General features: G+C 70.7%; 46 protein-coding genes, 1 tRNA gene and 3 pseudogenes. 27 read left to right on the forward strand and 23 right to left on the reverse strand.

The window, feature by feature from the left end; translation table 11 throughout:
- Positions 1–707: 707 nt before the first annotated feature.
- From AB0F10_RS03480 to AB0F10_RS03500, 5 genes are all read left to right on the forward strand, one after another.
- A complete protein-coding gene (locus AB0F10_RS03480; protein ID WP_360620215.1) occupies positions 708–1,685 on the forward strand; it encodes an ABC transporter permease in 978 nt (325 codons plus the stop codon).
- Between the two features lie 72 nt (positions 1,686–1,757).
- Complete coding sequence (locus tag AB0F10_RS03485) at positions 1,758–3,515, forward strand: ABC transporter substrate-binding protein (RefSeq protein ID WP_360620216.1); 1,758 nt, start codon at positions 1,758–1,760, stop codon at positions 3,513–3,515.
- A gap of 93 nt (positions 3,516–3,608) precedes the next feature.
- On the forward strand, positions 3,609–4,622 hold the full coding sequence (locus AB0F10_RS03490) for an ABC transporter permease (protein ID WP_360620217.1): 1,014 nt from the start codon (positions 3,609–3,611) through the stop codon (positions 4,620–4,622).
- The gene (locus tag AB0F10_RS03495; protein WP_360620218.1) at positions 4,622–5,659 is read left to right on the forward strand and encodes an ABC transporter ATP-binding protein; all 1,038 of its coding nucleotides are present in this window, start codon (positions 4,622–4,624) and stop codon (positions 5,657–5,659) included. The genes AB0F10_RS03490 and AB0F10_RS03495 overlap by 1 nt, the downstream gene beginning before the upstream one ends.
- Positions 5,659–6,705, forward strand: a complete 1,047-nt coding sequence (locus AB0F10_RS03500) for a dipeptide ABC transporter ATP-binding protein (RefSeq protein ID WP_360620219.1) — start codon at positions 5,659–5,661, stop codon at positions 6,703–6,705. Before AB0F10_RS03495 ends, AB0F10_RS03500 begins: the two co-directional genes overlap by 1 nt.
- 1 nt (position 6,706) lies before the next feature.
- On the opposite strand, the gene AB0F10_RS03505 is transcribed toward AB0F10_RS03500, so the two are convergent.
- The 5 genes from AB0F10_RS03505 to AB0F10_RS03525 form a co-directional block, all read right to left on the reverse strand.
- Positions 6,707–8,302, reverse strand: a complete 1,596-nt coding sequence (locus tag AB0F10_RS03505; RefSeq protein ID WP_360620220.1) for a beta-N-acetylhexosaminidase — start codon at positions 8,300–8,302, stop codon at positions 6,707–6,709.
- 52 nt (positions 8,303–8,354) lie between these two features.
- Positions 8,355–8,738 (reverse strand): hypothetical protein, encoded by a 384-nt coding sequence (locus tag AB0F10_RS03510; RefSeq protein WP_360620291.1) that lies wholly within the window; start codon positions 8,736–8,738, stop codon positions 8,355–8,357.
- Positions 8,633–9,292 (reverse strand): HNH endonuclease family protein, encoded by a 660-nt coding sequence (locus tag AB0F10_RS03515; RefSeq protein ID WP_360620221.1) that lies wholly within the window; start codon positions 9,290–9,292, stop codon positions 8,633–8,635. Before AB0F10_RS03515 ends, AB0F10_RS03510 begins: the two co-directional genes overlap by 106 nt.
- 102 nt (positions 9,293–9,394) lie before the next feature.
- Positions 9,395–11,134: a 2-isopropylmalate synthase gene (gene leuA / locus AB0F10_RS03520; RefSeq protein ID WP_360620222.1), complete on the reverse strand. Its 1,740-nt coding sequence runs from the start codon at positions 11,132–11,134 to the stop codon at positions 9,395–9,397.
- A 204-nt stretch (positions 11,135–11,338) separates the two neighbouring features.
- Positions 11,339–12,142 (reverse strand): hypothetical protein, encoded by an 804-nt coding sequence (locus tag AB0F10_RS03525; protein WP_360620223.1) that lies wholly within the window; start codon positions 12,140–12,142, stop codon positions 11,339–11,341.
- A gap of 223 nt (positions 12,143–12,365) precedes the next feature.
- On the opposite strand from AB0F10_RS03525, the gene AB0F10_RS03530 reads away from it, so the two are divergent.
- The 3 genes from AB0F10_RS03530 to AB0F10_RS03540 all read left to right on the forward strand — a co-directional run bounded on the left by AB0F10_RS03530 (position 12,366) and on the right by AB0F10_RS03540 (position 15,982).
- On the forward strand, positions 12,366–13,631 hold the full coding sequence (locus AB0F10_RS03530) for an aspartate kinase (protein WP_360620224.1): 1,266 nt from the start codon (positions 12,366–12,368) through the stop codon (positions 13,629–13,631).
- A gap of 7 nt (positions 13,632–13,638) precedes the next feature.
- On the forward strand, positions 13,639–14,709 hold the full coding sequence (locus AB0F10_RS03535) for an aspartate-semialdehyde dehydrogenase (RefSeq protein ID WP_360620225.1): 1,071 nt from the start codon (positions 13,639–13,641) through the stop codon (positions 14,707–14,709).
- 181 nt (positions 14,710–14,890) lie between these two features.
- Positions 14,891–15,982, forward strand: a complete 1,092-nt coding sequence (locus tag AB0F10_RS03540) for a glycoside hydrolase family 19 protein (RefSeq protein WP_360620226.1) — start codon at positions 14,891–14,893, stop codon at positions 15,980–15,982.
- Between the two features lie 60 nt (positions 15,983–16,042).
- Here AB0F10_RS03540 and AB0F10_RS03545 read toward each other — a convergent pair whose 3' ends face one another.
- Both AB0F10_RS03545 and AB0F10_RS03550 read right to left on the reverse strand, forming a co-directional pair.
- The gene (locus tag AB0F10_RS03545) at positions 16,043–16,339 is read right to left on the reverse strand and encodes a hypothetical protein (protein ID WP_360620227.1); all 297 of its coding nucleotides are present in this window, start codon (positions 16,337–16,339) and stop codon (positions 16,043–16,045) included.
- A gap of 107 nt (positions 16,340–16,446) precedes the next feature.
- Positions 16,447–18,714 carry an EAL domain-containing protein gene (locus tag AB0F10_RS03550; RefSeq protein WP_360620228.1) on the reverse strand — a complete coding sequence of 756 codons (2,268 nt, stop codon included), beginning with the start codon at positions 18,712–18,714 and terminating at the stop codon, positions 16,447–16,449.
- A gap of 139 nt (positions 18,715–18,853) precedes the next feature.
- On the opposite strand from AB0F10_RS03550, the gene pyrE reads away from it, so the two are divergent.
- Complete coding sequence (pyrE, locus tag AB0F10_RS03555) at positions 18,854–19,369, forward strand: orotate phosphoribosyltransferase (RefSeq protein WP_360620229.1); 516 nt, start codon at positions 18,854–18,856, stop codon at positions 19,367–19,369.
- Here pyrE and cutA read toward each other — a convergent pair.
- The 4 genes from cutA to AB0F10_RS03575 all read right to left on the reverse strand — a co-directional run bounded on the left by cutA (position 19,329) and on the right by AB0F10_RS03575 (position 22,847).
- The gene (gene cutA, locus AB0F10_RS03560) at positions 19,329–19,676 is read right to left on the reverse strand and encodes a divalent-cation tolerance protein CutA (RefSeq protein ID WP_360620292.1); all 348 of its coding nucleotides are present in this window, start codon (positions 19,674–19,676) and stop codon (positions 19,329–19,331) included. The genes pyrE and cutA overlap by 41 nt on opposite strands.
- 38 nt (positions 19,677–19,714) lie before the next feature.
- Positions 19,715–20,386 (reverse strand): hypothetical protein, encoded by a 672-nt coding sequence (locus AB0F10_RS03565; protein ID WP_360620230.1) that lies wholly within the window; start codon positions 20,384–20,386, stop codon positions 19,715–19,717.
- Between the two features lie 128 nt (positions 20,387–20,514).
- The gene (locus tag AB0F10_RS03570) at positions 20,515–21,921 is read right to left on the reverse strand and encodes a D-glucuronyl C5-epimerase family protein (protein WP_360620231.1); all 1,407 of its coding nucleotides are present in this window, start codon (positions 21,919–21,921) and stop codon (positions 20,515–20,517) included.
- Positions 21,922–22,175: 254 nt separating this feature from the next.
- Entirely contained in the window at positions 22,176–22,847 is a 672-nt protein-coding gene (locus tag AB0F10_RS03575; RefSeq protein WP_360620232.1) for a hypothetical protein, read from the reverse strand.
- Positions 22,848–22,986: 139 nt separating this feature from the next.
- On the opposite strand from AB0F10_RS03575, the gene AB0F10_RS03580 reads away from it, so the two are divergent.
- The 5 genes and pseudogenes from AB0F10_RS03580 to AB0F10_RS03600 all read left to right on the forward strand — a co-directional run bounded on the left by AB0F10_RS03580 (position 22,987) and on the right by AB0F10_RS03600 (position 25,962).
- On the forward strand, positions 22,987–23,127 hold the full coding sequence (locus AB0F10_RS03580; protein ID WP_360620233.1) for a hypothetical protein: 141 nt from the start codon (positions 22,987–22,989) through the stop codon (positions 23,125–23,127).
- Entirely contained in the window at positions 23,124–23,834 is a 711-nt protein-coding gene (locus AB0F10_RS03585; RefSeq protein ID WP_360620234.1) for a hypothetical protein, read from the forward strand. Before AB0F10_RS03580 ends, AB0F10_RS03585 begins: the two co-directional genes overlap by 4 nt.
- Positions 23,835–24,216: 382 nt before the next feature.
- Positions 24,217–25,320, forward strand: a complete 1,104-nt coding sequence (gene mraY / locus AB0F10_RS03590) for a phospho-N-acetylmuramoyl-pentapeptide-transferase (RefSeq protein ID WP_360620235.1) — start codon at positions 24,217–24,219, stop codon at positions 25,318–25,320.
- Positions 25,321–25,483: 163 nt separating this feature from the next.
- A pseudogene (locus tag AB0F10_RS03595) lies at positions 25,484–25,678 on the forward strand (IS3 family transposase); the annotation flags it as partial.
- 59 nt (positions 25,679–25,737) lie between these two features.
- Positions 25,738–25,962: a hypothetical protein gene (locus AB0F10_RS03600; protein WP_360620236.1), complete on the forward strand. Its 225-nt coding sequence runs from the start codon at positions 25,738–25,740 to the stop codon at positions 25,960–25,962.
- An 875-nt stretch (positions 25,963–26,837) separates the two neighbouring features.
- Here AB0F10_RS03600 and AB0F10_RS03605 read toward each other — a convergent pair.
- A pseudogene (locus AB0F10_RS03605) lies at positions 26,838–27,540 on the reverse strand (transposase); the annotation flags it as partial.
- Between AB0F10_RS03605 and AB0F10_RS03610 the strand changes: the two are divergent.
- Positions 27,538–28,015: pseudogene (locus AB0F10_RS03610) on the forward strand (LacI family transcriptional regulator); the annotation flags it as partial. The pseudogenes AB0F10_RS03605 and AB0F10_RS03610 sit on opposite strands and share 3 nt — an antisense overlap.
- Positions 28,016–28,120: 105 nt before the next feature.
- Here AB0F10_RS03610 and AB0F10_RS03615 read toward each other — a convergent pair.
- Together AB0F10_RS03615 and AB0F10_RS03620 are read right to left on the reverse strand one after the other, a co-directional pair.
- Positions 28,121–28,194: transfer RNA gene (locus AB0F10_RS03615), tRNA-Pro, on the reverse strand.
- Positions 28,195–28,266: 72 nt separating this feature from the next.
- Positions 28,267–29,160: a metallophosphoesterase gene (locus AB0F10_RS03620; RefSeq protein WP_360620237.1), complete on the reverse strand. Its 894-nt coding sequence runs from the start codon at positions 29,158–29,160 to the stop codon at positions 28,267–28,269.
- A gap of 25 nt (positions 29,161–29,185) precedes the next feature.
- Here AB0F10_RS03620 and AB0F10_RS03625 point away from each other — a divergent pair, with 25 nt between their 5' ends.
- Entirely contained in the window at positions 29,186–29,638 is a 453-nt protein-coding gene (locus tag AB0F10_RS03625) for a GatB/YqeY domain-containing protein (RefSeq protein WP_360620238.1), read from the forward strand.
- A 66-nt stretch (positions 29,639–29,704) separates the two neighbouring features.
- Here the strand turns inward: AB0F10_RS03625 and AB0F10_RS03630 are convergent, their stop codons facing one another.
- Positions 29,705–32,107 (reverse strand): transglycosylase domain-containing protein, encoded by a 2,403-nt coding sequence (locus AB0F10_RS03630; protein ID WP_360620239.1) that lies wholly within the window; start codon positions 32,105–32,107, stop codon positions 29,705–29,707.
- Positions 32,108–32,421: 314 nt separating this feature from the next.
- On the opposite strand from AB0F10_RS03630, the gene AB0F10_RS03635 reads away from it, so the two are divergent.
- Positions 32,422–32,724: a WhiB family transcriptional regulator gene (locus AB0F10_RS03635; protein ID WP_041832981.1), complete on the forward strand. Its 303-nt coding sequence runs from the start codon at positions 32,422–32,424 to the stop codon at positions 32,722–32,724.
- Positions 32,725–32,730: 6 nt separating this feature from the next.
- On the opposite strand, the gene AB0F10_RS03640 is transcribed toward AB0F10_RS03635, so the two are convergent.
- From AB0F10_RS03640 to AB0F10_RS03650, 3 genes are all read right to left on the reverse strand, one after another.
- A complete protein-coding gene (locus AB0F10_RS03640) occupies positions 32,731–33,870 on the reverse strand; it encodes an ArsA family ATPase (protein ID WP_360620240.1) in 1,140 nt (379 codons plus the stop codon).
- Between the two features lie 61 nt (positions 33,871–33,931).
- Positions 33,932–34,882: an ArsA-related P-loop ATPase gene (locus AB0F10_RS03645; RefSeq protein WP_360620241.1), complete on the reverse strand. Its 951-nt coding sequence runs from the start codon at positions 34,880–34,882 to the stop codon at positions 33,932–33,934.
- A 23-nt stretch (positions 34,883–34,905) separates the two neighbouring features.
- A complete protein-coding gene (locus AB0F10_RS03650) occupies positions 34,906–35,796 on the reverse strand; it encodes a hypothetical protein (protein WP_360620242.1) in 891 nt (296 codons plus the stop codon).
- Between the two features lie 152 nt (positions 35,797–35,948).
- On the opposite strand from AB0F10_RS03650, the gene AB0F10_RS03655 reads away from it, so the two are divergent.
- The 5 genes from AB0F10_RS03655 (at position 35,949) to AB0F10_RS03675 (ending at position 42,670) form a co-directional block, all read left to right on the forward strand.
- Complete coding sequence (locus AB0F10_RS03655) at positions 35,949–36,104, forward strand: DUF4177 domain-containing protein (RefSeq protein WP_125811916.1); 156 nt, start codon at positions 35,949–35,951, stop codon at positions 36,102–36,104.
- Positions 36,101–36,592: a RidA family protein gene (locus AB0F10_RS03660; RefSeq protein ID WP_360620243.1), complete on the forward strand. Its 492-nt coding sequence runs from the start codon at positions 36,101–36,103 to the stop codon at positions 36,590–36,592. Before AB0F10_RS03655 ends, AB0F10_RS03660 begins: the two co-directional genes overlap by 4 nt.
- Before the next feature lie 84 nt (positions 36,593–36,676).
- Positions 36,677–37,483 (forward strand): MBL fold metallo-hydrolase, encoded by an 807-nt coding sequence (locus tag AB0F10_RS03665; RefSeq protein WP_360620244.1) that lies wholly within the window; start codon positions 36,677–36,679, stop codon positions 37,481–37,483.
- Positions 37,480–41,124: an adenylate/guanylate cyclase domain-containing protein gene (locus AB0F10_RS03670; protein WP_360620245.1), complete on the forward strand. Its 3,645-nt coding sequence runs from the start codon at positions 37,480–37,482 to the stop codon at positions 41,122–41,124. The genes AB0F10_RS03665 and AB0F10_RS03670 overlap by 4 nt, the downstream gene beginning before the upstream one ends.
- Before the next feature lie 79 nt (positions 41,125–41,203).
- Positions 41,204–42,670 (forward strand): serine/threonine-protein kinase, encoded by a 1,467-nt coding sequence (locus AB0F10_RS03675; protein ID WP_360620246.1) that lies wholly within the window; start codon positions 41,204–41,206, stop codon positions 42,668–42,670.
- On the opposite strand, the gene AB0F10_RS03680 is transcribed toward AB0F10_RS03675, so the two are convergent.
- From AB0F10_RS03680 to AB0F10_RS03690, 3 genes are all read right to left on the reverse strand, one after another.
- Positions 42,671–44,677 carry a biotin carboxylase N-terminal domain-containing protein gene (locus tag AB0F10_RS03680; protein ID WP_360620247.1) on the reverse strand — a complete coding sequence of 669 codons (2,007 nt, stop codon included), beginning with the start codon at positions 44,675–44,677 and terminating at the stop codon, positions 42,671–42,673.
- A 31-nt stretch (positions 44,678–44,708) separates the two neighbouring features.
- Positions 44,709–46,160 carry a carboxyl transferase domain-containing protein gene (locus AB0F10_RS03685; protein WP_360620248.1) on the reverse strand — a complete coding sequence of 484 codons (1,452 nt, stop codon included), beginning with the start codon at positions 46,158–46,160 and terminating at the stop codon, positions 44,709–44,711.
- A 300-nt stretch (positions 46,161–46,460) separates the two neighbouring features.
- Complete coding sequence (locus AB0F10_RS03690) at positions 46,461–47,138, reverse strand: Crp/Fnr family transcriptional regulator (protein ID WP_023562908.1); 678 nt, start codon at positions 47,136–47,138, stop codon at positions 46,461–46,463.
- A gap of 203 nt (positions 47,139–47,341) precedes the next feature.
- Here AB0F10_RS03690 and AB0F10_RS03695 point away from each other — a divergent pair, with 203 nt between their 5' ends.
- From AB0F10_RS03695 to AB0F10_RS03715, 5 genes are read left to right on the forward strand one after another with little or no spacing between them, the layout of a single operon-like run.
- Entirely contained in the window at positions 47,342–48,523 is a 1,182-nt protein-coding gene (locus AB0F10_RS03695) for a CapA family protein (protein ID WP_360620249.1), read from the forward strand.
- 48 nt (positions 48,524–48,571) lie between these two features.
- Complete coding sequence (gene nth / locus AB0F10_RS03700) at positions 48,572–49,408, forward strand: endonuclease III (RefSeq protein ID WP_360620250.1); 837 nt, start codon at positions 48,572–48,574, stop codon at positions 49,406–49,408.
- Complete coding sequence (locus AB0F10_RS03705; RefSeq protein ID WP_360620251.1) at positions 49,405–50,025, forward strand: TlpA disulfide reductase family protein; 621 nt, start codon at positions 49,405–49,407, stop codon at positions 50,023–50,025. The genes nth and AB0F10_RS03705 overlap by 4 nt, the downstream gene beginning before the upstream one ends.
- Positions 50,025–50,705, forward strand: a complete 681-nt coding sequence (locus tag AB0F10_RS03710; protein WP_360620293.1) for a CoA pyrophosphatase — start codon at positions 50,025–50,027, stop codon at positions 50,703–50,705. Before AB0F10_RS03705 ends, AB0F10_RS03710 begins: the two co-directional genes overlap by 1 nt.
- Before the next feature lie 22 nt (positions 50,706–50,727).
- Positions 50,728–51,906 (forward strand): MarP family serine protease, encoded by a 1,179-nt coding sequence (locus tag AB0F10_RS03715; RefSeq protein WP_360620252.1) that lies wholly within the window; start codon positions 50,728–50,730, stop codon positions 51,904–51,906.
- A 118-nt stretch (positions 51,907–52,024) separates the two neighbouring features.
- On the opposite strand, the gene mycP is transcribed toward AB0F10_RS03715, so the two are convergent.
- Positions 52,025–53,299 carry a type VII secretion-associated serine protease mycosin gene (gene mycP, locus AB0F10_RS03720; protein ID WP_360620253.1) on the reverse strand — a complete coding sequence of 425 codons (1,275 nt, stop codon included), beginning with the start codon at positions 53,297–53,299 and terminating at the stop codon, positions 52,025–52,027.
- A gap of 238 nt (positions 53,300–53,537) precedes the next feature.
- A complete protein-coding gene (eccCa, locus tag AB0F10_RS03725; protein ID WP_360620254.1) occupies positions 53,538–57,518 on the reverse strand; it encodes a type VII secretion protein EccCa in 3,981 nt (1,326 codons plus the stop codon).
- Positions 57,519–57,671 lie beyond the last annotated feature (153 nt).

Here is a 57,671-nt window from a genome sequence, read left to right on the forward strand (position 1 = left end):
GACCGCCAAGCGCCGCGGGCACGAGGCAGCGACGTGCCGCCGGGAACCGGCTGCCAAACGCCGCGGGCAGAAGGGAGCGACGTGTCGCCGGGGACCGACCGCCAAGCGTCGCGGGCAGGAGGCAGCGACGTGCCGCCGGTAACCGGCTGCCAGCGCCGCTTGTAAGAGGTCTGTTGGGCTGCTGACAGAAGACTCGCCCGGTGGGCGGCGAGAGGCTGTCTGGGCTGCGGCGAAAGGCTGATCAGGGGGCCGGCAGCGCGGTCGGCAGTGGGCCCGATCGGGCCGCCGCCGGGGGGCCGGTCGGGCCGTCTGCAGGGTCCGTTCAATCGCGGTCCCCGGACGAAATCCCTGGTGGGGCGCGTGGTGCCAGAGTCGCCTGTGATACTGGAAAAACCTGGCGTGACCTGTGACGTGGGTTACCAGGTCACGCCGCTGTCACAACGTGGCCAGGACTTGGTAAAAGCACTGACAGCCTATTGACCAGTGAGCAGGAATACGTGAGCGTTCCTCTCACGGCGGCGGCTTAACCCGTCCGCCGGTTCTACGCGCCTACACCGGCGAACACCATCGTCGGCACGGGACGCAGTTACCCACGTTCGCGACAACCGATCGGTTGCCCGCGCTGCGGGGGCCGGTCCGATCCAGCGGCAGCGCCGCGGTTCGGCCTAGGCGCCGTGGCCGGTAGCCGGGGAAAGGACCGACGCTCCATGGTCGTTGGACCCGGCACGCAGGTTCCGATCGCTGCGGATCCTGCCGAGGGCGCAAAGGCGATCGAGGGCCGCTCGCTCGGCCGCATCGCCTGGACCCGCCTCAAGCGCGACCGCGTCGCGATGGCCGGCGGGTACGTCGTGCTCTTCCTGATTCTGGTGGCGGTCTTCGCCCCGTTGATCGTCGACCTGTTCGGCTCGCCGCCGAACGAGTTCCACCAGAAGCTGATCGACACGAGCACGCTGGCGCCGTACGGCGGCACCGGCATCAGTGGCGACCACCTCTTCGGCGTGGAGCCGCAGAACGGCCGCGACATCTTCAGCCGGGTGGTCTACGGCGCCCGCATCTCGCTGCTGATCGCCTTCCTCGCCACCACGGTCTCCGTGGTCATCGGCTCTACCCTGGGCGTCATCGCGGGCTTCTTCGGCGGCTGGGTCGACGCGTTGATCAGCCGGGCGATGGACGTCTTCCTCGCGTTCCCGCTGCTGGTCTTCTCGATCGCGCTGGCCGGCGTCATCCCGGACTCGGCCTTCGGGCTCTCCGGCGACGCGCTGCGCATCGCCCTGCTGATCTTCATCATCGGGTTCTTCAGCTGGCCGTACATCGGGCGCATCGTCCGAGGCCAGACCCTGTCGCTGCGTGAGCGGGAGTTCGTGGACGCGGCCCGCAGCCTCGGTGCGCGCAGCCCGTACATCATCTTCAAGGAGATGATGCCGAACCTGGTGGGGCCGATCCTGGTCTACGCCACGCTGCTGATCCCGACGAACATCCTGTTCGAGGCCGCGCTGTCGTTCCTCGGCGTCGGCATCCGGCCGCCGACCGCAAGCTGGGGCGGCATGTTGTCGGAGGCCGCGAAGTTCTACACGATCTGGCACTTCATGTTCTTCCCGGGCATCGCGATCTTCATCACCGTGCTCTCCTTCAACCTTTTCGGTGACGGCCTGCGCGACGCGCTCGACCCGAAGGGCAAGCGCTGACATGCGCTTCGCGACTTTCACTCCAGCTGCGCGGTCCGGACCCGGACCGTTCCACCAGGGAGGTTGCTACAAGTGATCCGAAAGTCAAAGGTGCTGGTGGCCGGTACGGCCGCGCTCGCACTGTTGTTGTCCTCCGCGGCATGTGGCGGTAAGGACGACACCGATGAAACGACCAGCACCAGCAAGGCCGAGTTCAACGCGGCCCTGACCAAGGTGTTCAACCCTTCTGAGAAGAAGGGCGGCACCATCAAGCTCGCCAACGCCGGCGACTGGGACACCCTCGACCCGGGTGAGACCTACTACGGCTACTCGTGGAACTTCCTCCGCCTGTACGGCCGCGGTCTGCTCATGTACAAGCCGATCCCGGGCGCTGAGGGCAACACGGTCACCCCCGACCTCGCCGAGGGCCTGGGCGTGCCGACCGACGGTGGCAAGACCTGGACGTACAAGCTCCGCAAGGGCGTCAAGCTCGAGGACGGCACCGAGGTCAAGGCTGCCGACGTCAAGTACGCGGTGCTGCGCTCCATCGACAAGGAGACGTTCCCGAACGGCCCCGCCTACTTCGAGGGATTCCTGAATCTCCCGGCGGGCTACAAGGGCCCGTACAAGTCGAAGGGTGTCAACACCGACTCGGCGATCACCACCCCGGACGACAGCACCATCGTCTTCCACCTGAAGTCGGCCTTCGGCGGCTTCGACTACCTGGCGGCGCTTCCGCAGACCGTTCCGGTCCCGGAGGCCAAGGACACCGGCGCCAAGTACAAGGAACACGTCATCTCGTCCGGGCCGTACATGTTCGACCAGAACAACCTGGGCAAGAACTTCACGCTCAAGCGCAACCCGAACTGGGACCAGGCGACCGACCCGAACCGTAAGGCCCTGCCGGACGGTTACGAAGTCTCCCTGAACGTGAACGCGGACGACATCGACAACCGCCTGCTCTCCGGCGACCTCGACATCGACGTGGTCGGCACCGGCGTGCAGCCGGCCGCCCTCGGCCGTGTCGTGGGTGACCCGACCATCAAGGCGCAGACCGACAACCCGGTCATCGCCCGGCTCTGGTACACCTCGATCAACCCGACCGTGGCCCCGCTGGACAACATCGAGTGCCGCAAGGCCGTCGAGTACGCCGCGGACAAGACCGGCTACCAGACCGCTTACGGCGGCCCGCTCGCCGGTGGTGACATTGCGACGACGATCCTGCCGCCGCTGATCCCGGGTTACCAGAAGTTCGACCTGTACCCGTCCGGCGCCGACGGCACCGGCGACGTCGACAAGGCCAAGGCGGCGCTGACCGCTTGTGGCCAGCCGAACGGCTTCGAGACCAACATGGGCTACCGCGCCGAGCGGCCCAAGGAGAAGGCGACCGCCGAGTCGCTGCAGCAGTCCCTCGCCCGGGTCGGCATCAAGCTCACGCTGAAGCCGTACCCGCAGGGTGACTACTTCTCGCAGTACGCCGGCAACCCGCCGTACGTGAAGGCCAACAAGCTCGGCCTCGTCACCAACGGCTGGGGTGCTGACTGGAACGACGGCTTCGGCTTCCTGTCGCAGATCGTGGACAGCCGGGTCATCCGGGAGACCGGTGGCTCGTCCAACACCAGCGTCCGGATCCCCGAGGTCGACAAGATGCTCGACACGGCCGTGGCCGAGACCGACCAGGCCAAGCGCGACGCGCAGTGGGGTCCGATCGACAAGCGGGTCATGGAGGAGGCGGTGATCCTGCCGGGCGTCTACGCCAAGAGCCTGATGATCCGTCCGAAGCGTCTCTCCAACGTCTTCGTCAGCGAGGCGTACAACATGTACGACTACCTGTCGCTGGGCGTCGCGTAAACCATCCCCGCCACTTCTCCACACAGCTAGGTAGGTGAAGGCAGCAGGTGGCCGGTCCGGGGTGACCCGGGCCGGCCACCACAGCCGGGCTCTGTGATCACGTACATCATCAGGCGTCTGTTTGCGGCAGTAGTGCTGCTCTTCATCGTCAGCGCCGCCACCTTTGCGATCTTCTACTTGATTCCGCGCCTGGTGGGGTCGACCCCGGAGACGCTTGCCACCCGGTACGTCGGGCGGGCGGCGACCCCGGAGACGGTCAACCTCATCGCGCACCGGCTGGGTTTCTACGACCCGGTCTGGCTGCAGTACGGCCGCTGGATCAAGGGCATCTTCGTCGGCGCTGAGTACAACTACGGAGCCGGCGTGGAGCATTGCCCCGCGCCGTGCTTCGGCTACTCCTTCGTCACCCACCAGCCGGTCTGGCCGGAGCTGCTGGACCGGCTGCCGGTGACGCTGTCGCTGGCGATCGGCGCCTCGATCCTGTGGCTGCTCTTCGGGCTCTCCACCGGAGTCGTGTCCGCGCTGCGCCGCGGCTCGGTGCTGGACCGCGCCGCGATGACCTTCTCGCTCGCCGGCGTGTCCCTCCCGATCTTCTTCACCGGCATGATCGGCCTGCTGCTGTTCAGCTACAAGCTCGGCTGGACCGCTCCCGGCGGCAGCTACACGCCGTTCACCGAGGATCCGGGTGCCTGGTTCTACGCCCTCCTGCTGCCCTGGCTGGTACTGGCTCTGCAGTTCTCCGCCCAGTACGCGCGGCTGACGCGCGCCGGCATGCTCGAGACGATGGGCGAGGACTACATTCGCACCGCGCGGGCCAAGGGCCTGCGGGAACGCGACGTGAACATCAAGCACGGCCTGCGCGCCGCGCTCACCCCCATCCTGACCATCTTCGGCCTGGACTTCGGCCTGCTGCTCGGCGGCGCGGTCCTCACCGAGCAGGTGTTCTCCCTGCCCGGCCTCGGTAAGTACGCGGTCGACGCGATCACCACCAACGACCTGCCGAAGGTGTTGGGCGTGACGCTCATGGCAGCCTTCTTCGTCGTCATTGCCAACCTGATAGTCGACCTGCTCTATGCGGTCGTCGACCCGAGAGTGAGGGTGGGCTGATGTCCGGCGGACAGCCATTCCTCGAGGTCAAGGACCTTAAGATCCACTTCCCGACCGACGACGGCCTGGTACGCAGCGTCGACGGCCTGAACTTCTCGCTGGAGCGCGGCCGCACGCTGGGCATCGTCGGCGAGTCGGGATCCGGCAAGTCGGTGACCAGCCTGGGCATCATGGGCATCTACAACAAGCGCAACGCCCAGGTCTCGGGAGAGATCTGGCTGGACGGCGAGGAGATCGTCAGCGCCGACGCGGAGACCGTCCGCAAGCTGCGCGGCAACAAGCTCGCCATGATCTTCCAGGATCCGCTGTCGGCGATGCACCCGTACTACACGGTCGGCAAGCAGATCATCGAGGCGTACCAGGTGCACCACAAGGTGTCCACCAGGGTCGCCCGCAAGCAGGCGATCGACATGCTGGGCCGGGTCGGCATCCCGCAGCCGGACCGCCGGGTCGACGACTACCCGCACCAGTTCTCCGGCGGCATGCGCCAGCGCGCGATGATCGCGATGGCGCTGGTCAACGACCCGCAGCTGCTGATCGCCGACGAGCCGACCACCGCGCTCGACGTGACCGTGCAGGCGCAGATCCTGGACCTGATGCACGATCTGCAGGCGGAGTTCAACTCGGCGCTGATCGTCATCACCCACGACCTCGGCGTGGTCGCCGAGCTCGCCGACGACGTGCTGGTCATGTACGGCGGCAAGTGCATCGAGTTCGCCGACGCCGTGACGATCTTCGACCGGCCGGAGCACCCGTACACCTGGGGTCTGCTCGGCTCCATGCCCCGCATGGACCGGCCCAGCCAGGACCGGCTCGTGCCGATCCCGGGCCTGCCGCCGTCGCTGATCAACCTGCCGACCGGCTGCGCCTTCAACCCGCGCTGCGGTTACGAGGAGCGGACCGGCGGACTCGGAACTACGCTTTCGCCGGAGCTGAGCGGGGCCGGCGGCAGGAAACACCTGGTTCGCTGCCACCTGCCAACGGAAGAGCGGCAGCGCATCTGGCTGCAAGAGATCAAGCCGAAGCTGGAGGCGTGATGAGCGAGCGAGGCGACGCCCTGCTGTCGGTGAAGGGGCTGCAGAAGCACTTCCCGATCACCAAGGGCCTGCTGCGGCGCAAGGTCGGCGCCGTACGCGCGGTCGACGGCATCGATTTCGATGTCTACCGGGGCGAGACGCTCGGCCTGGTCGGCGAGTCCGGTTGTGGCAAGTCGACCACCGGACGGCTGCTGACCCGGCTGCTCGAGCCGACCGGCGGCTCGATCGAGCTGGACGGCCGCAACATCGCGCACCTGCGGCAGGGCCAGTTGCGCCCGCTGCGCCGCGACATGCAGATGATCTTCCAGGACCCGTTCTCGTCGCTGAACCCGCGGCACACCGTCGGCACGATCGTCGGCGCGCCGTTCCGGATCCAGGGCGTCAAGACCGAGCACGGCGTCAAGCGGGCCGTGCAGGACCTGCTGAAGCTGGTCGGCCTGAGCCCCGAGCACTACAACCGGTACCCGCACGAGTTCTCCGGCGGTCAGCGTCAGCGCATCGGCATCGCCCGCACCCTGGCGCTGCGGCCCAAGCTGATCATCGCCGACGAGCCGGTCTCCGCGCTGGACGTGTCGATCCAGGCGCAGGTGGTGAACCTGCTCGACGACCTGCAGGACGAGTTCGGCCTGACCTACGTGTTCATCGCGCACGACCTGTCCGTGGTGCGGCACATCTCCGACCGGGTCGCGGTCATGTACCTCGGCAAGATCGTGGAGATCGCGGACCGGGAGACGCTGTACCGCAGCCCGCGGCACCCGTACACGGTGGCGCTGATGTCCGCGGTGCCGGTGCCCGATCCGCGCCGGCGCGACCGCGCTCAGCGCGAGCGGGTGCTGCTGACCGGTGACGTGCCGAGCCCGATCAACCCGCCCTCCGGCTGCCGGTTCCGCACCCGCTGCTGGAAGGCGCAGGACATCTGCGCCAAGGAGGAGCCGCAGCTGGTGGTCCGCCTCGACGACCCGGCGTCGCACCAGACCGCCTGCCACTTCCCGGTCGCCGAGGATGAGTCGGTGGCGGGGCGCGCGCCCGCCTCCACCACGGCTTAGGTCACCCCCAGGTGACCTGCGGCGACGGGTAGAAGTCGACGCCCCGCAGCGTCCAGCGCGGGCCGTAGGCCCCGAGCCGGGAGGAGAACGACGCCCAGTCGTGTGTTGCTGCCGGTGACCAGCCGAGCTCGGCGATCGCCGGCAGCCGCGGGAACGCCATGAACTCGATGTCGTCGAGGTTGCGCAGCGTCTCGGACCACAGCGGCGCCTCGACGCCGATGACGGCGTCCTCGCCGACGCCGGTGACGTGGTTCGCCGGGTCCCAGCCGTACGCCGTCCGCACCTCGATGTAGCCGGCCCAGGAGAGCCCGAGCCGCGTGTTCGGGTCGTACTTCATGTCGAGGTACGCCTTGTTCGCCGGGGACATGACCACCCGGGTGCCGGCCGCGACCGCCGCCACCAGGTCCGGGTTCGTGGTCCCGGTGTTCCAGTACTGCGCCACCGCGTGCGCCGAGGCGCTGGACTTGGCGATCTCGTTCCAGCCGTACGCGGTCTTGCCGTACTTGGCGACCAAGGGCAGCACCCGCCGCTGGAAGGTCAGGTAGTCGGCCTCCGTGGTGGCGTGTGCCTCGTCGCCCCCGATGTGCAGGTATCGCCCGGGGGTCATCGCGGCGAGCTCGCGGATCACGTCCTCGACGAACCGGTAGGTCGTCTCCGACGAGATGCACAGCGAGCTGTAGCCCACGGCGGTGTCGGTACGCGGCGGCGGCGCCACCCCGTCGCAGGTCAGCTCGGGGTACGCGACCTGGGCGGCGTTGACGTGCCCCGGCATGTCGATCTCGGGCACGATCGTCACGTAGCGGGCGGCCGCGTACCGGACCAGGTCGCGGTAGTCGGCCTTGGTGAGGAAGCCGGGGCCCACGCCGTCGACGCCCGTGCCGGGGCCGCCGCCGACCGTGGTGAGCCGCGGCCAGCTGTCGATCTGGATCCGCCAGCCCTGGTCGTCCGCGAGGTGCAGGTGCAGATGGTTGATCTTGAAGCGGCTGATCTCGTCGATGTAGGACCTGATCTCGTCCGGGGTGTGGAAGTGCCGCGCCTCGTCGAGCATCGCCCCGCGGTACGCGAACCGCGGGTAGTCGACGATGCCGCCGCCCGCGACGCTCCAGGTGCGCCGCACCGGCGTCGGCGAGTCGATCTCCTTCGGCAGCAGCTGCAGCAGCGTCTGGGTGCCGGCGAAGAGCCCGGCCGGCCGGTTGGCCCGGATGGTCACGGCCTCGGGCGTGACGCTGAGCCGGTAGCCCTCGTCGCCGAGCCGCCGCTCACCGGCGCCGAGCAGCAGCGAGATCGTGGGCCCGCCGCGCGGCGCGGCCGGCACGACCGGCAGCGGGTAGCCGGTGGACGGCCGCAGCGCCCGGGCGAGTTGGTCGCCGACGGCCGCGGCCGGGCCGGGCCGGGCCCGGATCACGGTGCGCGGTCCGAGCCGGAAGGCCGCGCCCGCGACCGGGCTGACCTCGGCCGGCGCGGGAATGACCCGGGCGAGCGGAATCTCGGCGGCCGCCGCCGAGGCGGATGCCGTGGAGGCGGCCGCCGGCGCGGCGACGGCGGACAGCCCGAGGGCTGCCGTGAGGAGCATGCGGGACACGACGGGTCTGGCCACGATCCGACGCTACATAGGCGTCCATGGATCTGTAAAGGTTACTGCTAGATGGCTAGCCCTCGGGACGGTTCAGGATGCCGACCGCCACCGCGTGCACCGCGTCGAGGTCGGCGGGGTCCTTGAGGGTCGCGTTCGCGCCCGTCACGGCGTACCACTCGTCGGCGTCCTTGTACTGCACGCGGACCTTGACCTGATCGCCCGAGAGCTCGGTCCGCAGGGTCAGGTCGCCGGTGACGACGCCGACCTCGTCGGTCATCACCCCGCCCTGACCCGCGGTGATGTCGGTGGACCTGTTGGTCGCGGCGGGAGCCGCGGGGTCGGGGGTTGTCATCAGCACCTCGTCAGCATGTCGGTCAACGCGGACTTCTCGCCGGTGGTCACCGTGAGCTTCCACTTGGCCTTCACGGTGATCCAGTCCTGAGCGTATTGGCACCAGGCCTCGGTCCGCTCGGGCTTCCAGGTCGACGGGTCCTGGTCACCCTTTGACCGGTTTGACGACGCCGAAACCGCCACCAGCTGTGGATCATCGAGATCGTTGGCGAAGTCGCCACGCTTGTCGGTGGTCCATGCGGCGGCGCCGGAGCGCCACGCGTTGGCCAGCGGGACCATGTGGTCGATGTCGACCTTGCTCGGGTCGGCGATCTTGTCGCCGTCGTAGAAGCTCACCCAGGTGCCGGCGACGACGTTGCACCCGGAGAGCTTGACCTTGGTGCCGTCGCGCTTGAGCACGGTGTCGCGGACGTCGCAGTTGCTGCCCGCGCTGCGCCAGTGCGGAAACTTCTCCCGGCTGTAGCCGCGCATCGAGGCGGCCTTGGCGACGCTCAGCCCGTCGAGCAGCGCCCCGGCGTCACCGGCGCCGGCGGTCGAGGAGCCGGCGGTGGAGCCGCCGTCCGCCCCCGCGGTGACCGCCTCGCAGCCGGTGGCGGCGGTCAGGGTGAGCAGCGCGGCGGCGGCGCGGATGATCCATTGAGGAGCTGGGTGAGGTTGCACCCGCCAAGCGTATGCGCCGGGTGCCCGCTTCGCGCTGGTCGTCATCCGTGCCGGATACGTTCCGCGCGCCGTCCGGGAGGCCGGACGGCGCGCGGATCACGTTCAGCGGGCGCGGTTCACCGCGCTCGTCACGGCCTTGATCGAGGCGGTGACGATGTTCGCGTCGAGCCCGACGCCCCAGACGGTGCGGCCGTTGACCTCGCACTCCACGTACGCGGCGGCCTGTGCGTCACCGCCCGAGGAGAGCGCGTGCTCGGCGTAGTCCAGCACCCGGACCTGGATCGCCAGCGGCTGCAGCGCCTGCACGTACGCGTCGATCGGGCCGTTGCCGACGCCGACGATCGGCCGCCGGGTGCCGCGGTGCCGGATCTCGGCCTCGATCTCGACCTTGCCGTCCACGGTGGCGGTCGTGTAGCTCTCGAAGTCGACGATGCCGAACTGCTGGTGGGAGACGAGGTATTCGCCGGCAAAGATGTCCCACATCGCCTCCGGGCCGACCTCGCCGCCCTCGGCCTCGGTGAAGTGCTGCACCACGCCGGAGAACTCGATCTGCAGCCGCCGCGGCAGGTCGAACTTGTGCTCCTCCTTCATGATGTACGCCACGCCGCCCTTGCCGGACTGCGAGTTGACCCGGATGACGGCCTCGTAGCTGCGGCCCACGTCCTTGGGGTCGATCGGCAGGTACGGCACGCCCCAGGTGAACTTTTCAACCTCGACCCCGGCGAAGCTGGCGTCTGCGTGCAACGCCGTAAGCCCCTTCTTGATCGCGTCCTGGTGCGAGCCGGAGAAGGCGGTGTAGACCAGGTCGCCGACGTACGGGTGCCGCTCGTGCACGGGCAGCTGGTTGCAGTACTCGACCGCGCGCTTGATCTCGTCGATGTCCGAGAAGTCGATCATCGGATCGATGCCCTGGGAGAAGATGTTCAGCCCCAGCGTGACCAGGTCGACGTTGCCGGTGCGCTCGCCGTTGCCGAACAGGCAGCCCTCGACGCGGTCGGCGCCGGCCAGCATGCCGAGTTCGGCGGCGGCGACGGCCGTACCCCGGTCGTTGTGCGGGTGCAGGCTCAGGATGATGCTCTCGCGGCGGGGCAGGTTGCGGTGCATCCACTCGATGGAGTCCGCGTACACGTTGGGGGTGGCCATCTCGACCGTCGCCGGCAGGTTGATGATCAGCGGCCGGTCCGGGGTCGGGTCGATGACGTCGATGACCGCCGAGCAGATCTCCAGCGCGTATTCCAGCTCGGTGCCCGTGTAGGACTCGGGGGAGTACTCGTAGAAGATCTCGGTGTCCGGGGTGTGGATCTCCGCGTACTTCTGGCAGAGCCGCGCGCCGGTGGTGGCGATGTCGGTGATGCCGTCCTTCTCCAGGCCGAACACCACCCGCCGCTGCAGCGTCGAGGTCGAGTTGTAGAAGTGCACGATGGCGCGCTTGGCGCCGCGGATCGACTCGAACGTGCGGTCGATCAGGTGCTCGCGGCACTGCACCAGCACCTGGATGGTGACGTCGTCGGGGATCAGGTCCTGCTCGATGAGCTGGCGGATGAAGTCGAAGTCGGTCTGGCTGGCGGCCGGGAAGCCGACCTCGATCTCCTTGTAGCCCATCGCGACCAGCAGGCTGAACATGCGGCGCTTGCGCTCGGGGGACATCGGGTCGATCAGGGCCTGGTTGCCGTCGCGCAGGTCGACGGCGCACCAGCGCGGTGCGGCCTCGATGCGCCGGGCCGGCCACTGCCGGTCGGGCAGGTCGACGGCGAACTGCTGCTGGTACGGCTGGTAGCGCTCGAAGGGCATGCGGCTGGGCCGCTGGCGCGCGATGGGATCGGCGAAAACGTCGGAAGACATGTGAAGGCTCCTGTGAAGGTGGTCAGTGCGAGGACCGACCGGCGCGCGTCAACTCCGCGACGAGGTGCCGGCCTCTGATGGGGCCTCGTCGCGGCAGCGAAGGAGAAGCGTCTGCCACATGTCGAATGTCACCCTACGTGATCAACTCGGGTCCTGTTAACCCTACGCCCGGATCGTGGGAAGCACGGGGTCAGGCGGCCGGGATCACGCGGACGGGGCCGACGCCGGCGCCGACGGCTCGAGGGTCACCGGCGGGGGCGGCGGCGCGGTCAGGCCCATCGGCTCGCCACCGGTCACCGGGCCGGGCAGGTCGATGGTCGGCGGCGGCGCGACCGCCGAGCTCGCGATGGTCAGCGTGCCGAACCTGACCCGGGCCGCCGTGAGCAGGCCGTCGTCGGCGTAGCAGTAGATGCCGACGTCGACGGGTGCCGAGAGCGAGGTGGAGATGGTGTCGATCGAGTAGCAGCTGCCGGACGAGCCCTTGAGCGGCGCGGCGGCGGTCACGGACAGGGGGGACTGGCGGTCGGTGAAGACCGGCAGCCACCGCCGGAAGACCCGTTCGATCTTGGGGTCGTACTTCTTCGGTACGCGCTTGCCCTTGTCGGCGACCCGCACGCAGGTCGGCGTGATCGGGTTGGTGGCCGACGGGAGGGCGCACTGGAAGACGCCGGCGGCGGTCTCCGCGATCGAGACGTCCGTGGTCCCGCCGAGCGCGCCGGACGGGATGTCGACCCGCCAGGTGCCGTCGGCTGCCACCGTGGCCAGCACCGAGCGCGGGGCCTGGCCCGCGACCTCGAGGGTGTAGAGCGCCGCGAAGCGGTGATCCTCGGCCGCCGCGGCCCGGGCGGCGAGCGCGATCCGGGCGTCGTCGGCCGGCGCCGGCGCGGACGACGGGGGTGCGGCGGGCGGCTGCTGCTCGGGTTCGGAACCCCCGCAGGCGGCCGTGCCGGCGGTCAGCAGGGCGGCGGCCAGCGCGGGAAGGACACGCGTGGCGTGGCGGGGGCGCATCGAGACATTCTCGCCTCTCGACGCCCGGACCGGTCGTTGCGGGCGGTTGAACGCTTTCCCGGCGTGTCGCGGTACACAGGCCGGAATCTGGGATCGCCTGTCGGCGGCCGGGACGGCCGCCGCTAGTCTGGGGGCTCGAATGACCTGACCGGCGCCGCCGGCCTGCTAGAGATCTACAGGCCAGGCGGCGTCGGCACGTGTGGGTGGAAGGGAGCCGGCTGCCGTGGCCCTGATGGTGCAGAAGTACGGCGGTTCGTCCGTCGGCGATGCCGAGCGCATCAAGCGGGTGGCTGAGCGGATCGTGGCGGCCCGTAAGGCGGGGCACGACGTGGTCGTCGTGGTGTCCGCCATGGGCGACACCACGGACAACCTGCTCGACCTGGCCAACCAGGTCAGCCCGCTGCCGCCCGGCCGCGAGCTGGACATGCTGCTGACCGCCGGCGAGCGGATCTCGATGGCGCTGCTGGCGATGGCGATCCACAACCTGGGCTACGAGGCCCGGTCCTACACGGGCTCGCAGGCCGGCGTGCTGACCACGTCGGTGCACGGCCGGGCGCGGATCATCGACGTGACGCCGGGCCGGCTGCGCACCGCGCTGGACGAGGGCGCGATCGCGATCGTCGCCGGCTTCCAGGGCGTCTCCCAGGACACCAAGGACATCACCACGCTGGGCCGCGGCGGCTCCGACACCACCGCGGTCGCGCTGGCCGCCGCGCTGCACGCCGACGTGTGTGAGATCTACACCGACGTCGACGGGGTTTTCACCGCCGACCCGCGCATCGTCCCGAACGCCCGGCACATCAAGCAGATCACCTACGAGGAGATGCTCGAGCTGGCCGCGGGCGGGGCAAAGGTGCTGATGTTGCGATGCGTGGAATACGCGCGCCGATTCAAGGTGCCGATCCACGTACGCTCTTCCTACTCGAACAAGCTCGGCACGCTGGTCACCGGATCGATGGAGGACGCGGGAGTGGAACAGGCGCTTATCACCGGGGTCGCCCACGACCGCAGCGAGGCGAAGATCACGATCGTCGGCGTGCCCGACGAGCCCGGCTCGGCCGGCCGGATCTTCGAGACGGTCGCCCAGGCGGAGATCAACATCGACATGATCGTGCAGAACGTGTCGACCGAGGGCACCGGGCGCACCGACATCTCGTTCACCCTGCCCAAGGCCGACGGCCCGACCGCGATGGCCGCCCTTGACAAGATCAAGGAGCAGACCCGCTTCAAGGGGCTGCTCTTCGACGACCACGTGGGCAAGGTTTCGCTGATCGGCGCCGGCATGCGCTCGCACCCGGGCGTGGCCGCGTCGTTCTTCGCCTGCATCGGCGAGGCCGGCGTCAACATCGAGATGATCTCGACGTCGGAGATCCGGGTGTCCGTGGTCTGCCGCGACAGCGACCTCGACACCGCGGTCCGCGCCGTGCACGACACCTTCGAGCTGGGCGGCTCGGAGACGGCGGTCGTCTACGCCGGTACCGGCCGGTAAGCGAAGGATGGCGCCTACTCAGCCCACGCTCGCCGTCGTCGGGGCCACCGGCTCCGTCGGCACGGTCATGCGTGAGTTGCTCAGCTCGCGCCGCAACGTCTGGGGTGAGATCCGGCTGATCGCGTCCGCGCGGTCGGCCGGCAAGGAGTTGCCCTGCCGGGGCGAGCAACTGGTCGTCCGCGAGCTGACCGCGGACGCCTTCGACGGCGTCGACATCGCCATGTTCGACGTGCCCGACGAGGTGTCGATCGCCTGGGCGCCCGTCGCCGTCGAGCGCGGGGCCACGGTCGTGGACAACTCGTCGGCGTTCCGGATGGATCCGGACGTCCCGCTCGTCGTGCCCGAGGTCAACAAGGACGAGCTGCGGCGCCGCCCGCGCGGCATCGTCTCCAACGCCAACTGCACGACGATGGCCATGATCATGGCGATCGCCCCGCTGCACCACGAGTACGGCCTGCGCGAGCTGGTCCTGGCGTCCTACCAGGCGGTGTCCGGCGCCGGGCAGATCGGCGTTGACACCCTGCACGACCAGCTCAGCAAGGTGGCCGGCGACCGGATGCTGGGCTCGCGGCCCGGCAACGTGCGGCAGGCGATCGGCGACGACCTCGGCCCGTTCACCGCGCCGCTGGCGCTCAACGTGGTCCCGTGGTCGGGCGACCTCGCCGCGGACGGCTGGTCGTCGGAGGAGCTGAAGCTCCGCAACGAGTCCCGCAAGATCCTTCGGCTGCCCGACCTCAAGGTCTCGGCGACCTGCGTACGGGTGCCGGTGGTGACCGGCCACTCGATCGCGGTGCACGCGGTCTTCGGATCGGAGCTGGACGCGGAGGGCGCCCGCCAGGTGCTGCGCAACGCCCCCGGCGTGATCCTCGTCGACGACCCGGAGGCGGGCGAGTACCCGATGCCGATCGACGCGGTCGGCACCGACCCGTCCTGGGTGGGTCGGATCCGCCGGGCGATGGACGACCCGCGCGCGCTGGATCTCTTCATCACGGGCGACAACATGCGCAAGGGCGCGGCGCTGAACACGGTGCAGATCGCCGAGCTGCTGGCGGCGGAGTTCGCCAAGTCGTCCGCCTGAGCCGACAGCGACGCAGGTCCTACCCTCTGTGGCTCCCCCGGGGGCGTTCGGGCCAAGGCCCGGGATTAATTCCTGAAGTTTCTTAACAGATATTGACTCACGTGCCGGACATCTAGTTGAGTCGATACGAATCCCCGCACCTCTCGCACCAGTGCGTCCCCCGACGCACGGAAGGTGAGCCATGTCCAAAAAACGGCTCCTGTCGATCGCGGCAACCATCGGCGTCGCCGTGGTCGGTGCCGCGGCGGCGCTTGTGCCCATGACGGCGTCGAACGCCGCCGAGGCCTGCGTCGCCGCGTACAACAACTCCGCGGTCTACACCGGCAACATGCGCGCCTCCTACAACAGCCACAACTGGACCGCCAAGTGGTGGACCCAGGGCGAGGCGCCGAGCACCGGCGGCTCCGGAGTCTGGGCCGACAACGGCGCGTGCGGCGGCGGCACCACGCCGCCCCCCGGCACCTCCTGCAACTACCCGAACTGGGCGGCGGGCCAGTTCTACCCGGCCGGCTCGATCGTGCGGTACACGAACGGCAACTACTACCGGGCCAAGTACGAGAACCCGGGCTACGACCCGATCATCAGCACCTGGTTCTGGGAGGTCTACAGCTGCAGCGGCGGCGGCACCACCCCGCCGCCCACCGGCGGAACCGGCGGCTTCCCGGTCAGCGAGGCCCAGTTCAACCAGATGTTCCCGAGCCGGATCGGGTTCTACTCGTACGCGGGCCTGATCGATGCGATCAAGAAGTTCCCGGCGTTCACCACCACCGGCAGTGACACGGTGAAGAAGCAGGAGGCCGCGGCGTTCCTGGCGAACGTCAACCACGAGTCCGGCGGCCTGGTCTACGTCGAGGAGATCAACCAGGCGAACTGGCCGCTCTACTGCGACCGCTCCCAGTCGTACGGCTGCCCGGCCGGTCAGTCCGCGTACCACGGTCGCGGGCCGATCCAGCTGAGCTGGAACTTCAACTACAAGGCCGCCGGCGACGCCCTCGGCATCGACCTGCTGAACAACCCCGACCGGGTCAAGAACGAGTCGTCGGTCGCCTACCAGACCGCCGTCTGGTACTGGATGACCCAGCGCGGCCCCGGCACGATGACCCCGCACGAGGCGATGGTCAACGGCCGCGGCTTCGGCGAGACGATCCGCAGCATCAACGGCTCGCTCGAGTGCAACGGCGGCAACCCCGCCCAGGTGCAGAGCCGCGTGGACGCGTACAACCGGTTCGCGGGCATTCTGGGAGTCAGCCCCGGCAGCAACCTTTACTGCTGAGTCTCTCCTGCTGAAACGCGGAGGGTACGGCCGCTCTGGCCGCACCCTCCGCGCTTTGTTTCAAAGGGCGAGTTGCGGACGGGCCGGGACCCCGACGATGGCCGGGCTGACCGAGCGGGCGGGTAGTTGCTGCGGCACGGGGCTGAGCACCAGCATGGACTCGAGCGCGGGCGCGATCGGCCGGCGCTCGTTGATCTGGATCAGGCGTGCCGCCCGGGCCAGCGAGCCGGTCTCGCCGTCGCGGAAACCCTCGCGATAACCCTTCTCGTAGCGTTCGCCGCGTCCGAGGGCACGTCCGATGGCGAAGCAGGACGAGCCGGCGAGGGCCAGAAGGAATAGCAGCGCGAAGGGTGTCACGGCAAGCCTTTCAGCGGATTATTGTCCTATAGCCCGCAAAATAGCTGAAACTGCTCGGCCTTCGGGCAACCCAACTGATCAATGACGCGTACGAGTGACTCCGGGATTTAGGCGGCGGGCGTTACCGGTCGGTCGGCCAGAATCTCCGGCATTTCCGCGGGGTCCACCGGCCGGCACAGGTGATGGCCCTGCCCGTACGAGCAGCCCAGGCGGCGCAGGGCGGCCAGCTGTCCGGCGTTCTCGATGCCCTCGGCGACGACCCGCAGCCCGAGGATGTGCCCGAGGTCGACGATCGTGCGGACCAGCGCCAGATCCTCGACCGTCGACTCCACCCGGTCGACGAACGCGCGGTCGATCTTCAGCTCGTCGACCGGAAGCTCCCGCAGGTACGCGAGCGACGAATATCCGGTGCCGAAGTCGTCTATCGACAGCTGGATGCCCATCTCCCGCAGGCTCGCCAGCGAGGCCAGCGCCGCCTCGGAGTCGTTCATCAGCACCGACTCGGTCAGCTCGAGCGTCACCGCGCTCGCCGGGATCCCGGCCACGGCCAGCGCCCGGGTCACATTCGCGGCGAACTGCCGGTGACGGAGCTGATGGCCGGATACGTTCACGTTGAGCGTGAGATCGGGGTTGGTCCGGCGCCAGGCCGCCCCCTGCGCCGCGCTCGTCTCCAGCACCCACTGGCCGATGTCCGCGATCAGCCCGGACTCCTCGGCGATCGGGATGAAGTCGGTCGGCAGCACCAGGCCGCGGGTCGGGCTGTGCCAGCGGACCAGCGCCTCCACCCCGGCGATCTCGCCCGTATCGAGGCGCACGAGGGGCTGGTACTGCAGCCGGAACTGGTCCTCCTGCATCGCGGACTGCAGGTCGCCGTGCAGGCTCAGGTAGTCGAGCGCCTCGGTGTGCATGTGCGGCTCGTAGACGACGACCTTGCCCGTACCCGCCTTCTTGGCGCGGTACATGGCCAGGTCGGCCTTGTTCAACAGGCCCTTGGAGTTCGCGGACGGCTCCCGGCTGGACGCCACGCCAACGCTCGCGCCGATGAAGACGTCCCGCCCCGAGATCCGGAACGGCTCCTTCACCGCGGCGATCACCCGCTCGCCGATGATGGTCGCGGCCTCGACGGGCGAGTCGCCCAGCAGCACCGCGAACTCGTCGCCGCCGAGCCGGCCGGTGGTGTCGCTGGCCCGGACGCAGCCGCGGATCCGGTCGGCCACCGAGGCCAGCAGCTCGTCGCCGGCCTCGTGGCCGAGGCTGTCGTTGACCGCCTTGAACCGGTCCAGGTCGATGAAGAGCACGCTGGTCGGCTCGGTCGCCTCGCCCCGCGCCGCCAGCACCCGGTTGAAGATCTTCAGGAACAGGCCGCGGTTCGGCAAGCCGGTCACCGGGTCCTGGTGCGCCTCGCGGACCGCTTCGACCGTACGGGCGTCGGTGAGCGCGAGGCTGACCTGCTGGGCGAACGCGGACAGCAGGTCACGCAGGTCGCGGGAGTCGTCCGGCGCGGAGGGCAGCCGGGCCACCAGGCTTCCCGCCATCTCCTCGGTGACCCGCACGGGCGCGGCGACGACAGTGCCGCGCTCCGGATGCCCGGGAACCGCCGGGCGCATGATCACGGTAGAGGTGGCCAGCGCGTCGCGGGCCTCGGTGTGCGGACCCTCGGGGTCGGCGAAGCGATGGTTGCCGGCGCCGAAGGTCGAGGCCACGCTCAGCCGCCGGTCCCGCCCCGCCTCGGCCAGGATCAGGGCCACGGGCACGTCGCCGAGCAGCGAGGCCGTGCTGCTGGTCACGGCGTCCAGGATCTCCGGCATCGACTTGCGGCTGGAGATCTCCCGCTGGATCGTCAGCAGCGACTCGACAAGCAGCCGCCGGGTGTGCGCCTGCTCCAGCAGGGCCAGGCGGTCGGCGGACTCCTGCTCCCGTTCGGCGCGCACGGTCCGCTCGCCGTGCAGCACCCGGATGCTGCGCAGGGCCAGGCCCAGGCCCTGGGCCAGGCCCTCGAGCATCTGCCGGTCCTCGGCGCCGAACTGCCGTTCCGCGCGGGCCATCACCAGCGCGCCGGACAGGTCCGAGCCGAGGGCGCTGGGCACCACGAACAGGTCGCCGACGGCCGGCATCGACAACGCGCCCGCCGACGCGACCACGGCCAGCAGATCCTGGACCGGCGTCTCGGTGCCGAATCCCCAGGCGCCGCGCACCTCGTGGCCGAGCACGACCGCGCCGGCCTCCGCACCGACCATTCCGGCGGCACGTTCGACCGCCACGGCGATCGCCGCGTCCTCGTCGGCCGACGCGGTGACGGCCGTGAAGTACTCGGTGAGCTGATGTGTCGACGAGGCGGCCATCGTCACGCCGGGGCCGGCGTGACGAGGGCGCACACGTGGGACTCGTGACCGGCGGGGAAGCAGCGTCCCGGGGCAGTCTGCATATCCCCCGATTCGGCAGGTTCGTCCGAGACCTGAGTGGGGGCCGGGCCGCCTTCGCCCGCCCGGGCCGGGCCTGACAGGCTGTTGCCTTGTGACTGACTCTGACCTTGCGCGGCAGGTCCGCGACGTGAGCCGCCTGACCGGCGAATTCGTTCTGCGCTCCGGCCGGACCGCCACCGAGTATTTCGACAAGTACCAGTTCGAGGCCGACCCGGTGCTGCTGGACCGGCTCGCCGAGCAGATGGCGGCGCTGATCCCCGAGGGCACCGAGGTGCTGGCCGGCCTCGAGATGGGCGGCATCGCGGTGGTGACGGCCCTGGGCAGGCACGCCAAGCTGCCCTGCGCGTTCGTCCGCAAGGAGGCGAAGAAGTACGGCACGGCCCGCCTGGCCGAGGGCGCGGAGGTCGCCGGCCGCCGGGTGCTGGTGGTCGAGGACGTGGTGACCTCCGGCGGCCAGGTGGTCATCTCCACCGGCGAGCTGCGCAAGCTCGGCGCACACGTCGATCACGCGCTCTGCGTGATCGACCGCCAGGAGGGCGGCGCCGAGGCGCTGGCAGCCGACGGGATCACCCTGCGGGCGCTGCTGACCCGCGCTGATCTGTCATAGCGCGCACCCAGTCGAGGTAGGCGGGATTGCCGCCGACCACCGGCAGGGCCAGCACGCAGGGCACGTCATAGGGGTGCTCGGCGTCGGCCCGCGCGACGATCCGATCGACGAGCGAGGCCCGCGTATGCAACGCGACGCGGGCCTCGGCGTCGTCGTGGACGGCGCCCTCCCAGCGGTAGATGGAGCGGATCGCGGCGCTCTGCTGCCCGCAGGCGGCGAGGCGGTCCTCCACCAGGCGCCGGGTGAAACCGGCGAGCCACTCGGGGTCGGCGGCGGTGATCACAACCTCGCAGACCTGTTCGTCCATCACGCTCGGAGCGTAGTCGCCCGCCTGCGGGATCCCGGTCAGTCGGCGGCCGGGTTCGCGCCGCGCTTGCGGTCGATGTCGCGCAGCACCTCGGGATCCCAGGTCGAGGCATCCCAGTCCGCGCTGGTGACAAGCGTCGGCTTGCCGACCGGCTCGGCCGTCCCGGTCTCGCGCCCGACCCGGGCGCGGACCAGCAGCACGCCGGCGACGAGGACGACGATGCCGCCGATGCGCAGCGCCGCCTCGGTGACGGCCGCGCCGATCAGGGTGGGCGCCTGGCTCGGCAGCGCCCATGCGGAGCCGATCAGCAGGACGCCGGCGATCAGCCCGCCGTATCCGGCGAGGCCGGGCCCGGCGTTCGTCACCCGATGGGCGCTGATGATCCAGACCACGGCGGACACCAGCAGGCCGATGACGCACACCAACGCCACCAGGCCGAGCCCCAGGCTGACGATGGCGATCGAGCTGGTGGCCAGGACGGACGCCTGCGAGTCCAGCTCCCCGCCGGCCTTCACGCCGTCGCGGAGCACCGCGTAGGCGAGGACGTTGGCGATCACCACGATCACCGCGTAGGCCACGGCGAAGCGAACGACCCGGCGGCCGGCCAGGGCGAAGGTCTCCGCCGCCGGGCCGGGCACCGGCAGCCCGGTCCGGCAGGTGTGCGCCTGGCCCGGCCGTTCCAGCGGCGTACCGCAGATCTCACATCGCACGACGACTCCTGGGTCGGCATGGACCGCACATCCGGGTACGCCGAACGGTCCGTGGTGATCAACGGACGCATTGTGCCAGATCGATGCGGGCCGGGCAGCCCCGAGAAGCCCAGGAGGGGCTGACCGGGTCAGCCCTGGGCGGCCGCCGGCTCCTTGAGCTCGGAGCGCAGGATCCAGTGGCCGGCCAGCGGGCCGTCCTTCGCCAGCATGTACTCCTCGCCGTTCCAGATGGCCTTCTCGACCACGTCGAACGTCGTCTGCTTCTCCGGCTTCGCCTTCTGGTCCGCGGTGACCTTGCCGTCGGCGTCGAACGTGTAGCCGACGTAGCGGTGGTCGGCCCGCAGCGCCTGCGCGCGGGGGTAGAAGGGGTAGTCGGCGGCCTGACCCTGCAGGGTCACCGTGCCGACCTTCTCCTGGATCCACCACTCGGCCAGGTCGCCCTCGGTGAAGCGGTACCACAGCCCGGTCTGGCCCTGGATCCGCTCGCGGCGGTCGACCGGCTGGAGGCTGTCGGCGGCCAGCACGACCTTGCGGGAGCCGGTGGTGGCCCCGTCCTTGCCGAACTGCACCGCGGTGTACGTGCCGGCCTTCACCTCGGCCTTGTTGTCCACGGCCGGCGGCGGGAAGTCCGAGGCCAGCTGGTCGGCCATGTGCGCGAACTCGGGGTCGTGGGTGAAGCCGTACATCGTGTAGAGCTGCTTGATGTGGATCTGGTGGTACTTGGTGGAGAACGCGTCCGGGTGCTCCAGGCAGTAGTGGCTCAGCGAGTTTTCGTTGCGGAACCGGGGGAAGTAGTCCTTCACCATGGTCAGGGCGCCCTGGTAGAGCTTCACGGCCCGCTCGTCCTTGGTCAGCCGCCAGTAGTCCCAGAGCCCGAAGGTGGCGAACATGTGGCCGTTGAGGGTGCGGTCGGGCACCTCGCTGGCGTACTCCTCCAGCCACAGGTGGTTCTCGTCGTCGACCCACACGACCCACGGCGACTTGGTGTTGCGCAGCCGCAGGAAGCTGGCGAAGATGCCGTCCGCGGCGTTCTTGTACTGGGTGTCGCCGGTGGCCTCGTAGAGCCGCACGAAGGTGGTCAGCGCCTGGCCCTGCGCCATGGCCGAATACCACGGCGCGATCATCATGTCGGTCTTCTTGCCGTGCAGCGCGAAGTCGAACGGGTACGGCACGTACCACGCCTCGTCGACCTTGACCGCCTCGGTCATCAGCCGCTGAGCGTTGCGCTCGGCCAGGTCCAGATACCACTTGTCCTTGGTGATCTGGTAGCTCTCCAGCAGGTCGATCGCGTAGCTGGCCTGGGACACCGGGTGGTTGTACATCTTGCCGTCGAACGTGCGCATCCGGACGCCGTGCTTGTCGTGGATGCCCTTGTCCTTCTTGGTCACCGGCGCTTCGCGGGCGTAGGGATACTCCTCGCGGGGGAGGTCGTTGATGGCCAGGTCGTGCGCGGCGAAGGTGAACGTCAGCGGACCCAGCGAGACCGGCTTCGAACCCAGGTGTGGCGAATCCCGCATCAGAAACAGCCCGGTCACCGTCGCAAGGATGACGACGAGACCCGCTGCGAGCAGGGCCAACCGTTTACGAGACATGAGCGGAATCCCCTGGGAAGGCAGTCAGAAGCGGTTGCATCGTAGCCGCCCGTTCCGGTGCGAGGCGTCCCACGGTCGTCGAAAAGGTGGAGTGATGTGAGTCATCCACATATCTGCGTGTTCGCGTGACCCGATGCCTGAAAACGGCCGGCGGCGCCTCCCTGGGAGACGCCGCCGGCCGGGCAGGCCGATCCGGGTTACTTGACGGCGACCGCGTCGGTGGCGGCGGCGTTGTTGCGGGTGTTGCTGCCGGCGTAGGAGACCTTCCAGGTGCCGGTCTTGGTGGCGGTGAACGCCTTGCTGTAGGCGCCCTTGCTGTTCGTGGTGGCGACACCCTTGTAGGTGTAGGCGCTCGCGCCCTTCGCCTTGAACCAGACCTTCACCTTCGCGCCCGAGAGCACCTTGCCGTCGATCTTCAGGGTGCCCTTGGCGGTGACCTTCTTGCCCTTCTTCACCGGCTCGGGCGTCGCGTTCAGGGTCAGCTTCGACGGCCGCTTGACGGAGATCACCTTGGCGATGACGTTCGTCATGTCGAGGTCGCCGCTCGCCGGGAGGAGCGCGCCGTAGACCTCGGCCCGGTAGTTGCCCGCGTACTTGCCGCAGATCTTCAGCGAGCCCTTGTAGGTGGTGGTCGTGCCGACCTGGGTGAACGCGACTCCGTCGAAGGGCTCGTCGGCGTGGCCCGGCGCGAAGAAGTCGACGCCGACGCCGCTGAACTTGTAGCCCTCGGTCGGCAGCGCCGCGCTCAGCACCGCGGTGAAGGTGACCTTGGCGGAGCAGCCGGTCGAGCCGCTCAACACGAAGGCGCTCTTGCTGACCGAGACCGACTTCAGCTTGACGGTGGTGGCGGCACGCCGCCCGGTAGCCACGACTATAGAACGGTACCGTATCGGCGTCACCGTCCGAACGGATCATGTAGACGGGTCGTACGTCTACTCCAGGCTCCGTAGTAGTCGGCACCCAGGCCGCCTGGTTTAGAAGTTGTGGTCCGGCCGACCTCTCGTGGGCATGAGCCACAACCCACCCCGGTCGGCACCGCCCCGGATCGTGCTTCTCAGCCTGGCGATCCTCGGCGTGGCGGGCGCCGCGTTCGTCGTGCGGCGGCCGCTCATGATGTCCGCGGCTCAGGACGGCATACTGCGCGCGTGATCCATACTCCTCGGCCGCTCCTCGGCCTCCGCGCGGCGGCCGCCCTCGTGGTGGTCCTGGCTGCCCTGGGATGCACCTCGCCCTCCCGATCCACGAGCGAGGCCACCGGGCCGGACCAGTTGGAGTTCGAGTTCGACCGGATCAACCCGCCCGGACACATGGATCAGACGCTGCTGATCGCCAATTCGGGGACATCGGCCGTCATCCCGACACTCGAAATCACCCCGGTGGACCGCGGCGGCGCGGTGCTGCCGGGAGTCACCGTGAGCACGGCCTTCGGGACCGACCGGGGGAAGGTGGTCGTGCCGGCCCGGAAGACGACAATCGACGTTCTCGCCTTCGCCGGCGACGGCGCGGCGAACGTGGCGGACGTCCGGGTGTCGGTCCAGGAAATGACGACGGTGGCATTTCCGGCCGCGCCGCAGGACGTGGTGGTGGAGGCGGTCGATGCCGCCGGGCAGTCGACGAGCAAGTTCAGCACGTTCGACGCGGTCGCCCTCGCCAATCCGAACAGCGAGAAGGTCTCGGTCGGGGTGGTGTGCATGCTCTGGGGAGAGTCACCCGACGGCCAGCCGCAACAGGTGCACGAGGTCATACCGGTCGGCTTCACCTCGATCGCTCGGAACGGGTCCGCCACCATCCGCGCCACCGGCGATGCGAAAAACGGCTGCGGCAGCCTCAAGGCATTCTTCTCCCCGCCGGCATAGCAGGCCGCCACGGCACGTGGCGCCGGCAAGACCAGCGGAGCGCAGAACTCGGGGGCCGCGGGCGCTACCGTGCGTGACGACGCCCATCGATCTTCCGCACGACCGTATCGCCAAGCGTCTCGAAGAGATCAGGGCGCAGGAGCGGCAACTCGACCGGGAGGCGGCCGCATAATCGTCCCCGGCCGACAGCCTGGAGCAGTCCGTTGTGCGCCGTCGGCGGGGCGGCGCCGTTCCCGAGATGTTCCGCTTGCCTTCGGATGGCAAGCTCCTGTCCCGTGATCGACGATTTCGCGAGGGACTGCCCGCACGGCCCGCTCAAGGCCGGCCGGGAGGCGCCGTTCCGCAAGCTCGACGGCCTGTCCGAGCACGACAAGGGTCGCCAGTGAGGGCGGTCATCGTCGCGGCCGCCGTCGCGTTCATCATCTCCCTGCTCGGCACGCCGGTGGCGATCCGGGTCTTCACCGCGCTCAAGGCCGGCCAGCCGATCCGCTCCATCGGGCTCGCCTCGAACCAGGGCAAGAAGGGCACACCCGCGATGGGCGGCGTCGTGTTCATCGTGGCGACCGTCCTCGCCTACGTCGCCGGGCACTTCGCCCTGACGACGCTGCCGGAACGGCAGATCGCGCAGGAGGGGCCGAGCATGACGGCGCTCGTCCTGCTCGGCCTGTTCGTCTTCTGTGGTGCGGTCGGCTTCCTCGACGACTATCTGAAGGTGCGCCGGCGCAACTCCGACGGGCTGTCGGCCAAGGGCAAGCTGCTCGGCCAGGCGATCGTCGGCGGCGGGTTCGGCATCGCCGCGCTCTACACGGTCAGCACCAACGGCGAGACGGTGGCCAGCGAGCACATCTCGCTCATCCGCGATATCAGCTGGCTCGACGTCGGCAAGGTCGGCTCGGTGCTGGTGTTCGTCTTCGTGATCACGGCGATGTCGAACGGCGTGAACCTCACCGACGGCCTCGACGGCCTGGCCACCGGGGCGTCGATCCTGGTGCTCGGCGCGTACTCGCTGATCGGCTTCTGGCAGTACCGGCACTGGTGCGCCGACGACACGTACGTCCGCGCGAGCGAATACTGCTATCAGGTCCGGGATCCCCTCGAGATCGCCATGATCGCGGCCGCGGCTGCCGCTGCCTGCGTGGGCTTCCTGTGGTGGAACACGTCCCCGGCGCGGATCTTCATGGGTGACGTTGGCTCGCTCGGGCTCGGCGGCCTGATCGGCGGGCTCGCCGTGGCGACCCGCACCACCCTGCTCTCGATCCTGATCGGCGGGCTCTTCGTCCTCATCACGGTGACCTGGGTGATCCAGATCGTCTCGTTCCGGACCACCGGGAGGCGTGTCTTCCGGATGGTGCCGCTGCACCACCACTTCGAGCTGGCCGGGTGGAGCGAGGTCAACATCGTGGTGCGGTTCTGGATCGTGGCCGGCGTCTGCGTTGCGGTCGGCCTGGGCTTGTTCTACTCGGACTTCCTGGCAGCCGTCGGATAGCAGTCAGGCGCGGGTCGCCGGCGTTTCAACCGGCACCATCTCCAACGCCGCACTTACACGCGCGGAAAGCACTCGCGCCCCGTTCCGGCCGTCGTCCTGGACCGGCTTCTGGAAGCTCGCCGGAAGCAGGTCGGGGAGTGAGACCTCAAGATCTACTCCGAGATCACTCCCAGAGTCCCTCAGTTGTGTGCAGACGGAGCTGCTGAACCGCAAGAAGTGGAAGACCCGCATCGAGCTGGCCAACGCGATCTTCGACTACCTCGAAATCTTCCACAACCGGCAACGCCGCCATAGCTTCCTGGGCATGCTCACACCCAACGAATATGAAAGCCTGCACTTCACCATATCCGCCGCATAGAACCAGCCGTCACGGCTCCACAAACCCGGGGAACATCACTTCCGAACCACGCCGGGGCCGTGCCTGAGCGGCAGGCCGCGATCCGGGACAAGATCATGGCCGGCATCACCGCGAAGCGACATCTCAACCCGGTCCGTAGGGACCGCAGCTACCCGCGCGTGGTCAAACGTGCCCGGCACAACTCTTACCGGGTGAAACGTCGAACCGACGTCGGGACCCGCCACGCTCGGCCCGCGACCATCAAACTGGCCAACGCGTTACCACTACTGGCCCTCGCCGCGTGACACCACAGCCACAGCGCCCCAGCCCACCACCATAATCAACTTAAGCTAAGTGGCATTGTTCGAGGTGCAGTCTCGAACGTCGCGCAACACACCGGCCAGCCGTCGCCCTGGTCGTGGACCGCACCGCACATTCCCGCAGTCTCGAAATACGTCCCAAATCGGGCAAAGAAGATAATTAGTGCGAAGATGCAATATATGATGCACGGTCATTGACCGCCATCACGGTGGGCGTTAGCCTCATTTGGCGGGAAATTCGGCAATAATCCAGGCGGCAATTAGGGCCTTGATTGGGTGCGAATCTTCCCGACTGTTCAGCCGAGGTATTCGGCGTCGTCGTCTCTTTAAAGGAAAAAGGAAAACAGTGAAGCGTAGGGATACCAAGTTGCGGTCACGGCTGGTCGCCGCCGCAACTATCGCGGTCGCCGCTAGCGGTGCCGCTGTAGTGCTGTCCGGAGCGCCGGCCCTGGCTGACCCGCTCCCGGCAAACTGCAAGAGCCGTTTACCTTCACAAGAAGCGATGGATGCCGAAGCATGGTGTGTCGGCGGCAGCTCTGGCCAATTCCGGATCGCACTTCATTGCGACCGGGCCTTGCTACCCGGGACGTACTGGAAGTATGGACCTTGGAGAAATGTTACGAGTAGTGATAGGAGTTATGCCGTGTGCAGCGGCCCCGACTATTACATGAGCCACCACATCGAATATCGCTAAACTCGCGAATCGGGCACGGCATGGGGAAACGAACCGAGAGCAATCCCGGCACCGGGCCCCATGCCGACTTGGCTCACCGATTTGACCTTACCCGTCATCTTCGCCTCTACAGAGGCCGCTCACCTTCGCGAATCCCCAGTTCAGAAGCCTGCATTCAGCTTGTGCTTTAACCCGTGCGGCGGGGCTTGGCGCCCTTCTGGTGGTGGGCCGGTCGTTGATGCGCCTGGCCGTGACCAGCATGAGTCCGACGTCGTGACGGGTCGCGGTGTGTCGGTTGCGGGACCGGGCGGCCGTCCGGGGCCGGGATGGCTTGGTTTCGGTGCACGTGCTGGCGAGGCGCTGCTCGCGCGGAGGTTCCGAAACCCGCGCCGCACTCGGGCCGGCGTGGGGTCGCCGAAGGCGAACTCACCACCATGTTTGGCGGGCCGGCCGCCCTGCGGCTGGTAGACCCGCGGCGGGGTGGCACGGCGCAGTACCCGGTCCGAGCGCATCCGGCCGAGGATTTCCACGGGGAGATCACGCAGTAGCCAGGCGATGCGCGGGGCCTCGTAGCCGGCGTCCAGCACGATCAGGATGTCGCGGACCCCGGCACGCCACTGCCCGGCGTCGATGAGCCGGTTGACGAGCTGCCGGATCTGCGCGCACGTGATCGTGGTGAGGTCCGCGCCCGGCGGCCGCCGCACCGCGTCCAGCAGCGCGGTCCACGAGGTCCGGCCGGTCTCCAGCGCGGCGATGAACGAGTACGGCCAGCCCGGGATCATGCGGTGTTCGTCCTTGCCGCGCCCGTAGGTATGGCAGAACGAGCGCTGTGGACTACAGGCACCGTCCGGGCGCAGCCACGGCGAGACGTCCACGGCAAGCACCAGGCGCAGGGTGGGCTTGCGCCGCACTGGCGACGGACGGGCTTCGCGACCTGGCTGTCCATCCCGCTGCCTCGGGCCGGTATCCGCGTGTCGCACCGCACGACCCGCGGCCGGTCCCGGTGCTCGGCGAGCCCTGGCCAGGGTGCCTGCTCGCGGTCGCGGTGCCGCGCAGAGAGCCGACGCCTGCTGGGTGCCGATCGCCTCGGGGCTGACGCCGCACGGCCTGCGGCACAGCGACAAGACGCAGATGCAGGAGCTCGGAGTCCCGGCCGTTCTTCAGGACGGCCGGATGGGGCACTTCGACGGCTCGGTCCAGGCGCGCTACTCACATGTCACGCCGGCCATGCGACTTCAGTTCCTCGCCCAACTGACGGGGCTGTGGGAGGCCGCCTTGGACGCGCGGCTCGCGATGACGCCGCACTCCCCGGTCGTCGTGCTGGACCGGCTGCTGGAAGCTCGCCGGAAGCAGGTCGGGGAGTGAGACATCAAGATCCACTCCCGGATCACTCCCAGAGGTGGGTCAGGCAAACAAATCAGGGCCGGTCCTCCGCGTGGAGGACCAGCCCTGAGCTGGTGTTTCTAAGGGTCGGGGTGGCCGGATTTGAACCGACGGCCTCTTCGTCCCGAACGAAGCGCGCTACCAAGCTGCGCCACACCCCGAGCGTGCTCAGCAATACTAGCCGACGCCCCGGCGGTCGCGAAATCGGTATCCCTTGCCGGTGAGTCCGCAGGTCAGCGCGGTGTCAGCGTCAGAATCGTGGCCTCCGGGCGGCAGGCGAATCGGATCGGGGCGGTCGGGTGGGTGCCCAGGCCCGCCGACACGTGGAGCCAGGCTTCCGAGCCGGGCCAGCGGTGCAGGCCCTTGGCCATCGAGTGCGGGAGGTCGCAGTTCGTGGTGAGGGCTCCGTAGCCGGGCACGCAGACCTGGCCGCCGTGGGTGTGGCCGGCCAGCATGAGGTTGAAGCCGTCGGCGGCCATCGCGTCCAGGACGCGCGAGGCCGGGGTGTGGGTCACGCCGATGTGCAGGTCGGCGCCGGAGTTGATCGGGCCGGCCACCGAGGGGTAGTCGTCCTTTTCGATGTGGGGGTCGTCGACGCCGGCGAGTTCGATCGAGCGGCCGCCGGCCTTCACGATGGTCCTCGCGTTGTTCAGGTCCGCCCAGCCGGCCTCGACGAAGGCCGCGCGGAGGTCCTCGGCGGGCAGGTCGACGCCCTGCTGGTATTCGCGGTCCGGGAGCAGGTACTGCAGGGGGTTCTTCCAGATCGGGCCGCGGTAGTCGTTCGAGCCGAAGACGAAGGCGCCGGGGAGGCCGAGGAACGGGTCCAGGGCGCGCAGGACGGCGGGGATGGCGTCGGGGGCGGCCATGTTGTCGCCGGTGACGACCACCAGGTCGGGGTCGGTGCCGCCGAGGGCGGCCACCCAGTCCTGCTTGCGGCGCTGGTCCGGCATCATGTGCAGGTCCGAAATGTGCAGGATGCGCAGGGGTTCGGCGTCCGGTTCCAGCACCGGTACGTCGAAGCGGCGCAGGGTGAACATGTTGCGTTCGACCAGGGAGGCGTAGGCGAAGGTGGCGCCGCCGACGGCGGTGAGGCCGGCGGCCAGGGCGATAAAGGAGCGCTTGCGCATGACGGCCAGAGTAGTTTGATCGTCCATGGGAACGCTGAAAGACCGCCTGAAGGATGACCTGCACACCGCCATGAAGGGTCGTGACGAGCTGACCACGTCGACGCTGCGGATGGCTTTGACTGCCGTGCGTAATGCCGAGACGGCCGGCGACGCCGCGAAGGTTCTCAGCGACGACGAGGTGCTCGCCGTGCTGGGCAAGGAGGCGAAGAAGCGCCGCGAGGCCGCGAACGCCTTCGCCGGCGCCGGGCGCACCGATCAGGCCGCGAAGGAGAACGCCGAGGGCGAGATCCTGGACCGCTACCTGCCGGCGCAGCTCACCGACGAGGAGATCGACGGGCTGGTCGCGGAGGCGCTGCGGGCGGGTGGCTTCGCCGGCAAGGCGCAGATGGGGCCCGCGATGAAGGCGGCACAGGCGGCGGTCGACGGCCGGGCCGAGGGCGGCCGGGTCGCCGCGGCCGTGCGCAGGCAGCTTGGCTGAGGCGCGCCACCATCCGGTGGTGGAAACGAAGCGGGCGGGTCACCCGGAGGTGACCCGCCCGCGTTGTCATCGGCGGCGTGGCGGCTTCGGCTTTTCCGCGTCTCCCGGGTCGTCGGGTTTCTTGCCCGAGCCCTTGCTGATCTCGATGCTGACGTAGCCGCCCTTGATGGTCCGGCCGCTCGGGTTGGTGCCCGCGGCCGTGCCCTTCGGGCACTGGGACTCGACCTCGTTGTTGCTGACCGAGGCGCTGAAGCCGGCGCTCTCGACCCGGGCCACCGCGCCCGCGAGGGTCGCGCAGGTCACGTCCGGGATGGAGCGCTGGTCGCCTTCCGCGATCTTCCTGCTGCTGGGCCTCTTGAACTGGATCTTCGGCGTGCCCTTGAGGATGTCGCCCATCGTGTTCCAGACCGCGGGGTTCACGATGCCGTGCGACATCTGGTCCTTGTGGTTCTGGTAGTCCGGGTTGACCAGGTAGCCGGCGATCGTCAGCGAGCTGCTGCCGATGATCAGCGCGGCGGTCTTCGAGTTGTCGGTCGTGCCGGACTTGCCGTAGATCGGGTGCCGGATCGTCGCGTGGGCCTGCGCCGCCGTGCGGCTGCCGCCGCAGCTGCCGAGCTGCGCGGTGTCGCCGACCGGGCAGCGGGCGGCGTCGAGGGCCGCGCGGGCCACGTCCTTGGAGGTGGCCCGGATGCAGTGCGGCTTGCCGACGTCGATCTTCTCGCCACCCTTCGACGTGATCTGCTGCACCGGGGTCGGCGCGCAGTACATGCCGTCGCCGGCGAGGGTCGCGTACGCGTTCGCCATCTCCAGCGGGGTCGACGACGAGACGCCGAGGGTGAAGGCGCCCCACTGGTGTGCCGAGGCCTTGTTGGAGGCGAGCTGGGCGTCGGTGCTCGTCCGGAACTGCACGCCGAAGCGCTGGGCCACGTCGACGACCTTCTCGGCGCCGACGCGTTCCTGCAGCGGTACGAAGAAGGTGTTGATCGAGCGGCTGAAGCCCGTCCACATGTTGGTGACGCCGCCGGCTCCGCCGCCCGCGTTGCTCGGGCAGTAGTAGATGCCGTTGCAGGTGGACCGGCCGGGGCCGATGCGGTACTTCGAGACGTACTTGGCGGGGGCGTTGATCGAGTATGCGAGCGGGTAGCCGTTTTCCAGCGCGGCGACGATGGTGAATATCTTGAACACCGAGCCGGCCTGGTAGCCGGTGATGTCGCCGCCGCCGGTGAGCAGCGGGTTGGTCGTGTTCGGGTACGTGCCGCGGATCTTCTTCCTCGCCTTGCGCGGGTCCGAGGAGATCTTGTTCTTCGGGTTGTCGGGGTTGTCCAGCTTGAACCGGCGGTTCGCCGCGAGGACGCGCACCCGGCCGGTGCCGGGCTGGATGCCGGCGAGCAGCAGCGCGTTCTTGTTCTTCTCCGAGATGTGCTCGCTGATGTTCTTGCGGGCCGCCTGCTGCCCCTTGATGTCCATCGACGTCTGGATGCGGTAGCCGCCGCTCTTCAGGCGCCGCTCACGGTCGTACGTGGTCGCGCCGAAGGCGTCCTGGCTGAGCCACCAGCGGTAGAAGTAGTCGCAGAAGAAGCCCCAGCTGTTCTTCGCCACGGACACGCAGCCGTTGCCGGGCCGCTTGACCGTGCGGCTGATCTTCGTCGCGGTCGCCTTGCGGGCCTCGGCCGGGGTGATGAGGCCGAGGTCCTTCATGTCGTTGATGACGTAGTTGCGGCGGTCGAGCGCCTGCGGGTAGCCGCTGGCGGTCGTGGGGTTGAACGCGGTGGGCGCCTTCACCATGCTGGCCAGCAGGGCGGACTCGGCGACCGTCAGATCCTTGGGCTTCTTGCTGAAGTACACCTGGCTGGCGGCGTAGACGCCGTAGGCACCGTTTCCGAAGGGCGCGGCGTTCAGGTAGCCCTCAAGGATCTTGGCCTTGTTCAGCTCCTTCTCGATCTGCATCGCGTACTTCATCTCGGTGATCTTGCGCTTGGGCGTGTCCTTGGTGGCGTCGACGACCTCTTGGGGGCTGGTCGCCGAGTAGGCCAGGGTCATCCGGACCAGCTGCATGGTCAGCGTCGAGGCGCCCTGCTGGGACTTGCCGCTCTTGTTGCTGACGATCGCGCGGGCGACACCCTTCAGGTCGACGCCGTTGTGCTTGTAGAACTCGTGGTCCTCGGCCGCGATGATCGCGTTCTGCATGTTCTTGGAGATGTCCTTCAGCGGGGCGTCGCTGCGGAACTCGTCGTAGAACACCGAAATCTGCGTCTTGTTGTCGGACGCGAAGATCCGCGTGATCTGCGGTGCCGTCGCCTGCCTGAGCTCGCTGGGCAGGCTGGCGAAGGTCTCGCCGCCGGCCTTTGCCGCCAGGCCGGACATGGCGACCGCGGGGAACGCGGCGGCGGCGACGACAACGCCCGCGAGCAGGCCACAGATAAGCAGCGAGGTCGCGTTCGCGAAGATGTTGTGATCGCGTCTGCGCATCCAGGAGGTCACCTGAGCAGGGTACGCGAATAACGCACGTGAACGCGTGTCGAGAAGGTTGCGATTCGCCCAGAATGAGTCTCCTCCATCCGGAGCGCAAGTGTGGCGATTCCCGGGAACTTCCCCAAAATTTCTTACTGTCCGGTAGGCCCTGGATGCCCGGAAATACCGAGGTATACGTTTTTGAGGGACAACGTTGCGTAATTGCCTGACTACAGAGCATGATGATCCGGCGAGCTATCGCACGACGTCTGCGCGACTTGGGGGACATGGGCGCTCAGATGTCAGGGGGAAGCAAGGGGGGACGTGGACAGATGGGAATGATCAGCGACTGGCCCAGCATGGCGGCGTGTCAGAGTGGCGACCCTGACGCACTCTTCGTGCAGGGCGCCGAGCAGAACGTGGCGAAGAGGATCTGCCGCAGCTGCCCGGTCCGCTACGAGTGCCTTGCCGACGCACTGGACAACCGGATCGAGTTCGGCGTCTGGGGAGGCATGACCGAGCGGGAACGCCGCGCACTGCTGCGCCGGCACCCGCACGTGGCGAGCTGGCGGAAGATGTTCGAAGCCGCGCTTCGCGAGAAGGGCGCCGACAAGGTACTCGTCTCCACCCGCTGATCCATTTCAGGCCAGCGCAGCACCGATTGTCCGCAGCCCGTCGACGTCGTGCACGTCGGCGGGCTGCGCCATCACCGCCACCGTCGGCACCTGCGGGAAGGCGTCGGTGAACTGCGCCGCCACCTTCAGCTCCCGCTCGACCAGGCGCAGCAGGGCCGCGTGGATCCGCAGCGCGTCCGCGGTGGTCTGCTGATCGCCGGCCGCGTCCAGCGCGACCGCCGCGGCCTCGGCCGCCTCCAGCGGAAGGCTCGTCAGCGTGGCGCCGTGGGTGCGGTTGAGCACCAGGCCCGCGAGCGGCATGCGCTCCGCGACCAGCCGCTCCGCGAAATGGGCCGCCTCGCCGACCGCGTCCCGCTCCGGGGCCGCGACCAGCAGGAACGCGGTCTGCGGGTCCTGCAGGATCCGGTACGTCTCGTCGGCGCGCTGCCGGAAGCCGCCGAACATCGAGTCCAGGGCCGAGACGAAGCCGGACAGGTCGGTCAGCAACTGGGCGCCCAGGATCCGCTGCACGGCCCGGGAGAAGACCCCGAACGAGGCCGTGACCAGGCTGAACATGCTGCGCCCGCCGCGGGCGGGCGCCATCAGCAGGCGCAGCATCCGGCCGTCCAGGAAGCGCGACAGCCGGGCCGGTGCGTCCAGGAAGTCCAGCGCCGAGCGGGACGGCGGGGTGTCGACCACGATCAGATCCCAGTCGTCGCCCGCGCGCAGCTGACCCAGCTTCTCCATCGCCATGTATTCCTGCGTGCCGGAGAAGGTCGAGCTCATGGCCTGGTAGAACGGGTTCGCGAAGATCTCCGCGGCGCGCTGAGGCGAGGTGTGCGCCTGCACGACCTCGTCGAACGTGCGCTTCATGTCGAGCATCATGGCGTGCAGCTCGCCGCCGGTCGCCTCGGTGTCGATGCCCTTGACCTGCCGCGGCGTGTTGTCGAGCTCGGTGAGGCCCATCGACTGCGCCAGCCGGCGCGCGGGGTCGATGGTCAGCACCACCGTGCGGCGGCCGTGCCGCTCGGCGGCCCGCAGGCCGAGCGCCGCGGCGGTGGTCGTCTTGCCCACGCCGCCGGCGCCGCAGCAGACCACGATCCTGGTTCCCGGGTCGGCCAACAGGGCGTCGACGTCCAGGCGAGGGGCTGTCCGGTCGGCAGGCACGTTTCCGAGCGTACTGACTCGTAGCCTGTGCGCGATGCAGAGCGGCGTGGGGTGTGGCGGGTCAGACAGCCATCAGGCGGGCGGCCAGCTCGTGCAGGCCGTCGCGGTCGACGCCGCCGGCGAGCAGCGGCAGCTCCACCATCGGGCGCCCCTGCTCGGCCAGCTCGGCGCGCATCGATTCCTCCAGCCCGCGGCGGGTCAGGTGCGCCCGCGCCTCGGCGTGCAGGCCGTTGACCGTCGCCGCGTCGGCGGGCAGGCCGGCCGCGGCCAGCCCGCGCTTGAGCTCGGTCTTGGTGACCCGGCCGGAGGTGAGCAGCGGCGGCCGGGCGCCGTTGACGATGATCCGGCCGACCGGGATGTGCAGCGCGGACAGCTCGGCGATCGCGTCGACGCTCTCCTGCACCGGCATCTCCTCGAGCAGCGTCACCACGTGCACGGACGTGATCGGCGAGCGCAGCAGCGAGGCGACGCCGTCGCTCTGCGTCTTGATCGGGCCCACCTTCGCCAGGCGGGCGGTCTCGGCGGTGACGTTGAGGAAGCGGCCGATCCGGCCGGTCGGCGGCGCGTCCAGCACGACCGCGTCGTACGCGCGCCGGCCGTCGGACGAGCGGGTGGTCGCCTCCTTCACCTTGCCGGTGAGCAGGACGTCGCGCAGGCCGGGTGCGATCGTGGTGGCGAAGTCGATCGCGCCGATCCGGCGCAGGGCCCGGCCGGCCGCGCCCAGCTTGTAGAACATGTCGAGGTACTCGAGCAGGGCCTCCTCGGGATCCACCGCCAGCGCGCGGACCTCGCCGTCGCCCCGGATCGGGGTGGCGATGCGGTGCTCCGCGTACGGCAGGGGGTCGGTGCCGAACAGCTGGGCGATGCCCTGCCGGCCCTCGACCTCGACCAGCAGCGTGCGGTGCCCGCCCGCGGCCAGCCCGAGCGCGAGCGCCGCGGCCACAGTGGTCTTGCCGGTACCGCCCTTGCCGGTGACGACGTGCAGCCGCGCCGGCCAATCGTTGCTAGCCACGTCACCGAGCGTACGGCCTGGGTTCAGCTACCGATGTCGCACACGAGCCAGTCGGTCTTGTGCACGACGGTGAAGGTGAGCTGCTGCTGCGCCGCCTTCTCGTCGTCCGTGGTCATCGTGAGCGGCACCACGACCGTGGCCCGGTCGTCGGTCTGCCTGGTGACCGCCGGCTCGGTCCAGCTGAAGGTGGGCGCGTCGTACTCGCTGGCGTACGCCTTGATCTGGCTGACCCGGTCGTCCAGCTTGTCCTGGTCGAGGGCCTCGCGGCAGACGACGTCCCCGGCCGCCGCCGCGTCCTGCTGGATGTAGACCGCGGTCATGAAGGTGTTGACGGCGGTGACCGGGTCGGGCTCGCCCTTGCCGCTGTCGCCGTCGCGCAGCAGCATGACGGCCGACACCGCCCCGCCGGCGAAGATCAGCAGGGTGACCACCAGGGCGAGCGAGACCCGCAGGCCGGTGCGCCGCTGCCGCTCGGCGCCGGTGAGCACCGGCATCGTGGTCTCGGTCGTGTGCGGGTCGAACGGCACCTGCCACGGCTGCGGCAGCATGCTCAGCGAGATCGCCTCGGTCGGCTCGTCGTGCTGCACGCCCGGCTGCACCTCGGCGGGCGGCGAGTGCTCCCAGGACAGGTGCTCCGGCGGCGGGATCCGCCACTCGCCGGGCCGCTCGTGCCGGGCGTGGAACGGCTCGGACGGCGGCGGCTGATGCCAGACGATGTCGCCCTCGACGACCTCGGTCGGCTGCTCGGAGGGCTCCGGGGCGGGCGGACCGGACTCGTCGGGGAAGGCACCGATCGGCGGCCATTCGGGCACGCCGGCGGCCGGCGGCCCATCGAGGAAGTCGTCGAGGTCCGGCGGCGGCGCGGCGGTGACCGAGGACATGCGCGTGGACTCGCCCTGCGGCGGTTGCGTCATCGTGCCCCCTCGGCCTGCGGAATCGGGCGGCGCCCCGTGCTCAGCGTAACGAAATCCGGACACTCGCGAGGCAGCTCCGGTGGCCTGGATAGGCTGTCGCCGAAGTCGACGGGCACGAGCCCCGAGCCGAGCGACAGGGAGCTGGACGAGCAATGCAGAAGTGGGAGTACGTGACCGTGCCGCTGCTGGTCCATGCGACCAAGCAGATCCTCGACAACTGGGGCGAGGACGGCTGGGAGCTGGTACAGGTCGTGCCGGGCCCGAATTCCGAGCAGCTGGTGGCGTACATGAAGCGGGCCAAGTCGTGACGGCGCCCACCCCGGTGAGCGGGGACGGCGGCGTGGACGCGTACGCGCGCCTGGCCGAGCTGGGCCTCACGCTGCCGGCGGTCGTGCCGCCGCTGGCCTCCTACGTGCCGGCCGTGCAGTCCGGCAACTACGTCTACGTCTCCGGCCAGTTGCCGATGGTCGACGGCAAGCTGCCGCAGGTCGGCAAGGTCGGCGCGGACGTCACCGCCGAGCAGGGCGCCGAGCTGGCCCGCTACTGCGCGCTGAACGCCCTCGCCGCGATCGACTCGCTGGTCGGCCTGGGCCGGATCGTCAAGATCGTCAAGGTGACCGGCTTCGTGGCGGCGGCGGAGGGCTTCACCGGCCTGCCCGCCGTGGTCAACGGCGCCTCCGAGCTCTTCGGCGCGGTGCTGGGCGAGCAGGGCCGGCACGCGCGCAGCGCCGTCGGCGTCGCCGAACTGCCGCTGGGCGCACCGGTCGAGGTCGAGGTCATCGCGGAGATTTCCTGAACCCGGACGGTAGGTGACCGCCGGTGACCGGATCGCACATCCGGTCCCCGGACGGTCAGCGCAGAGCGACGTAAGATTCCCAGCATGGGGGCCGCCGAGGTCGAGCAAATTCCGGGCTGGGTGACGCTGCTGCGCGCGCCGAATCCGGGTCCGATGACCCTGGACGGGACCAACACCTGGGTGTTGCGGGCGCCGGGCGAGGAATTCGCGGTGGTGATCGACCCCGGGCCGCTGGACGAGGGACATCTCGCCCGGATCGCCGAACACGGTCCGTTCCACTTCATTTTGGTCACCCACGGTCACCATGACCACGTCGAGGGCGCCGCCCGCCTCTCCGGGATCCTGGGCGGGGTCCCGGTGCTGGCCGCCGACCCGCGGCACGGCATCGGCGCGGGGCCGCCGCTGGGCAGCGGCGAACCGCTCGGCGCCGGCGGCCTCGACATCCGGGTGCTGGACACGCCGGGGCACACCGCCGACTCCGTCTGCTTCCTGGTGGAGTGCGCGGGCGAGCGGGTCGTCTTCACCGGCGACACCATCCTGGGCCGGGGCACGACCGTGGTGGCGTGGCCCGACGGCGACCTGGCCGCGTACCTGACCAGCCTCGGTGCGCTCACCGCGTACGAGGGGATCCCGATGCTGCCGGGGCACGGCCCGGCGCTGACCGACTGCGCGGCGGTCGCGCGGTCCTATCTCGACCACCGCCAGGAGCGGCTCGCCCAGGTGCGGGCCGCGATCGCGGCCGGGGCCGACTCTCCCGAGACGATTGTCGACGCGGTGTACCCGGACATCGCACCCGGTGTCCGTTTCGCGGCCGAGTGGTCGGCGCGCGCGCAACTCGAGTACCTGAGGCGGGAATCACAGCGACCCCCGGAACAGTTGGACCCGCTGTGACCTGTCCCGTGTGTGGAACCGTCGCCGTTCCCGGTGCCCGTTTCTGCCACAACTGCGGTGCCGCCCTGCCCGCCGCCGCCACTCTGCCCGCGGCGGAGCGGCGGATCGTCACCGTGCTCTTCGGTGACCTCTCCGACTTCACCTCCTGGTCCGAGGATCTGGACCCCGAACGGGTCGGCGCGGTGACCGACCGGGTGCTCGCCGCGCTCGCCGGCGCGGTCAAGACCTTCGGCGGCCACGTCGACAAGCTCACCGGCGACGGCATCATGGCCGTCTTCGGGGCGCCCGTCGCGCACGAGGACGACGCCGAGCGCGCCGTGCGGGCCGCGCTGAGCATGCAGCGCGCCGTGCGGCGGGTGCTCGACGACGAGCGCGGCGGCGGCGCGCCGCTGGGCCTGCGGGTCGGGCTCAACACCGGCGAGGTCGTCGCGGGCATCCAGGCCTCGATCGAATACACGGTCATCGGCGACACGGTGAACACGGCCGCCCGGCTGGCCGACGCCGCCGCCGTCGGCGCGGTCTACGCGGGCTCGCGCACCTCGGCGGGCACCCGGCACGTCGCCTCCTGGCGGCAGTTGCGGGCGCTGCGGCTCAAGGGCAAGCGCGAGCCGGTGCCGGCGTACGAACTGCTCGGCCTGCACGACGCGCCCGGCACCCGGTCCGGCCTCGGCGACGAGGCGCCGTTCGTGGGCCGCGAGACCGAACTGGGCCGGGTGTCCGGCCGGCTCGCCGAGGTCGTCGACTCCGGCACGCCCCGGGTGATGGTGATGACCGCCGAGGCCGGCATCGGCAAGACCCGGTTCGCCGGCGAGGTCAAGCGATTCGCGGCCGGCTACGACGTCGGCGCGGGCCGGTTCGCCGGGCACACCGGCGCCCGGGTGCTGCGCGCCCGCTGCCGCGCGTTCGGCGAACGGCGCCGCTTCGCGCCGCTGGCCGACCTGGTCCGCAAGTCCGTCGGCCTGCCCAAGGACGTGGCGTCGACGATCACCCGCCCGGTCGTCGAGGAGCGGCTGCGCAAGCTCGTCACCCGGCTCGGCCGCGACGGCGGCGCGCCCGACGTCGACATCGACCGGCTGCTCGCGCTGCTCGGCTACGGCGAGACGCCGGTCAACCCGGTCGGCCCGGCCGCCGTCGCGGAATACCAGCCGACCGGCGGCGCGCGGCCGGAGACGGAGACCATCCCGATCGCGGTCGCGGGGCTGCTCACCGCGCTGGCCCGGGAGGCGCCGCTGGTCGTCATCGTCGACGACCTGCACGACGCGACCGCCGAGACGATCGACGCGCTGGGCGCGGTGCTCTCCCGCCTGGACGGACCGGTGGTCCTGCTGCTGCTCGGCCGCCCCGAGCTGGTGCGCACCGCGGGCGCGCTGACCCGGCTCGCCGACGCCGAGGTGCACACGCTGCCGCCGCTGCGCGGCGCGGACGCGTCCCGGCTGCTCACCTCCTATCTGAACGGCGGCAAGCTGCCGCAGCCCGACGCGGACCGGCTGCTCGCGACCGCGCAGGGCAACGCGTTCTACCTGGCCGAGCTGGTGACGCTGCTGATGGAGCGCGGCGCGCTGATGCCGGCCGTCGGCGCCAACGCGGCCGGCCGGTGGCAGCTCGCGGCCGGCTCGATGGGCAGCCAGCTGCTCTCCCGCGACCTCGCCGCGGTGCTGGCGGCCCGCATAGACGCGCTGCCGACCGAGCCCCGCTCGGTGCTGCGTGACGCGGCCGTCGTCGGGGACACCGTGCCGACCGGCGTCATCGAGGCGCTGCGGGAGCGGCGCGCGCCCAGCGACGCCCGGCCGGGCGCGGTCGCGGCCGTCGAGCTCGAGCGCGCGGTCGACGAGCTGCTGCAGCGCCGCATGCTGCACCGGGTCCGCGGCGGCTACGCGTTCAGCACCCCGCTCATGCGCGAGGCCGCGTACGCGGGGCTGGGCAAGGCCGACCTCGCCGACCGGCACGCGTACCTGGCCCGCTGGGCGGCGCCCGAGACCGTGACGGCGCTGGGCTATGACGGCGCCGGGCGGCTCAGCCTCGGCGAGAACGAGCGGGACGCGTTCGTCGCCACCCACGCCGAGTGCGCGGTCGAGCTCGCCGACGCCGTACGGCTGCGCCCCGACGCCGCGGCCCGCGACGTGATCCCGCTGGGCGTCGCCGCCCTCGGCCGGATGGCCCGGCGGGCGCTTGCCAACATCGAGCCGGCCGCCTCCATCCAGTACGCGGAGCGCGCCGCCGTCCTCGCCAAGGACGACCTGCCGCTCTCCGATCAGCTCGTGCACGCCCGCGCGCTGCTGCGGCTGGGCCGGGCGTCGGACGCGCTCGCCTACGGCGAGAAGATCGCCGGGAACGCGGACGACGAGCCGGTGTGCCGGGCCGAGGCCCTGCTGGTCGTCGGCCGCGCCCAGGAGGCGCTCGGCGACTCCGGGCGGGCGGTCGCGGCCTGGCAGCAGGCGCTGGACGTGGCCACCGAGGCCGAGCTGGCGCCGGAGCGCGCCAACGCGATGCGCCGGCTCGGCATGGCCGACTTCCTGGCCGGCAAGCTGAGCCAGGCGAGCAGCCGGTTCGCCGCGGCCTACCAGGTGACGCTCGCGGCGGGGGACCGGCACGGGCAGGCCTGGGCGCTGCAGAACCTGGCCTGGGTGACCACGACCCGGGGCGACTTCGCCGGCACCGACGCCGTCCTTGGCCGGGCCGCCCGGCTCTTCGCCGAGCTCGGCGACCCGGTGGGGCGGTCCTGGCTGCGCGGCACCACCGCCTTCGCGCGGCTGCTGGCCGGCCGGCTGCACGAGTCGCGGCGGCTGGCCCGGATCTTCCTGCCCTTCGGTGACCGGGTCGGCGAGGGCTGGGCGGTGGGCACGCTGCGGGCCGTCGAGGCGTACGCGGCGGCCGAGCTGGGCGACCTGGGCGAGGCGGACGGCGAGGCGCGCCGGGCGTACCGGGACTTCGCCGCGGTCTCCGACGACTGGGGCCGCGGGCTCGCGCTGGTCGTGCGCGGCGCGATCGCCCGGGGCCTGAACGAGCCCGAGCACGCCGAGGACCTGCTCACCGACGCGCTCGAGTTCGCCGCCCGCACCGGTCACCCGCTGCTGCTGGGCATGGCCGGCACGCTGCGCGGCTTCGTGGCGCTGCACCGCGGCGACATCGAGGCGGCCGAGGCCGACGCGCGCCGGGTGATGATCGCGGTCGAGCCGCACAATCCGCTGGCACCGGCGCAGGTCGGGCCGCGGGTGCTGCTCGCCGAGGCGCGGCTGCGCGGTGGCGACGCCGCCACCGCGGTCGGGCTGCTCGCACCCATCGCGACGGACACCGGCGGCTCGCTGCTCTTCTCGCGGCGGCAGTCGCTCGTGTCGTACGCGTCCGCCCTGCTTGCCGACGGCCGGGTCGACGACGCGGCGACCTGGATCCGGCGCGCCCGGGAGGTTCCGGCCGAGGATGTGCGCAGCGGCGTGGTCGCGGCGATGGTCCTCGCCCGGGTGAATGCGGCGGCCGGCGCGATGGCCGAGGCCCGGGACGCCGCGGAGGAGGCCGTGCTGCTCGCCTACTCGACCGAACAGGCCAGTGAACGGGTTTCCGCGGAGGAGCTTAGGGATGCTTTGGCCCATTCCACGGTGGAGCCGCCTGAATCTGTCGCGTACGCGTCTGACGTGCCCGGATGAACTCGACCACCGGTCGCGTATTTTCTAAGCCGTGACCCACACCCCGCCTGGCCGTCTGCCCGCGCCGTACGTGCCAGGCATGTCTGGTTTGTCGGTAATGGCCCGCGGTGGATACGCGACCGTCTACCGTGCCACCCAGGATTCGGTGGGCCGTGACGTCGCCATCAAGGTGGAGAACCGGACCCTCGACAACGCGCGGGACCAGGCGCGCTTCCTGCGCGAGGCGAAGGCGGCCGGGCGGATGTCGTCGCACCCGCACGTCGTCGACCTCTTCGACGTCGGCGTGACCGTCGACCAGCACCCGTACCTGATCATGGAGCTCTGCGACGGGTCTTACCTCGACCGGATGCGGATCTCCCCGCTCGGCGCCGCCGAGGCCCGCGACCTCGGCGCCAAGATCGCCGACGCGCTGGTGCACTCGCACGCCAACGGGGTGCTGCACCGCGACGTCAAGCCGGCGAACATCCTGTACTCGCACTTCAACCCGGCGGTGCTCGCCGACTTCGGCCTGGCCGTGCTCGGCGAGATGCGCGACTCCTCGGTCACCCTCGAGGTGCTCACCCCCGCGTACGCGCCGCCCGAGATGTTCTCGCACGCCGAACCGTCCGGCGCGGTCGACGTCTACGCGCTCTGCGCCACCCTCTACGCGGTCATGCGCGGCCGGCCGCCGCGCTGGGAGTCCGACCGCAGCCCCAGCCTGATCACGCTGATGGACCTCTTCAACCAGCCGATCCCGGAGCTGCCGGGCGTGCCGCGCGCGCTCATCGAGATCCTCCGGTACGGGATGGCGAACGACCCCCGCGCCCGCCCGACGGCGGAACAGCTCCGCGAGCTGCTCACCGGGCTGAACCTCGGTGCGCCGGGCCAGCAGCCGGCGCCGACGGTCTACCGCGCGTCGACGTTCCAGCCGCCGACACCCCGGCAGACCCACCCGGACCCGCGGCCGCGCCCGCCGGTCTCGCCCACCCGCGACGTGCACGGCGGGGACGAGACGCCGACCGTGCACACCGACCCGCGCAAGCGCGGCAAGCGGAGGTGGCTGTTCGGCGGCTTCGGGGTGTTCCTGCTGCTGGCGGCCTCGATCGGCGGCGCCCTGCTGGCCTCGTCGCAGGGTCCGATGATGCGCTCGATGGCCGGCCGGCTCACCGGGGCCGCCGCCTCCACCGTGCCGGTCGCGCTGTCCCGGCTGCCGGGCTGCACCTCCGGCCGGGCGCACTGCCCCGACGAGGTCGAGTGCTACACCCGGCACACCGAGAGCGGCCTGGTCGCGCGCCGGGTCGCCTGCTCGCGGGAGCACAGCTGGGAGGTCTTCGCGGTCGGCAAGCTGCCGTCCGGAGTGGAGCCCGGCGACCGGGTCGCGGTCACCGCCGACCCGACCGTGCGCAGGGTGTGCAGCCGGGTGACGTTCCGCCGGACCACCACCCGCACCGACAGCGCCGAATGGGCACTGTCGGTGCTGCCGCCGACCACCGCGGACCGGATGTTCCGGTGCCTGGCGGGCCAGGGCGTCAACCGGCTCCGCGGGCCCGTGCTGGCCCGCGGCTGATCACTCAGGGTCGAGGACGGCCAGCAGCTCGCCCGTGTCGACCTCCGCGCCCGGGCGCACCGGCAGCGAGGCGACCACCCCGGCCGACGGGGCGTGCACCGGGTGCTCCAGCTTCATGGCCTCCAGCGTGAGCAGCAGCTCGCCGGCGCGTACCCGCTGACCCGGCACCACCAGCACCCGGCGCACGGCGCCGGGGAGCGGGGCGATCAGCGAGCCCTCGGTGGCCTCCGGGGAGGGCAGCGGGAAGCGGGACAGCTCGCGCAGCGTCACCGACCCCTCCGGGCTGTCCACGTAGGAGATCTCGCCGACCCGGTGCACCTTGAGGCTCAGCCGGATCCCGTTGACGTCGAGGTCGACCCGGCCCCCGTCGGCGTGCACGACGGTCGTCGGCGGATGGTCGTCGAGCGTCGGCGCCTGGCCGAGGCCGGCGAGGTCCAGCTCCTCCGGGTCGACCGAGCGGACCCACCAGCCGGCGAGCTCGCCGTGCCGGTTCATCCGGTAGCCGACCTCGACCGGGCCGGCCGGGCCGTCGTAGACGGCGGTCTGCGAGCCGGACGGCACGTTGCGCCAGCCGGAGGGCAGCGACGCGAGGACGGGTGCGATCGCGCGCCGGGCGGCGGCACCGGCGAGGGCCGCGGCCAGGCACGAGATGCGTACCGCGTCCACCGAGGACAGCAGCGGGGCGAACACCTCGGGGTGGCGGTCCAGGAAGCCGGTGTCCACGTCGCCGGCGCGGAACGCCTGGTGCCGCAGCACGCGTACCAGCAGGTCGCGGTTGGCGACGACGCCGTGCAACTGGGTCCGGGTCAGCGCCGACGCGAGCATCCGCGCCGCCTCCTGCCGGGTCGGCGCCCAGGCCACGAGCTTGGCCAGCATCGAGTCGCCCTGCGGGCCGACGACCGAGCCGTCCATCACCCCGGCGTCCAGGCGCAGCCCCGGTTGCGGCAGCGGCCGGAACGAACCCGCCACATCGGGTACGCCGAAGCGGTGCAGGGTGCCGGACGCGGGCAGCCACGCGTACGCGGGGTCCTCGGCGCAGATCCGCACCTCGATGGCGTGCCCTCGGATCGCCGGCGGCCCCGGCATCGGCAGGTGGCCGCCCTCGGAGACGAGCAGTTGCAGGCGGACCAGGTCGTAGCCGGACACGCACTCGGTGACGGCGTGCTCCACCTGCAGGCTCGGCGTCAGCTCGAGGAACCAGAAGTCGCCCTCGTCGTCGAGCAGGAACTCGACGGCGCCGGCGCCCACGTACCCGATGGCCCGGACCGCGAGGATGGCGGCGCGGCACAGCTCCTCGCGCAGCGCGGGGTCGACCGCGGGCGACGGCGTCTCTTCGATGATCTTCTGATAGCGGCGCTGCACCGAGCACTCGCGCTCGCCGAACGGCACCACCGCGCCGTGCGTGTCCGCGATGATCGGCACCTCGATGTGCCGGACGTTCTCCACGTACGGCTCGCAGAAGATCTCGCCGCCGATCTCCTGCCGGGTCGCGGCCACCGCCTCGGCCAGGGTCTGCGGGTCGCGCACGACCCGCATGCCCTGCCCGCCCCGGCCGCGGTCCGGCTTGATGAGCACCGGGAACTCGGTGATCGCGTCCGGGTCGGTCGCCGTCGACAGCACCGGCACGCCGGCCTCCGCGACCACGGCCTTGGTCTCGATCTTGCTGCCCAGCACGGCGAGCGTCTTCGCCGGCGGGCCGACCCAGATCATCCCGGCGTCCGCGACCGCCGCGGCGAACTCCGGATCCTCGGCGAGCGCGCCGTCGCCGGGGTGGATGGCGTTCGCCCCGGCCCGCCGGGCGGCGGCCAGGATCAGGTCGCCGCGCAGATACGTCGAGGCCGCGGTGCCACCGGAGAGGTGAACGGCGTAGTCCGCCTCCGTGACGTGCGGGGCATCGGAGTCGGCATCGGAGTAGACGGCGACCGTCTCGATGCCGACCAGGCGGCAGGTGGCGAAGACCCGGCGGGCGATTTCGCCGCGGTTGGCCACCAGAAGACGTCGGATCACTGGTCTACCTTTCAGGACTTCAGGGACTACTTCAGGGTCGGAAGACACCGACGTGCTCCGCGCCTTCGACAGCCGCGCTGTGCACCGCGGACAGGCAGAGGCCGAGTACCGTGCGGGTGTCGCGGGGATCGATGACGCCGTCGTCCGGCAGCTTGCCGCCCGGGCTCGAGCCCTCCGCGGGTCGCTCGACCGGCCAGCTGAAGAGGAACCGCGGCTCGTAGGCCCGGCCGTAGATGCCGCCCGCCTCCTCGGCGGGGGTGCCGCCGATCATGAGGGTCAGGTGCGGCACCGTCGACTTCGCGACGGCGTGCACCAGCGGGGCACCGTGCCGCACGTCGGCGGCCTCGTGCGCCTCGGCGGCCTGCGCGCCCGTGTACTGCACGAACAGCAGCGAGGTCGCGGTCGCGTTGGCGAGCTGTATGAAGTGCACGGCCTTTTGGGTCTCGGCGGGGGAGAAGGCGCCGCCCAGGTTGGCGAGCACGCCGATCGGGTAGCCGTGCAGCTCGCCCCAGCCGGTCACCAGCGCGGTGCCCTGCGCCGGCTTGAACTCGTCGAAGTCGCTGCCGTCCAGGATGCGGGCGAGCACCTCGCGCGGCTCGAACACCGTCGCCGGGTCGGAGCCGGCCATGGTCAGCAGGTCCTCGGCGTCGTACTTCGGTGGGTTCGGCGGGCAGTGCCGCGGCGCGGGCCCGCGCTTGCGCCAGTTGAACCGGCGCACGCACTGCCGGGCCAGCCGCAGCCCGTCGCGCTCGTCCTCGGCCAGCTGGTCGGCCGGGCCGGTGACCCCGGCCGGAACGGTCGGCGCGCTGCGTACCTCGGGCGCGGGCCGGCCGTTCGCCCCGGCCGCGCGGACCGGCTGCGGGTGGATGGTGAGCATCTTCGCGTGCCCGCGCACCATGATCGTGTAATCGGAGAGCGCGGGCAGGTAGGCCGCGTCACCCGTCGTCGCGCCGAAGACCACGCAGACCGTCGGCACCCGGTCCGCGGTCAGCTGGCTGAGGTCGCGGGCGATCGCGCCGCCCGGCGGCGGACCCGCCGGCGCGGCCGCGCCCGTCGACTCCACGAGATTCACCAGCGGCAGGCGGTTCACCGACGCGATCCGGGCGGCCCGCCTGATCTTCTCCACCGTGTACGGGTTGACGGCGCCACCGTCCACCGTCGGGTCGTTGGCGATGACGACGCACTCGACGCCCTCGACCACGCCGATGCCGGTGACCACGCTCGCACCGACCGGGAACTCGGAGCCCCAGGCGGCGACCGGGGACAGCTCCAGGAACGGGCTGTCCTGGTCGAGCAGCATCTCGACCCGTTCGCGCGGCAGCAGCTTGCCGCGGGCGTGATGCCTGGTCACCCACTTCTCGCCGCCACCCGCACGGGCGGCCTCCAGGGCGGCCTCGAGCTCGACCAGCCGCTCCAGCATCGCGCTGCGGCTCTCGAGGTAGGCGGGGGTGCGCGGGTCGATCGCGGTGTTGAGGACGGTCACGGAGCCACCTCTGCCATGCCCGCACGGCCCTCGCTGCGCTGGGTGCGTTCGCTCACGGCGATGTCACCCCGCTGCGCTGCACGCCCGCCACCATGTTCAAAGCCCGCGCCCTCTCGCCCGTGTAGTGCCTCTCGACCACCTCCGTAACGAGCGGCCGACCGGGTGCGACACGGATCATGGTGTGGCGGCTTTGTCCCCTGATCAGGTGCGTGTAGACGCGTTCAAGGGGCCGCCCATCAGGACGGCCCCCATCGTGCTTGGCCTGGTTTCGGCGCGGAACCCGTGGTCCCGCGCGGGCGGTCAGACCCGCGCCCGGCGGGCCAGCCGCTCCGGGTCGAGAATGATGACGCTCTTGCCGTCGAGCCGCAGCCAGGCGCGGGACGCGAAGTCCGCGAGCGCCTTGTTGACGGTCTCCCGCGAGGCGCCGACGAGCTGCGCCAGCTCCTCCTGAGTCAGGTCGTGCGTGACCCGCAGGACGCCGCCGTCCCGGGTGCCGAACCGGCCCGCCATCTGGAGCAGGTTCTTCGCCACCCGGCCGGGCACGTCCGTGAAGATCAGGTCCGCGAGCGCGTCGTTCGTCCGGCGCAGGCGGCGGGCGAGCACCCGCAGCAACTGCTCGGCGATCTCCGGCCGGTTGTTGAGCCACGGGCGCAGCGACGACTTCTTCAGCCGCGCCAGGCGCGTGTCGGTCACCGCGGTGGCCGTGGCCGTGCGCGGACCGGGGTCGAACAGCGACAGCTCGCCGAGCATGTCCGACGGGCCCATGATCGAGACCAAGTTCTGCCGGCCGTCCGCAGCGCGGCGACCAAGCTTGATCTTGCCGGAGAGAACGATGTAAAGGCTGTCACCCGCCTCGCCCTCATTGAAGACGATGTCGCCCTTACGGAACTCGATCGTCTCCATCTCCTTGGCGAGTGCCTCGGCAGCCTCCGGGTCAACGCCCTGGAAGATCCCGCTGCGAGCCAGTACCTCATCCATCGTTGTACCTCCGAATACGCGCTTCGCCGCGCACGATCAGTCTAGGCGCACGCGAGCCTCAACCAGGCGGGCACCCCTCGATCCAGATCTCGCAGCGTAGCCGGTCACGCCACCGAGGCCCGAAGAATCGTCGCTCCCGGTGAGCGATATCCAGCCGTTCGACGGTCGCCCCTGCTTGTCAGGCGACGGTATCGTTCCCGTCGATGAATGCCCACCCCCCGCGGCGTGGCCTGTTCGGCCGCCCGATTCTGACCGCCACCATCGTGGCCGCCGTCCTCGCCAGCGCGGCACTCGGCGGAGTCGCCCTGGCGGATCGAGGATCCCCCAAGGCCGCCGCTCCGGTCTGGAAGGTCCCGCCGTCCTCGACGCCCAAGGCCTCGGCCAAGACTCCCGACACGGAGTCCGCCACCGTCGGGGAGTCGATCACGCTCTCGGCGACCGGGGACATCATCATGGGCAGCGCGCCGAACAAGCTTCCCGCGAACGGCGGCGACGGCTTCTTCGACTCCGTCAGGGAAGCGCTGAAGTCCGACCTGGTGATGGGCAATCTCGAGCAGCCGCTCACCGACGACACCGGCACCTCGAAGTGCGGCTCGCCGCCGCGGGACAACTGCTACGCGTTCCGCTCGCCGCCCGCCTACGCGGGGCACCTGGTCGAGGCCGGCTTCGAGCTCATGAACACGGCGAACAACCACTCCAAGGACTTCGGGCCCCAGGGCTACCGGAACACGGTCGACGCGCTCGAGGAGGCCGGGCTCAAGCACACCGGCGCCCAGGGCGAGATCGCCGTCGCCGAGGTCAAGGGCGTGCGGGTCGCGGTCGTGGGCTTCTCCCCGTACGCGGGGGCCAACAACCTGAACGACCTGGACGCCGCGCGTGCCGTGATCAAGGAGGCCTCCGGCAAGGCCGACATCGTCGTGGTGCAGGTGCACATGGGCGCCGAGGGCTCGGACCGGGGTCACGTGAAACCGGGCAACGAGATTTATTTCAGCGAGAACCGGGGCGATCCGATCAAGTTCTCCCACGCGGTCATCGACGCCGGGGCGGACGTGGTCATCGGGCACGGGCCGCACGTGCTTCGCGGCATGGAGTTCTACGAGGGCAAGCTGATCGCCTACAGCCTCGGCAACTTCGCGGGCGGCGGCAAGACGCTCAGCAGCACCGGCGTCCTCAAGTACGGCGGCATCCTGCACGTCTCGCTGACCAAGGACGGCGAGTTCACCGGCGGCAAGTTCCAGTCGACCTTCCTGAACTCGGCCGGCAAGCCGACCCGGGACAGCGAAAACGAGCGTGGCCTCGCCCGCGTCCGCGAGTTGGGCGCCGCCGACTTCGGTGACACCGCCGCGACCATCGGTGAGGACGGATCGATCGCACCGCCGCAGTGACGGGTACATGACCGAAGACAGTCGGCGATGCGACGTACTCTTGCTCGCGTGAGCCGTCCTGTCATTGCCGCCCCTTCCGGTGCGGCCCTGCTCGCCCGGTCGGCCCGGCGCTTCGCCGGCGAGACCCCGATCGGACGCAAACGGCGGGCCCGCAGGATGGCGAGGGCACTGGCCGAGACGCATCCCGACGCGCATTGCGAGCTCGATTTCGAGACCCCGCTGCAGCTCGCGGTCGCGACGATCCTGTCGGCGCAGTGCACCGACAAGAAGGTCAACGAGGTCACCCCCGCCGTCTTCGCCAAATACCTGTCCGCGGCCGACTACGCCGCCGCCGACCGGGGCCGGCTGGAGGAGGTCCTCCGGCCGACCGGCTTCTTCCGGGCCAAGACGGATTCGCTGATCAAGCTCGGTCAGGCGCTGGTCGAGCGGCACGACGGCGAGCTGCCCGGCCGGCTGGAGCAACTGGTCGCGCTGCCGGGCATCGGCCGCAAGACGGCGAACGTCATCCTCGGCAACGCCTTCGATGTGCCAGGCATCACTGTCGACACCCACTTCCGGCGGCTGGTCAACCGCTTCGGCTGGGTCGACGAGGACGATCCGGTCAAGATCGAGTTCCTGGTCGCCGACCTGATCGAGAAGCGTGACTGGACCATGCTGTCGCACCGGATCATCTTCCACGGCCGCCGGGTCTGCCACGCGCGCAAGCCGGCCTGCGGCGCGTGCACGCTGACCGCCATGTGCCCGTCCTACGGCACCGGCCCGACCGAGGCGGTGCCGGCGGCGAAGCTGCTCAAGGGCCCGCGCGCCCGGGAACTCGCCGTGCAGGCGGGCGTCGACCCCGAGCTGGTGCCGGCCGCGGCCATCGCGACGCCGGAGGCGCCGTGAGCCGAGTCCGGGTAGGGCCGGCGCGGTGGCTGGCGCTGCCCCTGGCGCTGCTGCTCGCCGCGTGCACAGCGACGAAGGCGCCGACCCGGGCGGGCGGGGACGCCGTGGACTCGCCCTTCGCCGGCTGCGCGGCGCTCGTCGCCCCGCCGCTCCCCACCGCTTCCGCCGCCGGCCCGGTCGGCGTGGCTTCGGCCGCCGCCGACCTCCCTCCGCTGACCCTGCCCTGCTTCACCGGCGGGGAGGGCTTCGCGCTCGCCGGGCTGCGCGGGCCCGCGGTGATCAACCTGTGGGGGTCGTGGTGCCCGCCGTGCCGCGGGGAGCTGCCGCTCCTGCAGGAGCTCGCCGACCGGACCGCCGGCCGGCTGCACGTCGTCGGCGTCGACACCCACGACAGGCAGGACGCCGCGGCCTCGTTCGCCGCCGACAAGGCGGTGTCGTTTCCCACGCTCTTCGACCCGGACCAGCGACTGCTCACCGCGCTCGGCAAGGTCAACCTGCCGGTCACCGTCTTCGTCGCCGCAGACGGCAGTCGCTTCGTCTACGACGGCACTCCGCTCGACCGGCCCACCCTCGGCGACCTCGTGCGCACGCACACCGGCGTGACGGTGACCGAGTGATCGAGCGCCCGGAGGGACTCCCCGGCTGGTGGGAGCCGTTGCTGACCCGGGCCGGCTCCGCGCGTACCGAGGACTTCACCGCGCTGCGACCGCCCGCGAGCGGTGGGCGGGCCAGCGCCGTGCTGGTGCTGCTCGGCGAGGACCGGCCCGGCGAGCCCGACCTGCTGGTCCTGCAGCGGGCCGCGGCCATGCGCAACCACGCCGGTCAGGCCGCCTTCCCGGGCGGCGCGGCAGACCCGGGGGACCGGGACCCGGCGGCCACCGCGCTGCGGGAGGCCGACGAGGAGGTCGGCCTCGACCCGTCGAGCGCGACCGTCCTGATGTCGCTGCCCGAGCTCTACATCCCGGTCAGCCGGTTCGTGGTGACCCCCGTGCTGGCCTGGTGGCATGCGCCGCACCCGGTGCACTCGCGCGAGCCCGCCGAGGTCGCGCACGTCGCGCGGCTGCCGATCGCCGAGCTGGTCGACCCGGAGAACCGGATCCGGGTCCGGCACCCGAGCGGCTGGATCGGTCCCGCCTTCCAGGTCCGCGGGATGCTCGTCTGGGGCTTCACCGCCGGCGTCATCTCGGCCCTGCTGGACATGGCGGGCTGGGCCCGGCCGTGGGAGCCCGGCCGGCTCGTCAGACTGCCAGACACCCCGGTCACGGTGCCCGCCGCCTCCGACGAGGTGGTTACGTGACTGTCACTTCTACTCTGAGCGAGTGCATGTGGTCGATGGATTCCTGATCCTGCTCATGCTGGTCTTCGCCATCAGCGGCTACCGGCAGGGCTTCGTCATCGGGGCGCTGTCCTTCGGCGGGTTCTTCAGCGGTGCGCTGATCGGCCTGCAGGTCGGCCCGCTGATCGCGAACCAGTTCACCGATGACACGGTGCGGCTGGTCGTCTCGCTGGTGTCGATCTTCGCCCTGGCGGTGCTCGGACAGACCCTGGCGGGCTGGCTGGGCACCAAGCTGCGCCGCTCGATCTCGAGCCCGCCGCTGCAGCGGCTGGACGACGCGGGCGGCGCCGTGGTCTCGCTGGTCGCCGTGCTGGTCGTCGCGTGGCTGATCGCCGTGCCGCTGGGCTCGACGCCGTTCCCCGCCATCAACAAGCAGGTGCGCAGCAGCGCCGTGCTGAACGGCATCAACTCGCTGATGCCGGAGCAGGCGCAGGCGCTCTCGGCCGGCCTGCGCGAGTCGCTCAACACCAACGGCTTCCCGGACGTCTTCGGGGGCCTGGCCCGCACGAACGCCCGCGAGGTCGCGGCGCCGGATCCGGCGCTGGCCAGGTCGCAGGTGGTGGTCAGCTCCCGACGCTCGGTGATCAAGGTGCTCGGCACGGCACCGAGTTGCTCGCGCCGCATCGAGGGCTCGGGCTTCGTGTACGCCGACGAGCGCATCATGACGAACGCCCACGTGGTGGCGGGCACCCGCAACGTGCAGGTGGAGACGGCCGACGACCGGCTGGACGGCAAGGTCGTGGTCTACGACCCGGAGCGCGACCTGGCGGTCATCTACGTGCCGGGCCTGCGGGCGCCGGTGATGCCGTTCGTCAAGAAGCAGGCGTCGACCGGGGCGAACGCGATCGTGCTCGGCTATCCGCTGGACGGCCCCTACAACGCCCAGTCGGCGCGGGTCCGCGACGTCAGCAACATCACCGGCCCGGACATCTACGACTCGGGCGACGTGACCCGCGAGATCTACACGATCTTCGCCAAGGTCCGCAGCGGCAACTCGGGCGGCCCGTTGGTCGCGCCCAACGGCGACGTGCTCGGCGTGATCTTCGCGGCGGCGGCGGACGACCAGACGACCGGCTTCGCGCTGACGGCGTCGGAGGCGGCGGGCACGGCCAGCCTGGGCGTGGAACGCACCCGGGGCGTCAAGACCGGCGAGTGCGCCTGACGCCGGGCGCGGCGCCTCGCCGACGCGGTTAGCGCGCCGGGCGCTTTTCGTCCCCGGCCGGACCAGGCCGGGGCATCTCGCCCCGGGCCACCCGCGACCGGGGCGGGTGGCCGTTGGATCAGGCGACGCTGGCGAAGCGGCGGAAGGTCAGCAGGGCCGCCAGCACCGAAACCAGGAACAGCACGCCGGCCGCCCACCACCCGCGACCCGCGGCCATCACGCCCGCCTCGCCGGCCCGGGCCGCCGTTCCGGCGTTGGAGCCCGGCGCCCGCGCACCCACCGAGGCCGCGGTGTCCGGCGCCGACTGTGCCTGGCCCGAGGCCGGGGCGTTGCCGAAGCCGGCGACGCCCGGCGACGCCGTCGTGTCCAGCGGGTTGCGCTGCACCGCCGGGACGTCGGCCGTCAGCGCGGCCGTCGGGTCCACCATGCCGTAGCCGTACTCGGCGTCGTGGCCCTTCGGGCCGCGGTCCTTCGCCGTCCTGACGATGCGGTTGACCACCTCGGCCGCCGACATGGTCGGCCAGCGCGAGCGGACCAGGGCCGCCGTGCCCGAGACCATCGGCGCCGCGAAGCTGGTGCCCTGCACCCGCCAGTAGCCGTCCGGCCGGGCGCCGACCAGTTGCGTCGCCGGTGCGTCGACGACCGTCTCCTTGCCGGTGATCGAGCCCGACCACAGGACGTCGCCGTCCTTCTCCATGCCCGCCACCGCGATGACGCCGGGCTCGCGGGCCGGATACCAGACCCCGGTGGAGGAGGAGGTCGAGGCGCTCGCGTTGCCCGTGCAGGCCACCACGACCACGTCCTTGGCGAACGCGTAGTCCAGTGCCGCGGCCAGGGCGGGACTGCTGCCGTTGCCGCCCAGGGAGAGGTTGATGACCCGGGCGCCGTGGTCCACCGCCCAGCGGACGCCCTTCGCCACGATCAGGGCGTCGTCGTAGCGGTTCTCCCGGTCCAGGACGCGGATCGGCAGGATCTTGGCTTTCGGGGCGATGCCGATCACGCCGGCGTCGTCGTCGCGGCCCGCGATGATCGCCGAGACCGTGGTGCCGTGCCCGACCAGGTCGGTGTCGCCGTCGCCGTCGGGGTCGACCAGGTCGAGGCCGGGCAGCACCTGGCCCTGCAGGTCCACGTGGTCGGCGTCGACGCCGGAATCGATCACGGCGACGGTGACGCCCGCGCCGTTGGCGTAGGTCCAGGCGCCGGCGACGTTGAGGGTCTTCAGATGCCACTGCTCGGCCCGGACCGAGTCACCGATCCAGGGCTCGGGGCTGGCGATGGGTTCCGCGAGCGGGCTCGCGAGCGGCCCGGAGAGCGGCCGGGCGGCGGGCTCGGCCAGCGCCGGGGTCCCGGTGAGGCCGATGCACAGCCCCGCGGCGGCGGTCGTGGCGGCCACCCTCAGCGGCAGGCTGCGCGCGCTTACCAACGGACACCACCGCAGGCCGGACGGCGTGTGGAAGTGTCGCGCCGGGTTCGGCGGGACGCACTCGATGCTTCGCTCACAGCGCTCACTGGCAGCATGACCATTCTGATGAGGGACGGTCGATGGTGGGAGATTACTCCGAAACCGAGCGTTGTAGCTGAGGTCTGTCGATGCGGATCGTCCGACGGGTGTGACCAATCCGCCACGCAGGTCAGTACGGCGGCAGATGTGACAGCTGGATCAGTCGCACGCCCTCACGTCGAGTCATCAAGCGACCACGTCCGGGTGGCATCAGCGTTGGCCGGATCGGGCCGATGAGCGCACCCTCGTCGCTCGGCCCGGACATCACCAGGCCCGGCGACGACAGCTCGCGCAGCCGCTGGATGACCGGGTCGTACATGGCCCGGCTCGCGCCGCCGGCCCGCCGCGTCACGACCAGGTGCAGGCCGACGTCGCGGGCCTGCGGCAGGTATTCCAGGATCGGCTGCAGCGGGTTGGTCGGGCCCGAGGCGACCAGGTCGTAGTCGTCGACGAGCACGAACAGCTCCGGGCCGTTCCACCAGGAGCGCTCGCGCAGCTGCTGCGCCGTCACGTCGGGGCCGGGCAGGCGGCGCTCCATGTAGCCCGCGACGGACTCCATCAGCTCGAGCGTCTTCTGCGCCTGGATGCCGTAGCCGATGCGGTGGTCGGACTCGGGCAGGTCCATCAGGCTCCGCCGGTAGTCGACCAGGATGAGCCGGGCCTGCTCGGGCGCGAACCGCCGCATGACCGTGGTGGCGAGCGCACGCAGGAACGACGACTTGCCGCACTCGGCGTCGCCGAAGAGCAGGAAGTGCGGATCGCCGGCAAAGTCGATCTCGACGGGCTGCAGGTCCGACTCCGCGATGCCGATCGGCAGGACCAGGCCGGTCGAGCGCCCCACGTCGATGTCCGCATACGGCAGCGAGGGCGGCAGCAGGCGCACCCGCGGCGCCGGCGGCCCGGCCCAGTTGGCGGCGATCATCTTGACCAGCTCGGCCGTCTCGCCCGTGGCGCTCAGCGCGGGGCGCACGGTCAGCAGGTGCAGGCTCTTGTTCTTGTCGGTCGGGTGCTCGACGAGGCCGCGGCCGGCCTTCTCCGGCACGTTGACCGCGGCGCGCCGATTGACGATCGAGTCGGTCGGGTCGCCGAGGCGCAGCTCGACCCGCGAGCCGAAGAGGTCGCGGATCGCCGGCCGGTAGTCCATCCAGCGCGGGGCGCTGGTGACCACGTGGATGCCGTAGGACAGGCCGCGGGTGGCGATGTCGGTGAGGACGCCCTCGAGCTCGTCGTAGTCCTTTCGCAGCGTCGTCCAGCCGTCGACCACCAGGAACACGTCGCCGAAGGGGTCGGTGTCGGCGCCGTTGTTGAGCCCGGCCTGCGCCGCCCGGCGCCGCCGGTAGGACGGCATGGAGTCGATGCCGAGGTCGCCGAAGAGCCGCTCGCGGTCGTTGAGCAGGGTGGAGACCTCGCCGACCGTACGCCGCACGCCGACCGAGTCGAGCCGGCCGTAGACGCCGCCGACGTGCGGCAGGTCCTTGAGCGTGCCGAGCGAGCCGCCGCCGAAGTCGAGGCAGTAGACCTGCACCTCGGCCGGCGTGTGGGTGAGCGCGAGCCCGCAGACCAGCGACCGCAGCGCCGTCGACTTGCCGGACTGCGCGCCGCCGACGATCGCGACGTGGCCGGCGGCGCCGCCGAGCTGCAGCCACATCACGTCGCGAAGCTGCTCGCGCGGCTTGTCGATCAGCGCGATCGGCACCTGCAGGGCGCCGTGCAGCTCGGGGTTCGCGAAGCCCAGGCCGCGGACGGGGTCGACGGTGACCGGGCCGAGCAGCTCGTCGAGGGCGGGCGAGGCGTTCAGCGGCGGCAGCCACACCTGGTGTGCCGGTGGGCCCTGGCCGCTCAGCCGGTCCACCATGACGTCCAGCAGGCTCTCGCCCTCCGGGATCTCGTCGGCCACCGGCTGGACGGGCTGCACCGGCTTGGGCGCCGGCAGGTAGTGCGTGGAGTAGGAGAGCACCGGCGGGGCCGAGCCGTCGCGGGCGGCGCCGGCGCCGAGCCCGCCGGCCTTGCGGAACGCCCCCGACACGTACGCGGCCTTGAACCGGATCAGCGGCTCGGTGCCGAACTTGAGGTAGCCGTGGCCGGGCGAACGGGGCAGCTCGTAGGCGTCGGGCACGCCGAGCACGGCCCGCGACTCCAGCGCCGAGAAGGTCCGCAGGCCGATCCGGTACGACAGGTGGGTGTCCAGGCCGCGCAGCCGGCCCTCCTCGAGGCGCTGGCTGGCGAGCAGCAGGTGCACGCCGAGCGAGCGGCCCAGCCGTCCGATCTGGACGAACAGGTCGATGAAGTCGGGCTTCGCCGACAGCAGCTCGGAGAACTCGTCGCAGATGACCAGCAGCGACGGCAGCGGCGGCAGCGCGGCACCGCTCGACCGGGCCTTCTCGTAGTCGCGCAGGCTGGCGTAGTTGCCGGCCTTGCGCAGCAGCTCCTGGCGCCGGATCAGCTCGCCGTCGATGGCGTCCACCATGCGGTCGACGAGCGGAAGCTCGTCGGCCAGGTTGGTGATGACGGCGGCGGTGTGCGGCAGCCGGTCCAGCGACGAGAACGTCGCGCCGCCCTTGAAGTCGACGAGCACGAAGTTGAGCGTCTCGGAGGAGTGGGTGGCGGCGAGCGCCAGCACCAGGGTGCGCAGCAGCTCGGACTTGCCGGAGCCGGTGGCGCCGATGAGCAGGCCGTGCGGGCCCATGCCGTCCTGCGCCGACTCCTTGAGGTCGAGCTCGATCGCGCCGCCGTCGGCGCCGAGGCCGATCGGCACCCGCAGCTTGTCGCGGTTGGGCCGGGGCAGCCAGGCCTGCGCGACGCTGAACGAGTCGGGGTCGCCGAGATTGAGCAGCTCGGTCAGGCCCATCTCGTTGGCCAGCGGGGTGTCCGAGGACTTCGACATCGCGGCGAGGCGCAGCGGCGCCAGCCGCCGGGCGACCGCCTCGGCCTCCTCCTCGCTGAGCCGGTCCGGCGTGCCGACGTCGGCGGCGTGGTCCATCGCGTACGTGTGCAGCTCGCGCCGCCCAGCGCTGCCGGGCCGCACCTCGAGGACCAGCAGCGAGCGGTCGAGCAGGCGCGGCGGCACGTCGTCGAGGTCGAGAACCGTGACGCCGGAGATGCCGTCGTCGAGCTGGGTGGCGCCCTTGAGGTCGGCGCCGTCCAGTACGATCACGACGTGCGGGCCGTTGGCGCCGGATCCGGACGGGTTGAACCGGGGCCGGTTGCCGATCACGTCCTCGAGCAGCTTCTCCAGGTCGGGGCCGGCGCTGGCGACGAGGCGCACCGGGCCGAGCCGGTCGGTCCGGGACGGATGCAGGTTGTGCGGCAGCCACTTGACCCATTCCCACATCGCGCGGCGCTCGGGGCCGGCGCAGACGGCGATGATCAGGTCGTCGGGCGCGTGGAAGACGGCGAGCTGGGCGAGCACCGCCCGGGTCAGGGCGCGCGCGTCGGCGACGCCGGCCGGGCCCTGGCCGCGCATGAACACGCGCGCGAAGCCGCGCAGCGAAACCGCCACCGGCAGGTCCGGCACCACGGAGTAGGCGTCGAGGAACCGGCGCAGCGCCCCCGCGGTCATCGGCTCGAGGTCCTCGAGCGGCCGGGTGACCGGCGGGATCAGCGGGGTGGCCAGGGTCTGCGGGCCGACGGCGAGCCGGACCACGCCGAAGTCGGGGTCGGCCGTGCGGCGCTCCCAGACCCGGTGGCTGTCGGTGGTCGACCAGAGTTGCGCCGGGTCGGGGTGGCGGTAGAAGAGGCCGATCCGCTGGCGGCTCGCCGTGTCGCGGACCCGGCGGCGCAGGCTGGACAGGTGGCGCAGGTATTCGCGCCGGGCGGCCATCATCTCGGCCTTCTTGGGCGCACCGCCGCCGCCGAACGAGGTGGCCAGCATGGCCAGGGAGGAGACGCCGAAGAGGCCGCCGATCACGTACGAGGAGGCGCCGCCGCCGCCGCGGCCCATCATCATCGCCATCGCCACCGAGCCGCCGAGCATCGGCAGCACCATCATCGCCTGAGTCCAGCGTCCGCCGACCGCCTGTGGGATCTCGGGCGGCGGATCGACCGCGAGCTCGCCGGTCGGGATCTCCGGCGCCGGGCGGCGCGCGGCCCGCTTGATCACCACCGTGCTCATGACGAACTATCCCTTTCGTTAGCTCCCACGCGCTTTGTGCAAAAAATCGACTTAGGCGGGTGGTGGCTTGCCCCGTCCACGCGACCGGCGACCGGTCACCGCGCAGGGCTCATGGTAGGTAAAGTCGCCCTCGTTCCGCAGCCTCGGCAACTT

It is taken from the genome of Actinoplanes sp. NPDC026623 (genome assembly GCF_040638275.1).
Taxonomy (GTDB): domain Bacteria; phylum Actinomycetota; class Actinomycetes; order Mycobacteriales; family Micromonosporaceae; genus Actinoplanes.

What these genes read in the sequence shown, in the direction of transcription:
- AB0F10_RS03480 (WP_360620215.1), top strand. Translation starts at nt 708, where the DNA reads ATGGTCGTTGGACCCGGCACGCAGGTTCCGATCGCTGCGGATCCTGCC.
- AB0F10_RS03495 (WP_360620218.1), top strand. Translation starts at nt 4,622, where the DNA reads ATGTCCGGCGGACAGCCATTCCTCGAGGTCAAGGACCTTAAGATCCAC.
- AB0F10_RS03500 (WP_360620219.1), top strand. Translation starts at nt 5,659, where the DNA reads ATGAGCGAGCGAGGCGACGCCCTGCTGTCGGTGAAGGGGCTGCAGAAG.
- leuA (WP_360620222.1), bottom strand. Translation starts at nt 11,134, where the DNA reads ATGTCTTCCGACGTTTTCGCCGATCCCATCGCGCGCCAGCGGCCCAGC.
- AB0F10_RS03525 (WP_360620223.1), bottom strand. Translation starts at nt 12,142, where the DNA reads ATGCGCCCCCGCCACGCCACGCGTGTCCTTCCCGCGCTGGCCGCCGCC.
- AB0F10_RS03535 (WP_360620225.1), top strand. Translation starts at nt 13,639, where the DNA reads ATGGCGCCTACTCAGCCCACGCTCGCCGTCGTCGGGGCCACCGGCTCC.
- AB0F10_RS03540 (WP_360620226.1), top strand. Translation starts at nt 14,891, where the DNA reads ATGTCCAAAAAACGGCTCCTGTCGATCGCGGCAACCATCGGCGTCGCC.
- cutA (WP_360620292.1), bottom strand. Translation starts at nt 19,676, where the DNA reads ATGGACGAACAGGTCTGCGAGGTTGTGATCACCGCCGCCGACCCCGAG.
- AB0F10_RS03580 (WP_360620233.1), top strand. Translation starts at nt 22,987, where the DNA reads ATGAGCCACAACCCACCCCGGTCGGCACCGCCCCGGATCGTGCTTCTC.
- AB0F10_RS03620 (WP_360620237.1), bottom strand. Translation starts at nt 29,160, where the DNA reads ATGCGCAAGCGCTCCTTTATCGCCCTGGCCGCCGGCCTCACCGCCGTC.
- AB0F10_RS03625 (WP_360620238.1), top strand. Translation starts at nt 29,186, where the DNA reads ATGGGAACGCTGAAAGACCGCCTGAAGGATGACCTGCACACCGCCATG.
- AB0F10_RS03630 (WP_360620239.1), bottom strand. Translation starts at nt 32,107, where the DNA reads ATGCGCAGACGCGATCACAACATCTTCGCGAACGCGACCTCGCTGCTT.
- AB0F10_RS03635 (WP_041832981.1), top strand. Translation starts at nt 32,422, where the DNA reads ATGGGAATGATCAGCGACTGGCCCAGCATGGCGGCGTGTCAGAGTGGC.
- AB0F10_RS03650 (WP_360620242.1), bottom strand. Translation starts at nt 35,796, where the DNA reads ATGACGCAACCGCCGCAGGGCGAGTCCACGCGCATGTCCTCGGTCACC.
- AB0F10_RS03655 (WP_125811916.1), top strand. Translation starts at nt 35,949, where the DNA reads ATGCAGAAGTGGGAGTACGTGACCGTGCCGCTGCTGGTCCATGCGACC.
- AB0F10_RS03665 (WP_360620244.1), top strand. Translation starts at nt 36,677, where the DNA reads ATGGGGGCCGCCGAGGTCGAGCAAATTCCGGGCTGGGTGACGCTGCTG.
- AB0F10_RS03675 (WP_360620246.1), top strand. Translation starts at nt 41,204, where the DNA reads ATGTCTGGTTTGTCGGTAATGGCCCGCGGTGGATACGCGACCGTCTAC.
- AB0F10_RS03690 (WP_023562908.1), bottom strand. Translation starts at nt 47,138, where the DNA reads ATGGATGAGGTACTGGCTCGCAGCGGGATCTTCCAGGGCGTTGACCCG.
- AB0F10_RS03695 (WP_360620249.1), top strand. Translation starts at nt 47,342, where the DNA reads ATGAATGCCCACCCCCCGCGGCGTGGCCTGTTCGGCCGCCCGATTCTG.
- eccCa (WP_360620254.1), bottom strand. Translation starts at nt 57,518, where the DNA reads ATGAGCACGGTGGTGATCAAGCGGGCCGCGCGCCGCCCGGCGCCGGAG.